Annotated in this window: 60 protein-coding genes and 1 pseudogene (1 of these 61 cut by a window edge); 34 read left to right on the forward strand and 27 right to left on the reverse strand. The window is 73.1% G+C overall.

Features of this window, described 5'->3' with window-relative positions:
* Positions 1–134 precede the first annotated feature (134 nt).
* Complete coding sequence (locus AB0A74_RS26570) at positions 135–719, reverse strand: TetR/AcrR family transcriptional regulator (protein WP_358253521.1); 585 nt, start codon at positions 717–719, stop codon at positions 135–137.
* A gap of 76 nt (positions 720–795) precedes the next feature.
* Between AB0A74_RS26570 and AB0A74_RS26575 the strand changes: the two genes are divergently transcribed.
* Positions 796–1944, forward strand: coding sequence for a YbfB/YjiJ family MFS transporter (locus AB0A74_RS26575; RefSeq protein WP_358253523.1), 1149 nt, complete (start codon positions 796–798; stop codon positions 1942–1944).
* Here the strand turns inward: AB0A74_RS26575 and AB0A74_RS26580 are convergent.
* Complete coding sequence (locus AB0A74_RS26580; RefSeq protein ID WP_358253525.1) at positions 1941–2798, reverse strand: SAM-dependent methyltransferase; 858 nt, start codon at positions 2796–2798, stop codon at positions 1941–1943. The two genes, AB0A74_RS26575 and AB0A74_RS26580, sit on opposite strands and share 4 nt — an antisense overlap.
* 60 nt (positions 2799–2858) lie before the next feature.
* Here AB0A74_RS26580 and AB0A74_RS26585 point away from each other — a divergent pair, with 60 nt between their 5' ends.
* Positions 2859–4559, forward strand: coding sequence for an alpha-glucosidase (locus AB0A74_RS26585; protein WP_358253527.1), 1701 nt, complete (start codon positions 2859–2861; stop codon positions 4557–4559).
* Between the two features lie 59 nt (positions 4560–4618).
* Here AB0A74_RS26585 and AB0A74_RS26590 read toward each other — a convergent pair whose 3' ends face one another.
* Together AB0A74_RS26590 and AB0A74_RS26595 are read right to left on the reverse strand one after the other, a co-directional pair.
* Positions 4619–4891 carry a GlsB/YeaQ/YmgE family stress response membrane protein gene (locus AB0A74_RS26590; protein WP_358253529.1) on the reverse strand — a complete coding sequence of 91 codons (273 nt, stop codon included), beginning with the start codon at positions 4889–4891 and terminating at the stop codon, positions 4619–4621.
* 58 nt (positions 4892–4949) lie between these two features.
* On the reverse strand, positions 4950–5882 hold the full coding sequence (locus tag AB0A74_RS26595) for a YihY/virulence factor BrkB family protein (RefSeq protein ID WP_358253531.1): 933 nt from the start codon (positions 5880–5882) through the stop codon (positions 4950–4952).
* Positions 5883–6019: 137 nt separating this feature from the next.
* Here AB0A74_RS26595 and AB0A74_RS26600 point away from each other — a divergent pair, with 137 nt between their 5' ends.
* The 4 genes from AB0A74_RS26600 (at position 6020) to AB0A74_RS26615 (ending at position 12680) form a co-directional block, all read left to right on the forward strand.
* Positions 6020–6688: a polysaccharide deacetylase family protein gene (locus tag AB0A74_RS26600; RefSeq protein WP_358253532.1), complete on the forward strand. Its 669-nt coding sequence runs from the start codon at positions 6020–6022 to the stop codon at positions 6686–6688.
* An 8-nt stretch (positions 6689–6696) separates the two neighbouring features.
* Entirely contained in the window at positions 6697–7926 is a 1230-nt protein-coding gene (locus AB0A74_RS26605) for an SGNH/GDSL hydrolase family protein (RefSeq protein WP_358253534.1), read from the forward strand.
* A 120-nt stretch (positions 7927–8046) separates the two neighbouring features.
* Positions 8047–8403, forward strand: coding sequence for an MmcQ/YjbR family DNA-binding protein (locus AB0A74_RS26610; protein ID WP_358253536.1), 357 nt, complete (start codon positions 8047–8049; stop codon positions 8401–8403).
* Between the two features lie 581 nt (positions 8404–8984).
* On the forward strand, positions 8985–12680 hold the full coding sequence (locus AB0A74_RS26615; protein ID WP_358253622.1) for an NPCBM/NEW2 domain-containing protein: 3696 nt from the start codon (positions 8985–8987) through the stop codon (positions 12678–12680).
* Between the two features lie 79 nt (positions 12681–12759).
* Here the strand turns inward: AB0A74_RS26615 and AB0A74_RS26620 are convergent, their stop codons facing one another.
* Positions 12760–13227, reverse strand: a complete 468-nt coding sequence (locus AB0A74_RS26620) for a PaaI family thioesterase (RefSeq protein ID WP_358253538.1) — start codon at positions 13225–13227, stop codon at positions 12760–12762.
* A 379-nt stretch (positions 13228–13606) separates the two neighbouring features.
* Between AB0A74_RS26620 and AB0A74_RS26625 the strand changes: the two genes are divergently transcribed.
* The 3 genes from AB0A74_RS26625 to AB0A74_RS26635 all read left to right on the forward strand — a co-directional run bounded on the left by AB0A74_RS26625 (position 13607) and on the right by AB0A74_RS26635 (position 16109).
* Entirely contained in the window at positions 13607–14341 is a 735-nt protein-coding gene (locus AB0A74_RS26625) for a DUF6292 family protein (protein WP_358253540.1), read from the forward strand.
* 39 nt (positions 14342–14380) lie between these two features.
* Complete coding sequence (locus tag AB0A74_RS26630; protein ID WP_358253542.1) at positions 14381–15304, forward strand: PfkB family carbohydrate kinase; 924 nt, start codon at positions 14381–14383, stop codon at positions 15302–15304.
* Between the two features lie 64 nt (positions 15305–15368).
* The gene (locus tag AB0A74_RS26635) at positions 15369–16109 is read left to right on the forward strand and encodes a 5'/3'-nucleotidase SurE (RefSeq protein ID WP_358253544.1); all 741 of its coding nucleotides are present in this window, start codon (positions 15369–15371) and stop codon (positions 16107–16109) included.
* A gap of 165 nt (positions 16110–16274) precedes the next feature.
* Here AB0A74_RS26635 and AB0A74_RS26640 read toward each other — a convergent pair whose 3' ends face one another.
* The gene (locus tag AB0A74_RS26640; protein ID WP_358253547.1) at positions 16275–16811 is read right to left on the reverse strand and encodes a hypothetical protein; all 537 of its coding nucleotides are present in this window, start codon (positions 16809–16811) and stop codon (positions 16275–16277) included.
* Between the two features lie 103 nt (positions 16812–16914).
* Here AB0A74_RS26640 and AB0A74_RS26645 point away from each other — a divergent pair, with 103 nt between their 5' ends.
* Positions 16915–17130, forward strand: coding sequence for a DUF6343 family protein (locus AB0A74_RS26645; protein ID WP_343931698.1), 216 nt, complete (start codon positions 16915–16917; stop codon positions 17128–17130).
* 17 nt (positions 17131–17147) lie between these two features.
* On the opposite strand, the gene AB0A74_RS26650 is transcribed toward AB0A74_RS26645, so the two are convergent.
* Entirely contained in the window at positions 17148–18077 is a 930-nt protein-coding gene (locus AB0A74_RS26650) for a M64 family metallopeptidase (protein ID WP_358253549.1), read from the reverse strand.
* A gap of 151 nt (positions 18078–18228) precedes the next feature.
* On the opposite strand from AB0A74_RS26650, the gene AB0A74_RS26655 reads away from it, so the two are divergent.
* The 6 genes and pseudogenes from AB0A74_RS26655 (at position 18229) to AB0A74_RS26680 (ending at position 24659) form a co-directional block, all read left to right on the forward strand.
* Positions 18229–19176 carry a LysR family transcriptional regulator gene (locus AB0A74_RS26655; protein WP_358253551.1) on the forward strand — a complete coding sequence of 316 codons (948 nt, stop codon included), beginning with the start codon at positions 18229–18231 and terminating at the stop codon, positions 19174–19176.
* Positions 19177–19400: 224 nt separating this feature from the next.
* A complete protein-coding gene (gene kdpF, locus AB0A74_RS26660; RefSeq protein WP_358253553.1) occupies positions 19401–19502 on the forward strand; it encodes a K(+)-transporting ATPase subunit F in 102 nt (33 codons plus the stop codon).
* The gene (gene kdpA, locus AB0A74_RS26665; RefSeq protein ID WP_358253555.1) at positions 19502–21124 is read left to right on the forward strand and encodes a potassium-transporting ATPase subunit KdpA; all 1623 of its coding nucleotides are present in this window, start codon (positions 19502–19504) and stop codon (positions 21122–21124) included. Before kdpF ends, kdpA begins: the two co-directional genes overlap by 1 nt.
* Complete coding sequence (kdpB, locus tag AB0A74_RS26670; RefSeq protein WP_358253557.1) at positions 21121–23127, forward strand: potassium-transporting ATPase subunit KdpB; 2007 nt, start codon at positions 21121–21123, stop codon at positions 23125–23127. The genes kdpA and kdpB overlap by 4 nt, the downstream gene beginning before the upstream one ends.
* Positions 23124–23666 carry a potassium-transporting ATPase subunit C gene (locus AB0A74_RS26675; RefSeq protein WP_358253559.1) on the forward strand — a complete coding sequence of 181 codons (543 nt, stop codon included), beginning with the start codon at positions 23124–23126 and terminating at the stop codon, positions 23664–23666. Before kdpB ends, AB0A74_RS26675 begins: the two co-directional genes overlap by 4 nt.
* Before the next feature lie 22 nt (positions 23667–23688).
* Positions 23689–24659: pseudogene (locus tag AB0A74_RS26680) on the forward strand (zinc-binding alcohol dehydrogenase family protein).
* A gap of 4 nt (positions 24660–24663) precedes the next feature.
* Here the strand turns inward: AB0A74_RS26680 and AB0A74_RS26685 are convergent.
* Entirely contained in the window at positions 24664–25008 is a 345-nt protein-coding gene (locus tag AB0A74_RS26685) for a helix-turn-helix domain-containing protein (protein WP_358253561.1), read from the reverse strand.
* 67 nt (positions 25009–25075) lie between these two features.
* Here AB0A74_RS26685 and AB0A74_RS26690 point away from each other — a divergent pair, with 67 nt between their 5' ends.
* Together AB0A74_RS26690 and AB0A74_RS26695 are read left to right on the forward strand one after the other, a co-directional pair.
* Positions 25076–25744: a DsbA family oxidoreductase gene (locus AB0A74_RS26690; RefSeq protein ID WP_358253563.1), complete on the forward strand. Its 669-nt coding sequence runs from the start codon at positions 25076–25078 to the stop codon at positions 25742–25744.
* 108 nt (positions 25745–25852) lie between these two features.
* Entirely contained in the window at positions 25853–26230 is a 378-nt protein-coding gene (locus AB0A74_RS26695) for a hypothetical protein (protein WP_358253565.1), read from the forward strand.
* A 39-nt stretch (positions 26231–26269) separates the two neighbouring features.
* Here AB0A74_RS26695 and AB0A74_RS26700 read toward each other — a convergent pair whose 3' ends face one another.
* On the reverse strand, positions 26270–28210 hold the full coding sequence (locus AB0A74_RS26700; RefSeq protein WP_358253567.1) for an erythromycin esterase family protein: 1941 nt from the start codon (positions 28208–28210) through the stop codon (positions 26270–26272).
* Positions 28211–28305: 95 nt separating this feature from the next.
* On the opposite strand from AB0A74_RS26700, the gene AB0A74_RS26705 reads away from it, so the two are divergent.
* From AB0A74_RS26705 to AB0A74_RS26715, 3 genes are read left to right on the forward strand one after another with little or no spacing between them, the layout of a single operon-like run.
* Positions 28306–28965 carry a dienelactone hydrolase family protein gene (locus AB0A74_RS26705; protein ID WP_358253568.1) on the forward strand — a complete coding sequence of 220 codons (660 nt, stop codon included), beginning with the start codon at positions 28306–28308 and terminating at the stop codon, positions 28963–28965.
* A gap of 42 nt (positions 28966–29007) precedes the next feature.
* Positions 29008–29388: a VOC family protein gene (locus tag AB0A74_RS26710; protein ID WP_358253569.1), complete on the forward strand. Its 381-nt coding sequence runs from the start codon at positions 29008–29010 to the stop codon at positions 29386–29388.
* 14 nt (positions 29389–29402) lie between these two features.
* The gene (locus AB0A74_RS26715) at positions 29403–29933 is read left to right on the forward strand and encodes a GNAT family N-acetyltransferase (protein ID WP_358253571.1); all 531 of its coding nucleotides are present in this window, start codon (positions 29403–29405) and stop codon (positions 29931–29933) included.
* On the opposite strand, the gene AB0A74_RS26720 is transcribed toward AB0A74_RS26715, so the two are convergent.
* From AB0A74_RS26720 to AB0A74_RS26740, 5 genes are all read right to left on the reverse strand, one after another.
* Complete coding sequence (locus AB0A74_RS26720; protein WP_358253573.1) at positions 29918–30532, reverse strand: DJ-1/PfpI family protein; 615 nt, start codon at positions 30530–30532, stop codon at positions 29918–29920. The genes AB0A74_RS26715 and AB0A74_RS26720 overlap by 16 nt on opposite strands.
* On the reverse strand, positions 30532–30975 hold the full coding sequence (locus AB0A74_RS26725) for a hypothetical protein (RefSeq protein WP_358253575.1): 444 nt from the start codon (positions 30973–30975) through the stop codon (positions 30532–30534). The genes AB0A74_RS26720 and AB0A74_RS26725 overlap by 1 nt, the downstream gene beginning before the upstream one ends.
* Before the next feature lie 64 nt (positions 30976–31039).
* Complete coding sequence (locus tag AB0A74_RS26730; RefSeq protein ID WP_358253576.1) at positions 31040–31474, reverse strand: MarR family winged helix-turn-helix transcriptional regulator; 435 nt, start codon at positions 31472–31474, stop codon at positions 31040–31042.
* Positions 31475–31603: 129 nt separating this feature from the next.
* Complete coding sequence (locus AB0A74_RS26735) at positions 31604–32059, reverse strand: (2Fe-2S)-binding protein (protein WP_343931716.1); 456 nt, start codon at positions 32057–32059, stop codon at positions 31604–31606.
* A 9-nt stretch (positions 32060–32068) separates the two neighbouring features.
* Complete coding sequence (locus tag AB0A74_RS26740) at positions 32069–34273, reverse strand: molybdopterin cofactor-binding domain-containing protein (RefSeq protein ID WP_358253578.1); 2205 nt, start codon at positions 34271–34273, stop codon at positions 32069–32071.
* A 567-nt stretch (positions 34274–34840) separates the two neighbouring features.
* Between AB0A74_RS26740 and AB0A74_RS26745 the strand changes: the two genes are divergently transcribed.
* The 5 genes from AB0A74_RS26745 (at position 34841) to AB0A74_RS26765 (ending at position 39475) form a co-directional block, all read left to right on the forward strand.
* Complete coding sequence (locus tag AB0A74_RS26745; RefSeq protein WP_358253580.1) at positions 34841–37039, forward strand: nitrate- and nitrite sensing domain-containing protein; 2199 nt, start codon at positions 34841–34843, stop codon at positions 37037–37039.
* A gap of 31 nt (positions 37040–37070) precedes the next feature.
* Positions 37071–37433 (forward strand): DUF742 domain-containing protein, encoded by a 363-nt coding sequence (locus AB0A74_RS26750; protein WP_358253582.1) that lies wholly within the window; start codon positions 37071–37073, stop codon positions 37431–37433.
* Positions 37434–37622: 189 nt separating this feature from the next.
* The gene (locus tag AB0A74_RS26755) at positions 37623–38102 is read left to right on the forward strand and encodes a superoxide dismutase family protein (protein WP_358253584.1); all 480 of its coding nucleotides are present in this window, start codon (positions 37623–37625) and stop codon (positions 38100–38102) included.
* Between the two features lie 192 nt (positions 38103–38294).
* Positions 38295–38624 carry a DUF3040 domain-containing protein gene (locus AB0A74_RS26760; RefSeq protein WP_358253586.1) on the forward strand — a complete coding sequence of 110 codons (330 nt, stop codon included), beginning with the start codon at positions 38295–38297 and terminating at the stop codon, positions 38622–38624.
* A 218-nt stretch (positions 38625–38842) separates the two neighbouring features.
* Complete coding sequence (locus AB0A74_RS26765; RefSeq protein ID WP_358253587.1) at positions 38843–39475, forward strand: hypothetical protein; 633 nt, start codon at positions 38843–38845, stop codon at positions 39473–39475.
* 14 nt (positions 39476–39489) lie between these two features.
* On the opposite strand, the gene AB0A74_RS26770 is transcribed toward AB0A74_RS26765, so the two are convergent.
* From AB0A74_RS26770 to AB0A74_RS26780, 3 genes are read right to left on the reverse strand one after another with little or no spacing between them, the layout of a single operon-like run.
* Positions 39490–40233: a glucose 1-dehydrogenase gene (locus AB0A74_RS26770; protein ID WP_358253589.1), complete on the reverse strand. Its 744-nt coding sequence runs from the start codon at positions 40231–40233 to the stop codon at positions 39490–39492.
* Between the two features lie 44 nt (positions 40234–40277).
* Positions 40278–41126 carry a helix-turn-helix transcriptional regulator gene (locus AB0A74_RS26775; protein ID WP_358253590.1) on the reverse strand — a complete coding sequence of 283 codons (849 nt, stop codon included), beginning with the start codon at positions 41124–41126 and terminating at the stop codon, positions 40278–40280.
* Between the two features lie 10 nt (positions 41127–41136).
* Complete coding sequence (locus tag AB0A74_RS26780) at positions 41137–41742, reverse strand: TetR/AcrR family transcriptional regulator (RefSeq protein WP_358253591.1); 606 nt, start codon at positions 41740–41742, stop codon at positions 41137–41139.
* Positions 41743–41806: 64 nt separating this feature from the next.
* On the opposite strand from AB0A74_RS26780, the gene AB0A74_RS26785 reads away from it, so the two are divergent.
* Positions 41807–42751, forward strand: a complete 945-nt coding sequence (locus AB0A74_RS26785; protein ID WP_358253593.1) for a beta-ketoacyl-ACP synthase III — start codon at positions 41807–41809, stop codon at positions 42749–42751.
* Between the two features lie 53 nt (positions 42752–42804).
* Positions 42805–43116 carry a hypothetical protein gene (locus tag AB0A74_RS26790; RefSeq protein WP_358253595.1) on the forward strand — a complete coding sequence of 104 codons (312 nt, stop codon included), beginning with the start codon at positions 42805–42807 and terminating at the stop codon, positions 43114–43116.
* Here the strand turns inward: AB0A74_RS26790 and AB0A74_RS26795 are convergent, their stop codons facing one another.
* Together AB0A74_RS26795 and AB0A74_RS26800 are read right to left on the reverse strand one after the other, a co-directional pair.
* Positions 43117–43710: a GNAT family N-acetyltransferase gene (locus AB0A74_RS26795; protein ID WP_358253597.1), complete on the reverse strand. Its 594-nt coding sequence runs from the start codon at positions 43708–43710 to the stop codon at positions 43117–43119.
* The gene (locus tag AB0A74_RS26800) at positions 43707–44243 is read right to left on the reverse strand and encodes a DUF664 domain-containing protein (RefSeq protein WP_358253598.1); all 537 of its coding nucleotides are present in this window, start codon (positions 44241–44243) and stop codon (positions 43707–43709) included. The genes AB0A74_RS26795 and AB0A74_RS26800 overlap by 4 nt, the downstream gene beginning before the upstream one ends.
* A gap of 53 nt (positions 44244–44296) precedes the next feature.
* Here AB0A74_RS26800 and AB0A74_RS26805 point away from each other — a divergent pair, with 53 nt between their 5' ends.
* Positions 44297–45313, forward strand: coding sequence for a WYL domain-containing protein (locus AB0A74_RS26805; RefSeq protein WP_358253599.1), 1017 nt, complete (start codon positions 44297–44299; stop codon positions 45311–45313).
* Here the strand turns inward: AB0A74_RS26805 and AB0A74_RS26810 are convergent.
* Positions 45310–45729: a nitroreductase family deazaflavin-dependent oxidoreductase gene (locus AB0A74_RS26810; protein WP_358253601.1), complete on the reverse strand. Its 420-nt coding sequence runs from the start codon at positions 45727–45729 to the stop codon at positions 45310–45312. The genes AB0A74_RS26805 and AB0A74_RS26810 overlap by 4 nt on opposite strands.
* Before the next feature lie 147 nt (positions 45730–45876).
* Positions 45877–46437 (reverse strand): TetR family transcriptional regulator, encoded by a 561-nt coding sequence (locus AB0A74_RS26815; RefSeq protein WP_358253603.1) that lies wholly within the window; start codon positions 46435–46437, stop codon positions 45877–45879.
* Positions 46438–46537: 100 nt separating this feature from the next.
* Here AB0A74_RS26815 and AB0A74_RS26820 point away from each other — a divergent pair, with 100 nt between their 5' ends.
* Together AB0A74_RS26820 and AB0A74_RS26825 are read left to right on the forward strand one after the other, a co-directional pair.
* Positions 46538–47941, forward strand: a complete 1404-nt coding sequence (locus AB0A74_RS26820) for an FAD-dependent monooxygenase (protein ID WP_358253605.1) — start codon at positions 46538–46540, stop codon at positions 47939–47941.
* A 53-nt stretch (positions 47942–47994) separates the two neighbouring features.
* Positions 47995–48183: a hypothetical protein gene (locus AB0A74_RS26825; RefSeq protein WP_343931735.1), complete on the forward strand. Its 189-nt coding sequence runs from the start codon at positions 47995–47997 to the stop codon at positions 48181–48183.
* Here the strand turns inward: AB0A74_RS26825 and AB0A74_RS26830 are convergent.
* Positions 48180–48389: a DUF2795 domain-containing protein gene (locus tag AB0A74_RS26830; protein ID WP_358253607.1), complete on the reverse strand. Its 210-nt coding sequence runs from the start codon at positions 48387–48389 to the stop codon at positions 48180–48182. The two genes, AB0A74_RS26825 and AB0A74_RS26830, sit on opposite strands and share 4 nt — an antisense overlap.
* A gap of 61 nt (positions 48390–48450) precedes the next feature.
* Between AB0A74_RS26830 and AB0A74_RS26835 the strand changes: the two genes are divergently transcribed.
* Positions 48451–48783: a hypothetical protein gene (locus tag AB0A74_RS26835; protein WP_358253609.1), complete on the forward strand. Its 333-nt coding sequence runs from the start codon at positions 48451–48453 to the stop codon at positions 48781–48783.
* Positions 48784–48798: 15 nt separating this feature from the next.
* Here the strand turns inward: AB0A74_RS26835 and AB0A74_RS26840 are convergent, their stop codons facing one another.
* Both AB0A74_RS26840 and AB0A74_RS26845 read right to left on the reverse strand, forming a co-directional pair.
* Positions 48799–49185 carry an STAS domain-containing protein gene (locus AB0A74_RS26840; protein ID WP_343931739.1) on the reverse strand — a complete coding sequence of 129 codons (387 nt, stop codon included), beginning with the start codon at positions 49183–49185 and terminating at the stop codon, positions 48799–48801.
* A gap of 136 nt (positions 49186–49321) precedes the next feature.
* Positions 49322–49732, reverse strand: a complete 411-nt coding sequence (locus tag AB0A74_RS26845; RefSeq protein WP_358253611.1) for a DUF6292 family protein — start codon at positions 49730–49732, stop codon at positions 49322–49324.
* A 165-nt stretch (positions 49733–49897) separates the two neighbouring features.
* Between AB0A74_RS26845 and AB0A74_RS26850 the strand changes: the two genes are divergently transcribed.
* Positions 49898–53401 (forward strand): CHAT domain-containing protein, encoded by a 3504-nt coding sequence (locus AB0A74_RS26850; RefSeq protein WP_358253613.1) that lies wholly within the window; start codon positions 49898–49900, stop codon positions 53399–53401.
* Between the two features lies 1 nt (position 53402).
* Here AB0A74_RS26850 and AB0A74_RS26855 read toward each other — a convergent pair whose 3' ends face one another.
* From AB0A74_RS26855 to AB0A74_RS26865, 3 genes are read right to left on the reverse strand one after another with little or no spacing between them, the layout of a single operon-like run.
* Positions 53403–54023 carry a hypothetical protein gene (locus AB0A74_RS26855; RefSeq protein ID WP_358253615.1) on the reverse strand — a complete coding sequence of 207 codons (621 nt, stop codon included), beginning with the start codon at positions 54021–54023 and terminating at the stop codon, positions 53403–53405.
* Positions 54024–54028: 5 nt separating this feature from the next.
* Positions 54029–54199, reverse strand: coding sequence for a hypothetical protein (locus AB0A74_RS26860; protein ID WP_358253616.1), 171 nt, complete (start codon positions 54197–54199; stop codon positions 54029–54031).
* 8 nt (positions 54200–54207) lie between these two features.
* Positions 54208–55092, reverse strand: coding sequence for a LysR family transcriptional regulator (locus tag AB0A74_RS26865; RefSeq protein WP_358253618.1), 885 nt, complete (start codon positions 55090–55092; stop codon positions 54208–54210).
* A gap of 111 nt (positions 55093–55203) precedes the next feature.
* Here AB0A74_RS26865 and AB0A74_RS26870 point away from each other — a divergent pair, with 111 nt between their 5' ends.
* Positions 55204–55402 carry the 5' end (the start) of an NAD(P)H-binding protein gene (locus AB0A74_RS26870; RefSeq protein ID WP_358253619.1) on the forward strand. Its footprint extends 674 nt past the window's final position, so the window shows 199 of its 873 coding nt (coding positions 1–199); it begins with the start codon at positions 55204–55206; its stop codon lies off the right edge, out of view.

A 55402-nucleotide genomic window follows, 5' to 3' on the forward strand; every position in this document is an offset into this window, starting at 1 on the left:
GCGGCTACTTCCTGGCCGGCGGCGGGCAGTGGCGGCTGATGCTCGCCATCCCCGGGGCGGCGGGCGGCCGGTGTGGCGGGCGGCCGGTGTGGCGCTGGCGGGTGTGGCGCCGGCGGGTGTTGAGCGTGCCGGGGTCAGGGGTGGGCGGTTGCGAGGAGGGCGAGGGCGGCGGTGCGGGCGTGGGTGCCCACCGCTTCCGGGCCGTGTTGGTCGGCGACGATGGTCGCGCCTTCCAGGAGCATGAGCAGTTGGCGGCCGACGGCGTCCGGGTCGGCGCACTCCGCCCGGCGCGCGATGTCGGTCAACAACGCCAAGTGCTTGTTCAGGTGTCGGGACGTGATGGCGCGCACGCGTGGCGCGTGGTGTTGGGCTGCCGCGTTCACCAGGGCGCACCCCCGGAACGTGGGCTCGGAGTACCAGGCCCGCAACGCGTCGAACACCGCGGCCAAGCGAGCGGCGGCGGAGTCCCCGGCGGCCTCCGCGGCGTCGGCCAACCAGCGGGTCACGCGCTCGCTGCGCAGCTCCAGCACGGCGTCCACCAGGTCGTCCTTGGTGCCGAAGTGCCGGTAGAGGGTCTCCTTGGACACCCCGATCAAACCGCACAACTCGGCCACCCCCACCCCGTCCAGACCGCGCTCGTAGAACACACGGGTGGCGGCGTCGAGGATCGCCGCACGGGTGCGGGCGGGATCGACGGTGGAGCCTTTCGCCACGGGCACGGACCAGATCGTACCGCTCGGTTCGATCCGCCTGTTAGCGTGATCGTACCGATCGGTTCGATCTGCTGGAGGTGGCATGGGCCGGGACGGAGCGGTGACAACTCGTTTCGCAGTGGCGGCAAGGCTGTCGTTGGGGACCGCTTCCGCGCTCGGCTTCGCGCGTTTCGCGTATGGGCTCGTGCTGCCGGGAATGCGTGATGATCTCGGCTGGACGCTCGCCGCAGCGGGCGCGATGAGCACCGCCAACGGGCTCGGCTACCTGGTCGGCGCACTCGCCGCCGCGCCACTGGTCCGCCGCCTCGGCACGACCGCCGCGTTCCGCTGGGGCATGGCGACCACCGCGCTCACCCTCGCGGGCATCGCCGTCAGCGCCGACTTCACCGTCCTGCTGGTGGTCCGGGCCGCGTCGGGGGTGTCCGGCGCGCTGGTGTTCGTGACCGGCGGGGTGATCGCGGCGCGGGCGAACGTGCTGACCGTGTACTTCGCGGGCGCGGGCCTCGGGATCGTGGTCAGCGGCGCGACGATCCCCGCGCTCGGCGACCACTGGCGCGTCGTCTGGCTCGGCATGGGGCTCGCCGCCGCGCTCGCGACCGCGATCTCCTGGACCGCCGCCCGCACCGAGGACGCGCCCGGCGACGCAGGGGGGAAGGCCGACCTCCGCGCGCTGGCGCCGGTCGCCGTGGCCTACGCGCTGTTCGCCGTCGGGTACATCACCTACATCACGTTCCTGTCCGCCTACCTCGCCGACCGCGGCACACCGGTCGTGGGCGTGGCGTTGACGTGGACCGTGCTCGGGCTGGCGGTGGTGTGCGCGCCGGTGCTGTGGGACCGGCCGTTGCGGACGTGGCCGGGTGGACGGGCGTTGGCGGCGGTCCTCGCGTTGCTGGGTGCGAGCGCGGCACTGGCGTTGACGGGCGCGGTGGTGCCCTCGGCGGTGTTGTACGGGTTGACGTTCATGTGCGTGCCGGCGGCGGTGACGGTGTTGATCAAGGCGCGCGCCGCCGACCCGACGGCGACGCTGGCCGCGTTCACGACGGTGTTCGCCGCCGGGCAGACGGTCGGGCCGTGGTTGGCCGGGCTGGTGGCGGACCGGACCTCCACCGACGCGACCCTGGTGTGGACGGCGGTGCTGTGCTGGGCGGGCGCGGCCGTGGCGCTGGCGGTGCGCCCGGAAAACCAGCGGGACCGGGAAACCGAGCTGCGGAGACGAGCGGCCGGTCGCTAGCGGACCCGGCCGACGCCCGCGTAGACGCCGCGCGCCGGGCCGTCCGGGTCGGTGACGCCGGGTTCCGGGCGCCACAGGTCGGCGTCCACCAGGCCCGGCTCGACCAGGTCCAGTCCGGCGAACAGCGGCGCGACCCGGTCCAACGGCCGGAAGAACATGGGGTTCGGGCTGTTCGCCATCGTCTCGGCCACCTGCGCCATGCTCTCGGCGTCGAAGTCGGCGGTCAGGTGCGAGATCGCCGCGAAGCTGCCCGCGGGCAGCGCCGACAGGTACCGCCCGACCAGCCCGGCCGGGTCCCGGTGGTCGGGCACGAAGTGGAACACGGCCACCAGCAGCAGCCCGACCGGCTCGTCGGTGGCCAGCAGCGCCCGCACGGCCGGGTCGGCCAGCACGGTGTCCGGGTCGGTCAGGTCCGCCTCGACCACGGCCGTCCGCTCGTCACCGTCGAGCAGCAGCCGGCTGTGCGCGACCGCCACCGACTCGAAGTCCACGTACACGACCCGGCTCTCGGGGTTGGCGTCGCGCGCGATCTCGTGCACGTTGCCGACCGTCGGGATGCCCGAGCCCAGGTCCAGGAACCGCGTGATCCCCTGCTCCGCCAGGTACCGCACGGCCCGCCGCAGGAACGCCCGGTTCGACCGGGCCACGCGGCGCGCGTTGGGCAGCACCTGCTCGATGCGCGCGGCGGCGGCGCGGTCGGCGGCGAAGTTGTGGCCGCCGCCGAGCAGGAAGTCGTAGACGCGCGCGGCCGACGGCCGGGTCGTGTCCGTCTCGTCGGGCACCCAGGTGGTCTGGTCGGGCAGCCAAGCGCTGGTGTCGGTCACGTCGTCCCCCGGCGAACTCGCGTCGATCACGGCGCGCCCACCCTAGCGGTCCGGCTGCGCGGCTCCGTGCCGGCGGCCATGCTGGGACGCGTGACCGTTGAGCAGACACCGCCGTGGTGGACCTCCGCCGTCGTCTACCAGATCTATCCGCGCAGCTTCGCCGACTCCGACGGTGACGGCATCGGCGACCTGAACGGCATCACCGCGAAGCTCGACCACCTGGCCCGCCTGGGCGTGGACGTGGTGTGGCTGTCGCCGGTGTACGCCTCGCCGCAGGCCGACAACGGCTACGACATCTCGGACTACCAGGACATCGACCCGGTGTTCGGCACGTTGGCCGACTTCGACCGCCTGCTGTCCGAGGTGCACGCCCGCGGCATGAAGCTGATCATGGACCTGGTGGTCAACCACACCTCCGACGAGCACCCGTGGTTCGTGGAGTCCCGGTCGTCCAGGGACAACCCGAAGCGCGACTGGTACTGGTGGCGACCGCCGCGGGAGGGGTTCGCGGCCGGTGAGCCGGGGGCGGAGCCGACCAACTGGGAGTCGTTCTTCTCCGGCCCGACCTGGACCCTGGACGAGCCGACCGGCGAGTACTACCTGCACCTGTTCGACCGCAAGCAACCGGACCTGAACTGGGAGAACCCGGAGGTCCGGCAGGCGGTCTACGCCATGATGCGGTGGTGGCTGGACCGCGGCGTGGACGGCTTCCGCATGGACGTCATCAACGTGATCTCCAAGGACCCGGACCTGCCCGACGGCGCGCTCACCGGCACCAGCGGCCTGGGCAACGGCTACCCGCACTACGGCACCCGGCCGCGCGTCCACGACTTCCTGCAGGAGATGCACCGCGAGGTCTTCGAGGGCCGCGACGGCGAGTACCTCACGGTGGGGGAGATGCCCGGCGTCACGTGGGAGCAGGCGCGGCTGTTCACCGACCCCGCGCGGCGCGAGGTGGACATGGTGTTCCAGTTCGAGCACGTGGCGCTGGACCACGGACCGGGCGGCAAGTTCGACCCGAAACCGCTGGACCTGCGCGACTTGAAGGCGTCCCTGGGCCGGTGGCAGACCGCGTTGCGCGACGTCGGCTGGAACTCGCTGTACTGGAACAACCACGACCAGGCCCGCGTGGTGTCCCGGTTCGGCGACGACGGCCGGTACTGGCGCGAGTCGGCGACCGCGCTGGCCACCGTGCTGCACCTGCACCGCGGCACGCCGTACGTGTACCAGGGCGAAGAACTCGGCATGACCAACGCGAGGTTCACCGGCCTGGAAGACCTGCGCGACGTCGAGTCGCTCAACCACTACCGGCACGCGGTCGCCGCGGGAATGCCGCCCGAGACCGTGCTCGACGGCATCCACCGCATGGGCCGCGACAACGCCCGCACCCCCGTCCAGTGGGACGCCTCACCGCAGGCGGGCTTCACCACCGGAACCCCGTGGATCGCGGTCAACCCCAACCACGCCTGGCTCAACGCGCAGGCCCAGTACGACGACCCGACCTCGGTGTTCCACCACTACCGCCGCCTGATCGAGTTGCGGCACACCATGCCGGTGGTGGCGCTGGGCGACTTCCACATGCTGCTCGCCGACCACCCGCACATCTACGCCTACCAACGGGAACTGGACGGCACCCGCCTGCTGGTGGTCGCGAACCTGTGCGGCGGCGAGCAGTCCGCCGAGCTGGACTGGCCGGACGCGGAGCCCGTGCTGTCCAACACCGGGGAACTCCGGCGCGAGAACGGGAAGATCACGCTGGGGCCGTGGGAGGCGCACGTCCTCGTCGGTTAGTCCACAAAGGACTGGGCCGCCCCGGAGCGTTCGGGGCGGCCCAGGCGACGCTACGCCGTTCAGCTCAAGCGTCGTCGTCCGTACATGCCGGCCGCCAGGCTGACGCCGACCGCCGCCAGCGCGACCTGGATGATGACCTCGATCCAGTCGATGCCGCGCGTGTCGCCGACGCCCAGGGCGTTGGCGATGAACGTGCCGATGAACGCGGCGACGACACCGACGAGGATGGTCAGCCAGATCGGGATGCTCTGCCGGCCCGGCAGCACCAGTCTGCCGAGCGCACCGATGATGAGGCCGACGACCAGCGCGCTGATGATCCCGGTCACCGTCATGGTCCGTCTCCTTCCCGAGCTTTCGTGTTGAGCCGCCTGTACCCCGGGGCGGCTCGAATCATGCGTCCATCGCCCGGGTGTCACGGGGCGGAGCCACCGGGTCACTCCCGTCGGACTGCCCGGCGTGCATCCGGCGGCCCCGCTCCAGCTCGGCGTCCAGCTCCGCGCCCAGCAGCAGGGCGAGGTTCGAGATCCACAGCCACACCAGGAAGATGATCACCCCGGCGAGCGAGCCGTAGGTCTTGTTGTAGGAGCCCGCGTTGGCCACGTACAGCGCGAACCCCGTCGAGGCCACCGCCCACGCGAGCACCGCGAGCATCCCGCCCGGCGTGATCCACAGCCACGACGGCTGCCGCACGTTCGGCGACGCCCAGAACAGCAACCCGATCGCCAGGCTGGCCAACAGGAACAGCACCGGCCACTTCGCGATGTCCCACACCGTCACGAACGTCGAGCCCAGGCCCAGCGCCTCGCCCAGCCACTCGGCGACCCCGCCGGTCAGCGTGACGCCCAGGCCGGTCAGCGCCAGCAGCACCACGACGCCGATGGTCAGCGCGAGGCGCAGCGGGATGACCTTCCAGAACGGCCGGCCCTCCTCGACGTCGTAGATCGAGTTCGCCGCGCGCATGAACGCGCCCACGTAGCCGGACGCCGACCACAGGGCGGTGACCAGGCCGACGATCGCGAGCGGTCCGGCGATCGCGCTGGACTTCTGGAGGTTGTCGATGGCGCCGATGATCAAGTCCTTGGCCTCGCCCGGTCCGAGCAGGTCGAGACTGTCCTTGATGGACTGCGTGGCGTCGGGTCCGAGGAGCCCCAGCAACGAGGTCAGCAACAGGATGCCGGGGAACAGCGACAGCACCGCGTAGTAGGTGAGCGCGGCGGCCCAGTCGGTGAGGTTGTCGTCGTTGAACTCCTTGACCGTCCGCTTGAGCACGGCCCACCAGGAGCGCTTGGGCAGGTCGGTCGGTGCGTCGGGTGCGTGCGCCATGCGAGACGGGTTACCCGGGCCGGCCGCGCGTACACGCCAGTCGAGACACGAAACATCCGCGAAACCCCTGGCTGGCGGTCGAATGGCGGACGGATAGTGGGCCGGCGTCCCGGCCGTCGAGGAGAAGAGGTGCACGGATGCGGTGGAGAACCGTTCTGCTGACCACGGGTTTGCTGCTGGGGCTCACGACCGGAACGGCGGGCGCCGAGGGCGCGGAGATCGTGGACTCGACCCGCCACGGCGGGCGCACGGTCGCGTTCACCTTCGACGACGGGCCGAACCCGGTCGACACGCCCCGGTTGCTGCGGGTGCTGCGCCAGCACCGCGTCAAGGCCACGTTCTGCCTGTGGGGTGAGCGGGTCGAGCAGCACCCGGAGGTGGTGCGGGCGATCGTCGCCGACGGGCACAAGCTGTGCAACCACAGCTGGTCCCACGACGACCTCGGGTCGGCGACGCCCGAGCAGGTCAGGGCCGACCTCGAACGCACGTCCGCCGCGATCAACCGCGTGGTGCCCGGGGTGCCGATCCGGTACTTCCGCGCTCCTTACGGCAGTTGGGGTGCGACGCCGGAGGTCGCCGCGTCGCTGGGCATGACGCCGTTGGGCTGGCGGCTGGCGATCGGCGACTGGGACCCGCCGCCCAGCACGGACGAGTTGGTGCGGCGGTTGCGCGACGGCATCACCGAGGGGGCCGTGGTCTTGATGCACGACGGTCCGGCCAACCGGGCGAACACCGTTGACGCCGTGGACCGGATCGTGCCGGAGCTGCGGCGCGCCGGGTACCGGTTCGACCGGCCCGCGCGGTGAGGTCGGTCGTGCGGCGGTGGGGTCTGTTGGCGGTCCTGCTGCTCCTGGTGCCGGTCCCGGTCGGGTCGGCGGTCGCGGGCGGGTCCTCGTGGGTCGGGGCGTGGGGGACGTCGCCCACCGGCGTGCCCGCGTCGGACACCACGACGTTCGAGGACCAGACGTTGCGGCAGGTCGTGCACCTGTCCACCGGTGGGCGGCAGGTGCGGGTGCGGCTGTCCAACGAGTTCGGCACGCAGCCGCTGGTGATCGGCGAGGCGCGGGTGGGTCGGGGCGCCGGCGGGTCCGCGGTCGTGCCCGGGACCGACCGGCGGCTGACGTTCGGCGGGCGCGGGTCGGTGACCGTGCCGGCGGGGGCGCCGGTGGTGAGCGACCCGGTGTCGTTGACCGTCGCCGCCGACTCGGACCTGGTGGTCAGCGTTTACCTGCCGGTGCGGGTCGCGGCGACGACCGTGCACGCTTTCCCTTACCAGGACGGGTACGTGGCGGCGGGGAACGTCGCTGCGCAGCCGGCCATCACGCCGACGGCGGTGCTGGGCAAGTGGCACTTCCTGACCGGGGTGAGCGTGTCCGGTGGCGGGTCGACGGTGGTGGCGTTCGGCGACTCCATCACCGACGGCGCGGAGACCACGCGCGGGGCGAACCGGCGGTGGCCGGACGTGCTGGCGCGGCGGTTGCACGGTCGGACGGGCGTGGTGAACGCGGGCATCAGCGGCAACCGCCTGCTGCACGACCCGAACCCGCCCGCCGGGCACCCGGCGGAGAACTACGCGGCGTACTTCGGCCAGTCGGCGCTGCGGCGGTTCGACCGGGACGTGCTGGCCCGACCCGGCGTCGGTCACGTGGTCGTCCTGCTGGGCGTGAACGACCTGGGTCACCCCGGCACCGTCGCGCCGCCGTCGGAAGCCGTGACCGCCGAGGACATCATCACCGCGCACCGGCTGTTGATCGCCCGCGCGCACGCCGCGGGCCTGCGGATCATCGGCGGCACGATCACGCCGTTCAAGGGTGACACGTTCGGCTTCTACAGCCCGGCGAACGAGGCGGCGCGGCAGGCGGTCAACCACTGGATCCGGACGTCCGGCGAGCACGACGGGGTGGTCGACTTCGACGCGGCCCTGCGCGCGCCCGCCGACCCGGAACGGTTGCGCGCGGAGTACGACAGCGGCGACCACCTGCACCCGAACGACGCCGGCATGGCCGCGATGGCCGCGGCCGTGCCACTGCACCTGCTGCGCTGAGCGCTTCGTCGCGGTGCGGTTGTTCCCCTCCGATCCGGCGTGGGGTCCTCAACGCGGAGGACCCCACGCCGCCTCCCCGTCCGGGTCCTATACTTCGCGGGACTTTTTCGGGGGATTGCGGTGGGTGTGCGAAGCGACGAGTTCTTCCGGGTCGTGAACGGGCTCGCGGAGGTCAAGCGCGGGGAGAGCGGGACGTACAGCTCGTTCAGCGTGCGGGGCAAGAAGTTCGGCTACTACTGGCCGCGCACGCAGACCGTGGGGCTGAAGCAGACCCTGTCGGAGCAACTGGCGCTGGTGGCCGAACGCCCGGACGTGTTCGAGGAGCAGTTCACGGCCGGCGGCTTCGGCTGGGTGGTCGTGTACCTGGAGAAGATCGACCTGCGAGAACTGACGGAACTCGTCTTCGAGGCCTGGCGCCTGACCGCGCCGGAAGACCTGGTAGCCGAAGCCGAAGACCCGGCCCACCTGACGAAGTGACTTTCGAGCCGGCGCAGACACCCGCCGGCCAGACGGGCGGCGCGGCGTGACGGGCGGCGCGGCGCGGCGTGACGGGCGGCGCGGACTGGCGGGGTCCCGGTCCGCGCGCGACTCGCGACTCCCGGCCCGAGTTCTCGCGGCTGCCCGACCCGTGACTGCCCGCCTCTCGGGCCCGGGAGCGCCACCCTCCGTCATCAGCCCGCCCGGCCTCGGCGGCTCGGGTGTCCGGTCCGTGGGTCCAGGGGGCCGTCGACCGCGCTCCTTGTTTACGGGACGCGTGAGTCGGCGTTTGGTCGCGGATCCTGTCATTCACACGATTGGGTGATGCCTGTTTCTGCTGGTCAGAGGCGGTTTCGGAGCCCAACGGCCAAGAGCTTGGCGCGGCACCCGCCCCTCCCCGAGGGGCGCTCGCCGGAAGAAATTTCCGGGCTTGTGGCTGGTGACTTTGGCGCGCTCATGCAGTAGACATGCCCCTGGTGCCCAAAGTTGCGCAGAAAGGGGTTGTAGTGAGCAACTCTGAGCGACAATCGCGCAGAAAGCTGCGGAAGGTCTGGAAGGTCGGGGTCGCTGCGGCCTTGGTGGTGTCGTTGTCACCCGCCCCACCGGCCGCCGCCGCGGGCGGGGAACTCGGGGCCGTCACCGGGTTCGTCGCCGACCAGGCCACCTACACGCTCGACGCCGGCGCGGCGAAGGTGCGCGTGTCCTTCCTGGCCGATGACGTCTTCCGGATCTGGCTCGCCCCCGACGGCACGTTCACCGACCCGGCGAACACCGCGCCCGAGGACCCGTCGCAACCCTCCTCGAACATCGTCGTCAAGAACGACTACCCCACCCCGACCACGCGCTGGTCCGACCGGGGCGACCACTACTCCCTGCGCACCGCCAAGGCCGAGGTCCGCGCGCGCAAGAACCCGCTCCGCTTCTCCCTCCACCGCCTCGACGGCTCGACGATCTGGTCCGAGGTCAAGCCCCTCACCTGGACCGACACCGCCACCACCCAGACGCTGGCGCGCCAAGCCACCGAGCAGTTCGTCGGCGGCGGCATGCAGAACGGTCGGTTCTCGCACCGCGGCCAGACCATCCGGATCTCGCGCGACTTCAACTGGACCGACGGCGGCAACCCCAACGCCTCGCCCTACTACATGAGCACCGCCGGCTACGGCGTCCTGCGCAACACGTTCGCCCCGGGCTCCTACGCGTTCACCGAACCGCTCGCCACCAGGCACGACGAGAAGCGGTTCGACGCGTACTACTTCGTCGGCGACATGAAGACCTCGCTCGACCGCTACACCGAACTCACCGGCCGCCCCTTCCTGCCCCCGCTCTACGGCATGGAGTACGGCGACTCCGACTGCTACAACCGCGGCCACTACCGCCCCGGCCTCGACCCCGACCCCGGCAACGACTGGAAGTACCACCCGGAGAAGGAAGTCACGCCGGACGCGGCGAAGATCGCCCAGAAGTTCGTCGACAACGACATGCCCCGCGGCTGGATGCTCGTCAACGACGACTACGGCTGCGGCTACAGCGACGATCGCGACGCCTACATCCCCAACCCCAACCAGGGCGGCGTGGAGAAGTACGTCGGCACCCGCGACGTCGAAGCCCTCAAGAGCACCGGTGACGCGTTGCGCGACAAGGGCATCGAGATGGGCCTGTGGACCGAAGCCGCGCTCGACCGGCAACCCGAGGAGGTCGGCCACGCGGGCGTGCGGGTGCGCAAGCTCGACGTCGCCTGGGTCGGCCCCGGCTACCGGCACGCGCTGTCGGCGTGCGACACCGCCCACCGCGGCATCGAGCAGCACAGCGACGCCCGCGGCTACAGTTGGATGGTCGAGGGCTGGGCGGGCGCGCAGCGGTGCGCCGTGCAGTGGACCGGCGACCACAGCGGCACGTTGGACAACATCAAGTGGCAGATCCCGGCGATCCACGGCTCCGGCAACTCCGGCATCGCCTACGCCGCCGGCGACATCGACGGCATCTTCGGCGGCAGCGCCACCAGCTACGTGCGCGACCTGCAGTGGAAGGCGTTCAACCCCGCCCTGATGACGATGAGCGGCTGGTCGACGCCGAAGTTCAAGCAGCCGTGGGCCTACGGCGAGCCGTACACCGCGATCAACCGGCAGTACCTCAAGCTGCGGGAACGGCTCCTGCCCTACTTCTACAGCTACGCGGCCGTTGCGCACCGCACCGGCGCGCCGATCAACCGGTCGCTGATCCTGGAGTACCCGAACGACCCCAAGACCTGGGACGACACCACCAAGTACCAGTTCCTGGCGGGCAAGGAGTTCCTGGTCGCGCCGGTGTTCACCGACAGCGAGGTCAAGAACGGCGTCTACCTGCCCGAGGGCACGTGGATCGACTACTGGTCCGGTCGCCTGCACAAGGGCCCGACCACGCTCAACGGCTACCACGCCCCGCTGGACCGGCTGCCGCTGTTCGTCAAGGCGGGCGCGGTGGTGCCGATGTGGCGGGACGGCATCAACGGCCACGCCGAGCAGCGGCCCGGCGACCGCGTGACCCTCGACGTCTACCCGAAGGGCCGGTCGTCCTTCGAGCTGTACGAGGACGACCGCGTCACCCGCGCCCACCGCGAAGGCGCGTCGGCCACGCAGAAGTTCGAGGTGATCGCGCCGACCACCGGCCGGGGTGACGTCGTCGTGCGCATCGGCCGCAGCGAAGGCGACTACGCGGGCAAGCCCGCCCAGCGCCCGTACGAGCTGACCGCGCACACCGGCACCAAGCCCGGAGCGGTCGTCGTGGACGGCAAGGCCCTGCGGCCACTGTCCAAAGCGGACTACGCGAGCGCCGAGACCGGTTGGTACTACGACGAGTCTGACCGTGGCGGTGTCGTGAACGTCAAGACCGCGGCCGTCTCGACGGACCGGCAGGCGACCGTCGTGCTGTCCGGCGCCAGCGCGGTGGGCGGACCGCACGCGTCCGACTCGTTCGGCGTCACCGAGCTGGCCGCGCCGGACCTGTGGAACGCGCCCGGCCAGGTCACCGAGGTGACCGCGAGCTTCCGCAACGACTCCACCGCGGTCATGCGGGACGTCACGCTCGGCTTGACCCTTCCGGAGGGTTGGACCGCGCGGGGTGGGGCGGAGTTCCGCTGGGTCGTGCCGGGGCAGACCGTGCAGCGCAAGATCGCCGTCACGCCGAGCGGCAAGGCGGGCCAGTTCACCATCGGTGTGAAGGCCGGCTACACCGCGCGAGGCGCGCAATACGAGAGCACGGCCGTGGCGAGCGCGTTGGTGCCGTTCGGGTCGGTGGGCGAGGCGGCGGACACCGTCGGCATCACCGACGCGAAGACCTTCGCCGCCGGGAAGTTCGACCCCGACGGCAACAGCTTCGCGGCCGAACTGCTCGCGGAGAAGGGGTACGCGCCCGGCGCGAAGGTCACCGCGAACGGCGCGGAGTTCACCCTCCCGGCCGGCGCGCCCGGCACGCCGAACATGGTGAAGGGCACCAACCTGCCGATCCTGGTGTCCGGCAAGGGCGGTCACCTCGCGTTCCTCGCGTCCGGGGCCAGCACCAACGCCACCGGGTCGGTCACCGTGCTCTACACCGACGGGACCGAGTCGCGGCACAGCCTCCAGGTGCCCAACTGGTCGTTCCAGGACGCGGGCACGGGCGGCGCGAAGCTCGCCGTGTCGGTGAAGGGCCGCAACACCCCGACCGGGCCGGCGAACACCGACGTGGACTACCGGCTGTTCTACAACACCGTCGAGCTGACGCCCGGCAAGACCGCGCGGGCCGTGAAGCTGCCCGTCGGCACGTCGATCGGCTTCTTCGCGGCCACCGTCCACGACCGGCCGCTGCCGCCCGCGCCGAAGGGCGAGGCGTGGGTCAGCGACCTGGAGTGGATCAACGCCACCAACGGCTGGGGTCCCGTGGAACGCGACCGCAGCAACAACGAGAGCGCCGGCGGTGACGGAAAGCCGTTGACGCTCAACGGCGTCGTCTACACCAAGGGCCTCGGCGCGCACGCCGTGTCGGACGTGAAGGTCAACCTCGGCGGCACGTGCTCGCGGTTCACCGCGAAGGTCGGCGTGGACGACGAGATGGCCGACCGTGGCTCGGTCGTGTTCAAGGTGGTCGTGGACGGGGTGGAGAAGTACGCCTCGCCCGTGCTGACCGGGAACTCGGCGACGGTGTCGGTGGACGTCGATGTCACCGGCGGCAAGGTGCTCGACCTCGTGCTGGGTGACGGCGGGAACGGGATCGGCAGCGACCACGGCGACTGGGCGGACGCGAAGCTGACCTGCGCGCCTTAGACATCGGGTATGAGATCCGGCAGGGGCCGCGCGGCTTGCGCGGCCCCTGCCGTTCGTCGCGTGCGGCGGGTGTGGCTGGTCAGGTGCGGGGGCGCCAGCGCTTCCAGACGGCGGTGGCTTCGGCGCGGGGCTTGCCGTCCCAGACCAGGGTCACGTCCACGGTGATCTGCGGTTCGGCCGCCTCCTTGACCACCGCGCGCAGCTCGACCGCGTCGTGCAGCGGCGACGGGCGCAGGTAGCGCACGTCCAGACCGGCCGTCACGTACGACAGCGCCGCGTCACCCAGGGGCGGCCAGCCCTGGCGTTCGGCCTCCAGCATCACCGCGGCGGCGCTGTGGCAGTCCAGGACGGTGCCGATGATGCCGCCGTTGAGGTAGCCCAGGCCGTTGTCGTGCTCGGGCCACGGCGTGAACGACGCGATGACCACGCCGTCCGGACCGGGGTAGCTGCGCAGCCGGAGCCCCTTGTCGTTGGCCTGCCCGCAGCCGAAGCACGGCAGCGTCGGGTAGAGGCGTTCCTGGATGCTGGTCAGAGCGGTGCTGGTCACGGCGTCCAATGTAGGCGGCCACCGCAGCGTCACCGGCCCGAGACGCCTGGTAGCGGGACCAGGAGGTCTTCCTCCGCGGTGAGCACCGGCGAACTCGGCTCTCGCGGCGGTGGCGGCGGCGCGGTCGTGGACGTCGAACACGGCGGTCGGGGGGTCTCGGGTTCGATCGCGGCCGTGTCCAACACGGCGGTCGGGGGGTCTCGGGTTCGATCGCGGCCGTCCGGGTGAGCACGCCCCCGAAGCCGTCCCGCCCGGCCCCTCATGTCCCCGACATGACCGGTCACTTGATCGGAACAGCCGCTTTCGGCCGATTCGCTGATCGTCGCGGCGGGGTACCCCTACCTGACGCGGTTGCTCCCGGGGCTGGGCGGTGGTTGCGGTGGAGGACGTGGACTTCGACGACACGACGGCCCGCGAACTGCGCCGTTACGTCGAGCGGATCGGCGACGCGCTGGACCTGTCCGGCGAGTGCTGGTGCTACGACGCCAGTCCGCCCGCCACCGCGTACCTGGCGCTGGAGGGGCGGCTGCCCTCCCACCCCGACCGCGACGTGGCCCTGGTGTGGGACGAGCGGCAGGGGTGGTCGGTGGCGGTGGAGACCGGCTGCGGCGAGGACCTGCTGGTCGTGGCGGACCTGCCGGGCGTGGTCCCGCGGGTGGAGGTGGTGGCCCGGTTCGCGACGCGCCTGCTGCACGGCGACCCGCCGCCCGACCCCGCTCCCGAGTGCGAGGGCCCGAGCCTGCTGGCGCGGCTGCGGGCGGCCAACCGGGCGGAGGTCCTCGCGCCGGTGTCCGTGCACAGCACGCGGCGGCGGGACGCGATCGTGACCATGGTGTCCGGGGAGATCGACGCGGCCACGGTGGACGTGGTGCGGGCGGAACTGGTGGCGCAGCTGGGCAACCGGCCGTCGTCGCTGGTGATCGACCTCGCCGACGTGGACTTCCTGGGCGCGCGGGGTATCGCGATGCTGATCGACGTGCACCGGCGGGCGCTGCGCGCGCACGTGCCGGTGACCGTCGTGGTCACGACCGCCCGCGTGCTCAAGCCGATCCGGGCGACCGACGCCGACCACGTCCTGAACATCTGCCCGCCGGCCCGCAGCGAAGGGGCGTGATCGCGCGTCGAGCCGCGCCCGACGGGGTAAACGACCGGCATGACGAGAGGTCGTGTCGCGGTGTTCGCACCGTCGCCGGAGTTGACCGTGACCGTGGAGCAGCTCGACGGGCAGCCCGACATCCACATCCACGCCGGCGGGCAGGGCGTGTGGGTGTCGCGCATGATCCGGTCCCTCGGGGTGGACGTGGTGGTGTGCGCGGCGCTGGGCGGGGAGACCGGGGAGGTGCTCGGTCACCTGATCGGGGTGGACCTGAAGGTGCGCGAGGTGGCCGCGCGCAACGGCGGCTACGTGCACGACCGGCGCGACGGCGCGCGGGACGAGGTGGTCCGGATGCCCGCCGACGCGCTGACCCGCCACGAGCTGGACGACCTGTACGAGATGACGCTGGTCGAGGCGTTGTCGGCGGGGGTCGCGGTGCTCAGCGGACCGGCCGAGGAGGACGCGCCCGTGCCCGACTCGGTGTACGAGCGGCTCGCGCGCGACCTCGGCGGCAACGGCTGCACCGTGGTGGTGGACCTGTCCGGTGACCGGCTCGCCGCGGCGCTGGCCGGTGGGCCGGCGGTGGTGAAGGTCAGCCACGAGGAGCTGGTGGCCGACGGGTTGGCCGCGTCCGACGAGCTGCGCGACCTGGCGAAGGCGTGCCGGGAGGTGGCGGCGACGGGGGCCGAGGCGGTGGTGGTGTCGCGGGCGTCGGACGACACGTTGGCGCTGGTCGAGGGCGAGTTCCTGCTGGTGTCGTCGCCGGAGCTGACCCCGGTGGACACCCGCGGCGGCGGGGACTCGATGACGGCCGGGTTGGCGGCCGGGCTCGCGCGGGGTGAGTCGCTGGTGGACGCCGTGCGGTTGGGCGCGGCGGCGGGCGCGGTGAACATCACCCGGCACGGGCTGGGGTCGGGCAGCGGCGACGTGGTGCGCGAGCTGGTCGGCCGGGTGCGGATCGAGCGGTGGGAGGACGGGTGAAAGGCGCACGGCGAGCGGTGGGAGGACGGGTGAAGGCGCACGGCGAGCGGTGGGAGGACGACGGGTGAAGGCGTTGATCACGAACGACGACGGGATCGACTCGCCGGGGCTCGCGGCCCTGGCGCGGGGCGCGGTGGCGCACGGCTGGCAGGTCGTGGTCGCCGCGCCGGCGCGGGAGTCCAGCGGCACGAGCGCGGGGCTGACCGCCGCCGAGGACGAGCGGCGGGTGGAGGTCGAGCGGCGGTCGTTGCCCGGGCTGGCCGGCGTGCCCGCCTACGCCGTGGCCGCGCACCCCGGGCTGATCGCGCTGGTCGCGTCGCAGGGCGCGTTCGGCGAGCCGCCGGACGTCGTGCTGTCCGGGGTGAACCGGGGCGCGAACGTCGGGCGGGCGGTGCTGCACTCGGGCACCGTCGGCGCGGCGCTCACGGCGGCCATCAACGGCGCGCGGGCGCTGGCGGTGTCGCTGGACGTGGGTCTGGAGCCGGGTGACCTCCTGCACTGGGACACGGCGGTGACCGTGGCCGCGGGACTGTTCGACCGGCTCGCGGAGCTGCCGCCGGGCGTGACGCTCAACCTGAACGTGCCCAACCGGCCGGAGTCCGGTCCGCCGCGCACGGCCGGGCTGGCGGAGTTCGGCATGGTGCGCAGCCGGGTCAAGGAGACCGACGACGGCTCGATCCGGCTGACCACCGTGGTGGTGGAGGGCGAGCTGACGCCGGGCAGCGACGCGGCCCTGCTCGCCGAGGGGCACGCGACGCTGACCGCGCTGCGCTCGGTGGCCGAGGACCCCGACGTCCGGCTCTAGCGAGCCCGGGTCGGTCGCGGACGCGTCGGGTCAGGGCCGGTGCCGCAGGCGCACGGACGTGATCGCGTGGGGCTCGACGCCGATGTCGGTCAGGTCGTGCACCGGGAACGTGCGGTCCACGACCGGTGTCGGCGGGTCGGGCGGGCCTCTCGTGTCGTGGCCGGGTCAGGTCGGCCAGTCGTGGGTCGCGTAGCGGGTGACCAGGGCCGCGTGGGACAGGGGTGTGGACACGTCGTCCACGTCCCCGTTGGTCGTGTAGTCGAGCAGGATCACCTTGCGGTCTGTGGACAGCGTGCGCAGCCGGTCCACCAGGTCGGGGACGCGGTGTTCAAGCACCCAGCGGTAGGTCGGCAGGTAGATCTCGCGCCGCGCGGCGCGGTAGTCCAGGAGGGTGGAGCCGTGCAGGCCCGCGCGGTGGCCCCGCACGGGCCCGTGTTTGCGGACCGTGCGTTTGAGGCCCTTCATGGTGGTCCTGGACAGCTTGCCCACGTCCACGTCCGCCCCCTCGAACACTTTCAGCGCTTGCCAGATCCCTTCCACCGACGCTCCCTCCGCGTCGGGCGTGAACGGCACCGGGATGCCGCCGTGCGGGTAGAACGGGCTCAGCCGCACCCACGGCTCGGGCCCACGGGACGTCACGTCCAGCACCACGGCGTCCTCCGAGGTCGGCCGCCGCCGCTTGTTCGCCACTTCGATCGTCATCACGCACCCCTTCCGGTCACGAACTCGGTCATGGGTGAGGATGCCGGCGGGGTACGACAATTCCCGGGCGGTTGCCGGGGAGGAACCGGGGAACCCGGTCGGTATGGACGAGTTGCCGCCCCCTGCCCCGCCCCGCAGCGCGTTGACGTTGCGGTTGTGGCTGGCGGGGTTCGGGGTGCTGCTCAACGCCGGGGTCGCCGTGCTGCTGTGGCGGGCGGACTACCGCGGGTTGGCGGTGTTCCTGGTCCTGATCGCCGTGGGGCTGGTGGTGGACTTCGCCTGGGTGGTGCACCGCAAGCGGCGCGGCGACCCCGGGTGACCGCCGCGGCGGTCGGGTCAGTGGGTGTGGGCGAGGATCGCCGCGCGCATGGTTTCCAGGCCGATGACGTTGAACGGCCTGCCCAAGCTGCGCATGAGCGAGTTCTCCGTGGGGCGGTAGACGCCTCGGCGGTGGTAGTAGGCCCCTTCGTACGTGCCGACCACGCCGCCGTCCGGTGAGGACTTGCCCAGGTGCGCGTACCACTTCACGCGGTACTGGGCCATCTGCGCGCTGGTGTGCTTGGAGACGTTGGGTTCGGTCGGCTCGTTGCCCGTGTAGAGGTCGTTCGGGTAGTCGTACTCGTCGGCCAGACCTCCCACCGAGTGGCCCAGTTCGTGCGCCACGATCCACGTCGCCTGCGCGTTGCCACCGGACGACGTCGCCACGCCACCGCCCGCGCCGCCGTACTTGGTGGTGTTGGCCAGGGCCAGGATCTGATCCGCCTCGGGCGCCGAAGCGGCGTACTGGCGGGCTTTCGTCTCGTTGACGCACAACAGGCGCTCGATGTTGCCGCACCAGAAGTACATGTCCAGGGCTGTGGCGCGCCGGACGCCCCGGGTCGGGTCGTTGTCCACACCGGACTGTTGCGAGATCACGTTGACCTGCCACACGTTGAACGACTGCTTGAGCGACTTGTAGGGCTCGATCGCGCTCAGCTCGGCCCAACGCGCGACAACGTGCTGGTGGAACGTGCCGATCTCGGCGGCGGTGTAGCCGTCGCCCACGAAGACCAGGTCGAAGCGGGACGACGACGGCCCGGTCTGCTGGATGGGCACGACCTCGGCGGCGGTGGCCACCAGGGCGGCATCGGTCGGGGGTTGCGCCACGCGCGCCCGGGTGATGGTGCCGTCGGGGGCGAAGACCTCCTTGACCACCGTGGGCGCGGCCGTTGCGGTGAGTGGTTGCGCCAGTAGGGCGGCTGCTACGAGGACGGGCAGAATGCGCATGGGAGCGCTCCATTCCGTGCAGGGAACCGTGAGGCCGGAACGTCGCTCACTATGGGGCCGCTGCTCCCGTCGGCGGAAATAGCGTTTCCGATCGACCCGGGTTATGCGCCGGCGATTGATGCGGTCCCCGCCGCCTGCCTACGCTCGACCGATGGAGCTGGAGCTGCGCCACCTGCGGACGGTGTGCGCGATCGCCGAGACCGGCAGCCTCACCAAAGCCGCCGCCGTGCTGCGCATGTCCCAGCCCGCCCTGTCCGCGCGCCTCAAGCGGCTGGAGGAGGAGATCGGCGCGCCGCTGTTCGCGCGGTTGCCGCAAGGCATGTCGCCGACGCTCGTGGGGGACTTCGTGCTGCTGCGGGCCCGCGCGATCCTGCACGGCGTGGCCGAGTTGCGGCGCGACGCCGCCCGGCTCACCCAACAGGCCACCACGGTGGTCGCGCTGGGCGGGGTCGTGGGGTCGGTGTCGATCGGGTTGGCCGAACGGCTGGGCGACCACCTGCCCGACCACGAGGTCCGGCTGACCATGGACTACTCGCCCGCCCTGCTGTGGGACCTGGTCGCGGCCGGCCGCCTGGACGTCGCCACGACCGTGGACTACCCCGGCTACGAGCTGCACTCGACGGCCGCGATGGCGTGCGAGCCGATCGCGCGGGAACCGGTGTTCGTCGCCGTCGCCGCCGGGGACCCGTTGGCGCGCCGCGACGAGGTGCCGTTGGGGGAGTTGGCCGAGCGGACGTGGGTGATGACGCCGTCGGACGGCGCGGGGTGGCCGGACTGCTTCCACGCGGTGTGCGAGCAGCACGGGTTCCGGCCCCGCGTCCGGTACTCGATCTCCAGCACCGACTCGATCCGGGCGCTGGTCGCGGCGGGGCGGGCGGTGGCGCCGTGCCAGCCGGTGTACCCGTCCGGCGCGGACGTCGTGGTGCGGCCCATCGCGGGCAGCCCGGTGTGGATGCGGCACGTCGTCGTGTGCCGGCGCGACGGGGTGCTGGCCGCCCGGCTGAGGGCGATCGCCGACCTGGCGCGGGAGGCGTACTGGGCGCACGTCCGCGACCGCACGGCCCACTTCGACCTGCTCCGGTCCGTCCAGACGGGGTGAGAGGCACGTCTCGCGGGCCGTCAACGACCCGTAAAGGACGCGGTCGGGGCCATCAAGGACCCGTCAGACCACGCTGATCCCGATCAACTCGGACGGACGCTCTCGGCGTGAACGGCTCGTACGGTTCGTCGAGGGGTGAAGGGCATGGCCGACCTGGCCTGCGCGTTGCTGCTGATCGGGGTTTTCGCGCTGCTCGCGCTGGGCGTGCGCGGTCTGGAGAAGTTGTGAGCGGCACGGGGGTGGTGGCCAACACCGTGGGCGGCGTCCTGGCGTTGCTGCTGATCGGTTACCTGGTCGTGGCGCTGGTCCGGCCGGAGAGGTTCTGATGTCGCCGACCACCGCCGGCCTGCTCCAGGTCGGCTCGCTGGTCCTCGCCCTGGCCGCGGTGTACCGGCCGTTCGGCGACCACCTGGCCCGCGTGTACTCCTCGCGGCGCCACCTCCGGGTGGAACGGGTGATCTACCGGGTGGTCCGCGTGGACCCGGACTCCGAGCAACGGTGGACCACTTACGCCTACGGGGTGCTCGGGTTCTCGTTCGTGGGAATCGTGCTGCTCTACGTGCTCCAGCGGGTCCAGTCGGCGTTGCCGTTCGACTTCGGCCGCGGTGACGTCGAGCCCGGGATGGCGTTCAACACGGCGGTCAGCTTCGTGACGAACACGAACTGGCAGTCCTACGTGCCGGAGACCGTCCTGGGCCACACCGTGCAGGTCGTCGGGCTCACGGTGCAGAACTTCGTGTCCGCCGCCGTCGGGATGGCCGTCGCCGTGGCCCTGGTCCGCGGTTTCGTGCGGCACCGGACCGACCGGCTGGGCAACTTCTGGGTGGACCTGGTGCGCGGCACGGTCCGCGTCCTGCTGCCGGTCGCGTTCGTGTTCGCGGTCGTGCTGGTGGCGTTGGGCGTGGTGATGAGCTTCGGGTCCGGCGTCGAGGTGGACGGGCAGACCGTCGCCACCGCCCCGGTCGCGAGCCAGGAGGCCATCAAGGAACTGGGCACCAACGGCGGCGGCGTGCTCAACGCCAACTCCGCGCACCCGTTCGAGAACCCGAACGGGTGGACCAACCTGGTGGAGGTCTTCCTGATCCTGCTCATCCCGGTGTCGCTGACCCGCGCGTTCGGCACGCTGGTCGGCGACCGGCGGCAGGGGCACGTGCTGCTCGGCGTCATGGGCGCGCTGTGGGGCGCGATGCTGGCGGTGATCTGGGTGGCCGAGGCGCACGGGCTGCGGCCGTTGGAGGGCAAGGAGGTCCGGTTCGGCGTGCCGTCCTCGGCGTTGTTCGCCAACGCCACCACCGGCACGTCCACCGGCGCGGTCAACTCGCTGCACGACAGCTACACCGGCCTGGGCGGCGGCGCGACGCTGCTGAACATGCTGTTCGGCGAGGTGACGCCGGGCGGGGTCGGCACGGGCCTCTACGGCATCCTGGTGATGGCCGTGATCGCCATGTTCCTGGCGGGCCTGATGGTCGGCCGCACGCCGGAGTACCTGGGCAAGAAGCTCGGCCGGCGCGAGGTGACGGCCGCCGCCGTGTCGATCCTGGCCATGCCGACGGTCCTGTTGATCGGCGCGGGCATCACGGCGATCCTCCCGAGCACACCGGGCGCGTTGGGCAACGAAGGCGCGCACGGGTTGTCGGAGATCCTTTACGCCTACGCGTCGGCATCAAACAACAACGGCAGCGCGTTCGGCGGCATCACGGTCACCAGCGACTGGTTCCAGGCGTCGTTGGGCGTGTGCATGGCGCTGGGTCGGTTCGTGCCCATCGTGGCCGTGTTGTGCCTCGCCGGATCGCTTGCCGCGCAACCGAAGGTGCCGGTGACGGCGGGCACGCTGCCCACCACCGGGCCGCTGTTCGCCGGTCTGCTCGCCGGGGCGGTCGTCCTCGTGGCGGCGCTGACCTTCGTCCCCGCTCTCGCTCTCGGTCCCATCGCGGAGGCTTTGCTGTGACCACGACGGAAGTGCGTGCGCCGGAAGTCGCCGGCAGCGCGTTCCACCCCCGCCGGCTCGCCGGCTCGCTGCCCGAGGCGCTGCGCAAGCTGCACCCGCGCCACCAGGTGCGCAACCCGGTGATGTTCGTCGTCTGGGTCGGGTCGGTGCTGGTCACGGTGTTCGCGGTCGGGCGGCCGAGCGTGTTCACCGTCGCGGTGGCGGTGTGGCTGTGGGCCACCGTGCTGTTCGCGAACCTGGCCGAGGCGGTCGCCGAGGGGCGTGGCCGGGCGCAGGCGGAGTCGTTGCGGCGCACCAAGACCGAGACCGTCGCGCGGCTCACCGACGGCCGGACCGTGCCCGGCGCGCACCTGAAGGTCGGCGACCTCGTGGTGGTCGAGGCCGGTGAGGTGATCCCGGGTGACGGGGACGTGGTCGAGGGCATCGCGACCGTGGACGAGTCGGCGATCACGGGGGAGTCCGCGCCGGTGGTCCGCGAGTCCGGCGGCGACCGGTCCGCGGTGACCGGCGGCACCACCGTGCTGTCGGACCGGATCGTCGTGCGCATCACGACCAGGCCCGGCGAGTCCTTCGTGGACCGCATGATCGCGCTGGTGGAGGGCGCGCAGCGGCAGAAGACGCCCAACGAGATCGCGTTGACGATCCTGCTCTCCACCTTGACGGTCATCTTCCTGCTCGCCGTGGTGGCGTTGCAGCCGTTCGCGGTCTACTCCGGCGGCGAGCAGTCGGTGCTCGTGCTGACCGCGCTGCTGGTGTGCCTGATCCCCACCACGATCGGCGCGCTGCTCAGCGCCATCGGCATCGCCGGCATGGACCGGCTGGTGCGGCGCAACGTCCTGGCCACGTCCGGCAAGGCGGTCGAGGCGGCCGGGGACGTCGACACCCTGCTGCTGGACAAGACCGGCACCATCACCTGGGGCAACCGACGCGCCACCGAGTTCATCCCGGTGGACGGCGCGGACCTGGACCGGCTGGTCGACGCGGTGCGGCTGGCCAGCCTCGCCGACGGGACCCCCGAGGGCCGCAGCATCGTGGAGCTGTGCGTGACCGAGCACGGCCGCGCCGCCGAGGCGTCCGAGCACGAGAAGACCGGCGAGGTCGTGCCGTTCACCGCGCAGACCCGGGTGAGCGGCATCGACCTGGACGGGCGGCGGCTGCGCAAGGGCGCGGCGAGCGGGTTCACGCTGTCCGACGAGGCGCGGCGGGTCGTGGACGGGATCGGCGCGGCCGGCGGGACCCCGCTGGTCGTGGCGGACAACGACGTGGTGCTGGGCGTGATCCGGCTGTCGGACGTGGTCAAGCCCGGCATGAAGGAGCGCTTCGCCGAACTGCGCGCGATGGGCATCCGCACGGTCATGGTCACCGGCGACAACCCGTTGACCGCCGCGGCGATCGCGGCCGAGGCGGGCGTGGACGAGTACCTGGCCGAGGCCAAGCCCGAGGACAAGCTGGCGCTGATCCGGCGCGAGCAGGAGGGCGGCAAGCTGGTCGCGATGACCGGCGACGGCACCAACGACGCGCCCGCGCTGGCCCAGTCCGACGTCGGCGTGGCCATGAACACCGGCACCTCCGCCGCCAAGGAGGCCGGGAACATGGTGGACCTGGACTCCGACCCGACCAAGCTGATCGAGATCGTGGCGATCGGCAAGCAGCTGCTGATCACGCGCGGGGCGCTGACCACGTTCAGCGTGGCCAACGACCTGGCGAAGTACTTCGCGATCCTGCCGGCCATGTTCGCGGCCATCCACCCGCAGCTGGACCGGCTCAACGTGATGCGGCTGGCCTCGCCGCAGTCGGCGATCCTGTCCGCGGTGGTGTTCAACGCCGTGATCATCGTGGCGCTGATCCCGCTGGCCCTGCGGGGCGTGCGGTACCGGCCGGCCGGGGCGGCGGCCCTGTTGCGGCGCAACCTGTTGGTCTACGGCCTGGGCGGGGTGGTCACGCCGTTCGTCGGCATCTGGCTGATCGACCTGCTCGTCCGGCACATTCCCGGAATCGGGTGAGTTCCTTGCTCAAGCAGACGTTGGCCGGGCTTCGGGTCCTGGTCGTGCTGACCGTGCTGACCGGTGTGCTGTACCCGTTGGCGGTGTGGGGCGTGTCCCGGCTGCCGGGCCTGCGCGCGAACGCCGAGGCCGTGGACACGACCCTGGTGGCCGTGGACCGGGAGGGGGACCGGTGGTTCCACACCCGGCCGTCGATGGCGGCGCTGCCCGCGTCCGGCGGGTCGAACAAGGGGGAGCGTGCCGCGGATTACGACGCGGTGGTGGCGCAACGCCGTGCCCTTGTGGCGCAACGGGAGGGCGTGACCCCGGACGCGGTGCCGCAGGACGCGGTGACGGCGTCGGCGTCCGGCCTGGACCCGCACATCAGCCCGGCTTACGCCGAGTTGCAGGTGCCGCGGGTGGCTCGGGTGACCGGGTTGCGCGAGGACGTGGTGCGGCGGCTGGTCGAGGCCCACACCGACGGGCGGGGGCTGGGTTTCGTGGGTGAGCCGGGGGTGAACGTGACGGCGTTGAACCGCGCGCTGGAGGCGGCGCGCTGACGGGTGCGGCACAGTGGCGGTCATGCGTGCGTGGAGAGTGCTGCGCCCGGGACCGCCACTGACGCCGTCCGAGGAGCCGGTGCCCGAGCCGGGGCCGGGGGAGGTGCTGGTCCGGGTGCGGGCGTGCGGGGTGTGCCGGACGGACCTGCACGTGGCCGAGGGTGACCTGCCGGTGCACCGGCCCGGGGTGGTGCCGGGGCACGAGGTGGTGGGCGAGGTCGTCGCCGGGCCGTTGCCGGTGGGGACGCTGGTGGGCGTGGCGTGGCTGCGCGGGACCTGCGGGACCTGCCGCTACTGCTTGCGTGGGGCGGAGAACCTGTGTCCCGCTTCCGTCTACACGGGGTGGGACGCGGACGGCGGGTACGCGGAGTACGCGACCGTGCCGGCGGCGTTCGCCCACGTGCTGCCGGACGGGTACCGGGACGTCGAGCTGGCGCCTCTGTTGTGCGCCGGGATCATCGGCTACCGGGCGTTGCGACGGGCCGCGGTGCCGCCTTGTGGCCGGTTGGGGATCTACGGGTTCGGGGCGAGCGCCACCTGGCCGCGCAGGTGGCGCTGGCGGAGGGCGCGGTGGTGCACGTGCTGACCCGGAGCGCGGCGGCCCGGGAGTTGGCGCTGTCGTTGGGGGCGGCGTCGGCGGGCGGCGCGTTCGACCGGCCGCCCGAGCCGTTGGACGCGGCCGTGCTGTTCGCGCCGGTGGGGGAGTTGGTGCTGCCCGCGCTGGAGGCGTTGGACCGGGGCGGGACGTTGGCGATCGCGGGCATCCACCTCAGCGACGTGCCCGTGTTGGACTACCAGCGGCACCTGTTCTACGAGAAGCAGGTGCGCAGTGTCACGGCGAACACCCGTGCGGACGCTCGCGAGTTCCTCGCCTTCGCGGGCGCGCACCGGCTGTCGGTGACCACGACGGAGTACCCGCTGGACCGGGCCGACGTGGCGTTGGCGGACCTGGCGGCCGACCGGGTCAACGGCGCGGCCGTGCTGGTGCCGTGACGGGTCAGCGCCCGGCGCGGGCGGCCAGGACCTCGGGCATGGCGGCTTCGAGGTGGTCGATCAGGGCCAGCAGGTGGTCGGCGGTGGACTCGCCGAGCGGGGTCAGCGAGTAGTTCACGCTGGGCGGCATGGCGGCGAGGACCTCCCGGTGCACGAACCCGTCGCGTTCGAGCGCCTGGAGGGTCTGGGCGAGCATCTTCTCGCTCACCCCGTCGACCCGGCGGCGCAGCGCGTTGAACCGGGCGGGTCCCTTGCGCAGGCCGGCCAGGACCAGGACGCCCCAACGGCCGGTGAGGTGGTCGAGGACCTCGCGGGAGGGGCAGTCCTTGGCGAAGACGTCGAAGTTCACGCCGGCTCCCCGTGTACTGTGGAATGGTTAGTGCTTTCCGTCGGTTAGTGTACTCGTGAGGAACCCCGTGCGCGTCGAGATCTGGAGCGACCTGGTCTGCCCGTGGTGCTACATCGGCACCGCCCGGTTCGAGCGGGCCCTGGCGGGCTTCGCGCACCGGGACGACGTCGAGGTGGTCCACCGTTCGTTCGAGCTGGACCCGGGCCGTGCGCACACCGAACCCGTGCCCGCGATGCTGACCGCGAAGTACGGGCCGCGGGCGGCGGGGATGGACGACCAGGTCGCCGAGCTGGCGCGCGGCGAGGGCCTGGCGTACCGGACGGACCGCGAGGTCGGGGGCACGCTGGACGCCCACCGGTTGCTGCACCTGGCGCGGGAGCGCGGTGTGCAGCACGAGGTGCTGCGGCGGATGTTCGAGGCGCACTTCGGGGAGGCGCGGTCGTTGTTCACTCCCGAGGCGCTGGTCGAGGTCGCGGTCGAGGCCGGGTTGGCCGCGGACGAGGTGAAGCGCGTCTTGGCCGACTCCGGGGCCTACCTGGACGCGGTGCGCGCCGATCAGCGCGAGGCGTCGCGGTTGGGGGCGAACGGGGTGCCGTTCTTCGTGCTGGACGGGCGTTACGGCGTGTCCGGGGCGCAGCCGGAGGAGTTGTTCGCGAAGGCCCTGACGACCGCTTGGGCGGACCGGCCGGTCACCGTGGCGGACGACGTGGACGCGTGCCGCGTGGACGGGTGCTAGCCGACCGACCACGCCGGGTGGGCTGGTCGGGGATCCGGTACCCCACGGCCGGGCGTACGTGGCGGTCTTGATCGGGTTGAGGTGCGTGCGGGCGGGTACACGCACTGCATGAGCACTGACAGGGGCGACGAACTGGCGTCGTACGCGGCGCCGCAGGACACCGGGGCGCCGGACTCGGTCGAGACCGACCCGGCGGCTCTGAACAGCGCCGAGGACCTGGACGAGGACCGCCTCCGCGCCGACCCGCTGGAAGCCGCCATGGACCCGCCGGAGCGGTGGTCCGGGGTGGACAAGTACGGGATGACGCCTTACGAGCAGGCCCACCCCCGGCCGTTGGAGGACCGGCTGGCGGAGGAGGAGCCGGACGACGCGCAGGACCCCGTGGTGGCCGAGGAAGCGGCCGAGGCGGTGGGGCGTGGGCAGTCGGCGGACGAGGCGGGCGGTTCGGTGGGCAGCGTCGCGCGGGAGCCCGACCCGGCGGACTGACCCGGCGGACCGACCCGGCCGCGGGGGGCCGGTGCCGGGTCAGACGGCGTGCGGGTAGCTGTCCGGGAGGTCGCCGCCGCGGTTCCAGCGGGGTGTGCGTTCCAGCGGCTCCAGGGCCGTGGTCCGGTCCACGTGGACCAGTGCGTCGAACTGGTCGGCCGGGCGGGCGCGGAAGTAGTGGCTGTGGCGTTCCGTCCGCGGGCGGTAGATGACGCCTATCGCTCGTTCCAGGCGGGACGTCCGCAGGACCCGTGCGGCGCGTGGGGCGTTCGGGAACACCAGGGCGAAGTCGCCGCCCACCTCGTGCAGCTGCTCCTCCACGCTCCCCGCCAAGGCCGGGCGGACGTGTTTGCGGTCCGCCGGGCCGCCCCAGTCGTCCGCCGCCGTCACCGTGCCGGTGTACGTGGTGAAGCCGATCAGGCGGCAGTCGTCGGGGAAGCGCTCGCGCACCAACTGGCCCACGTTCAGCTCGCCGCGCGCCGCGAACTCCGTCGCCCTGGCGTCACCCAGGTGCGAATTGTGCGCCCATACCACGATCTTGGCCCCCAAGTGGTCGCGCAGCGCCTCCAGGGTCTCCGCCATGTGCCGGTCGCGCAGGTTCCACGACGACACCCGCCCGCCGAACATGGTCCGGTAGTACTCCTCGGCCGACCGCACCAGCTGGGCGTTGCGCTCCGCGTGGAAGCGCTCGTCGTCCGGCAGCGCCGCCCGCGCCGAGCACAGCTCGACCAGCTGCTCCACCACCCGCCGCTCGCAGTCGTCACCCGCGCCGAACGCGGCGGCCCGCGCGTACGCCCGGCCGTCCTCGCCGTGCTCCAGGCACGAGTACCGCTCCCGCGCCCGCGCGGCGGCCTGCGGGTCCACGCCCTCCAGGTACGCCACGACCTCCGCCGCCGACCGGTGCAGGCTGTAGAGGTCCAGACCGTAGAACCCGACCTGCTCGGCCGAGCCGGCGTTGTGGGCGCGCAGCCACGTCACGAAGTCCACCACGTCGGTGTTGCGCCACATCCACGCCGGGAACCGCTGGAACCCCCGCAACGCCTCCTCGGCGTCCCGATCCCCACCGAGCCCCCGGACGTAGCGGTTCACGCGGTGGGCGTCGGGCCAGTCCGCCTCCACGGCCACCGCCCGGAACCCCTTCTCCTCGACCAACCGCCGCGTCATGGCGGCCCGCGCCGCGTAGAACTCGTGCGTCCCGTGCGACGCCTCCCCGAACAGCACCAGCCCCGCGTCCCCGACCAGGTCGAACAGCACCTCGTCGGACAGCACCCCGCCCGGCGCGGGCACGGCGTCGCCACGCAGGACGGCGGCGGAGGTGTCGGCCACCGGCGTCCCCTCGGCCCCGCGCAGCAGGGATCGCACCTCGTCGTCGGTGGTCTGGCCGAAGTCCACGTACGACCCGCCGACGGCGGCGAAGTCGCGCGGCGTCGTCGCGCACACCACCTCGTCCACCTCGCCCGCCACCTCGCGGCACGTCGAGGCGGGCGCGGTCGGCACCGCCACCACCAGTCGCGCGGGCCGCAACCGCCGCAGCGCCCGGACGGCGGCGCGCGTGCTGGCCCCCGTGGCCAGACCGTCGTCCACCAGCAGCACGGTCTTGTCCGCCACGTCGATCATGTGCGCGGCACCCCGGTACGCCCGCTCACGCCGCAGCAGTTCCTTCTGCTCCTGCTCGGTCACCCGCCGCACGGTGTCCTCGTCCACCCGCGCCCGCCGGACCACGTCGTCGTTGAGCACGACCACGCCCCCGGACGCCAGCGCGCCCATCGCCAGTTCCGGACGGCGCGGCAGCCCCAGCTTGCGCACCACGAACACGTCCAGCGGCGCGCGCAGCGCCCGCGCCACCTCGTAGGCCACCGGCACCCCGCCGCGCGGCAACGCCAGCACGACCACGTCGTCCCGGTCCCGGTAGTGGGCGAGCAGACCGGCCAGCACGCGTCCCGCGTCGCGGCGGTCCCGGAAGAGCCGTTCGTTCCGCACGGCACTCACTCCCCGACTCGGCGGAACCGGTGGGTTACCCCGGTGTCCGGGCGGCTACACGTTTCGCCCGCCGCGCCCGCGTGAACCCCTCCGGGATGGACCCGGTCGCGGTGCGCATCGGCGACGGTCCGGCGGGCGACCTGGGGGTGCCGCCGAGGCCCGTTGGCGTCGTCGTCTTCGCGCACGGCTCGGGCAGCTCCCGGCACAGCGGGCGCAACCGGGCGGTGGCCGCTTTCCTGCGCGAGCACGGCCTGGTCACGCTCCTGGTGGACCTGCTCACCCCCGAAGAGGAGCGGACCGACCTGCGCACCGGCCGGCTGCGCTTCGACATCGCGCTGCTCGCCGGGCGCGCGGCCGACGCGGTGCGCTGGTGCGCGGCCGACGACCGGACCGCCGGGCTGCCGGTGGGGCTGTTCGGCGCGAGCACCGGGGCCGCCGCCGCGCTGGTCGCCGCCGCGGACGTGCCGGTCGGGGCGGTGGTGTCGCGGGGCGGGCGGCCCGACCTCGCGCACGGCGCGCTGAGCCGGGTCCAGGCGCCCACGCTGCTCGTCGTCGGGGGAGAGGACCACCAGGTGCTCGACCTCAACCGGGCGGCGGCGGGGCAGCTGACCTGCCAGTGGACGCTGGAGGTCGTGCCCGGCGCGACGCACCTGTTCGAGGAACCCGGCGCGCTCGACCGGGTGGCCCGGCTCGCGGCCGAGTGGTTCCGCCGGCACCTCGGGTCTTACGGAACGCGAACACGCATTGCCGAGTAACCCGTTCGGGCGGACTATTGCTCCGTCTGGAGGAGGTGCTCAATGCTCACCGATACGAGAACCACGACCGTCCTGCCCGTCTCCGACATGGACCGGGCGAGCCACTTCTACGCCGACCGGCTCGGCCTCAGGCAGTCCGGGACCGGCCCCGACGGCAGCCGCACGTTCGACCTCGGCCACGGCAACGCCCTGAGCCTGCTGCCCGCCGAGGAGGGCTCGCAGACCAAGCACACCGTGCTCAGCTTCGAGGTCTCCGACATCGCCGGGGAGATCAGGGAGCTGGAGTCGCGCGGCGTGCGGTTCGAGGACTACGACATGCCCGACCTCAAGACCGTGGACCACATCGCGGACATGGGCGGTGAGAAGGCGGCCTGGTTCTGCGACTCCGAGGGCAACTACCTGTGCCTGCACGAAGTCCCGTGACATGATCCACGGCCGTGGCACTGCGTGAGGCGACCAGGGCGGACGTGCCGGCGATCGGCGCGCTGATGCGGCGGTCCGTGCTGGAGGTGTTCCCGCTGTTCCACGACGAGCGCGCCACCGCGTCCGCCGCGCGCCACCTGACCGTTCCCGACACGGTGCTGATCGACGACGGCACGTACTACGTGCACGAGGTCGACGGCGAGGTGGTGGCGTGCGGCGGCTGGAGCCGGCGCGACAAGCTCTACACCGGGTCGGGCCCCGGCGCGTCCGACGACCGCCCGCTGGACCCCGCCACCGAGCCCGCGCGGGTGCGCGCGATGTTCGTGCGCGGCGACTGGACCCGGCGCGGGCTGGGGCGGGCGATCCTGTCCCGGTGCGTGGTGGCGGCGCGGGACGCCGGGTTCCGGTCGCTGGTGCTGATGGCGACCCTGCCGGGCGAGCCGCTGTACCGGTCGTTCGGGTTCCGCGAGGTGCGGCGGACGCTCGTGCCGCTGCCCGACGGCGTGGTGCTGGAGGGCGTGGAGATGAGCTACCCGTTGACCTGATCCGGCAGCGGCTCGTCGGCGGTGTAGGGCGGGGCGGGGTCGTACTGGATCGAGCGGCGGACCTCGCGCGCGTGGTCGCGGCCGTGCAGCCGGCCCACCAGCCACAGCGCGCTGTCGATGCCCGCGGACACGCCTTGGCTGGTCACGAGGTCGCCGTCGACCACGTACCGGGCGTCGCGCACGACCGTGACCCCGCCCAGGTCCTCCAGCTCCCGCTCGTGCTGCCAGTGGGTGGCGACCCGCCGGCCGCGCAGCACGCCCGCCGCGTGCAGCAGGAACGCGCCCGTGCACACCCCGACCACCCAGGTCGCCCGGGTGCGGGCGATCCAGTCGGTCACCACGGGGTTGCGCGACTGCGCCAGCCGCGCTCCGCGCCCGCCCGGGACCAGCAGCACGTCCAGCGGCGGGTGGTCGTCCAGGGTCCGGTCGGGCAGGACGCGCAGGCCCTTGGCGCAGCGCACCGGGTCGAGGCGTTCCGAGATGAGCACGGCCGTGTCGCCGCCGCCGCGGACCAGCCCCGAGGCCGTGAAGACCTCCCACGGGCCGACGAGGTCCAGCTCCTCGGCCTCGTCGAAGACCAGCAGTCCGTAGGTGGTCATCACGCCCCCGATCCGGGTCGGACGATCATCAGCACGACGACGACCGTCCAGAGGACGTTGTAGACGCCGACGAGCCCCGACAACGCCTTGAGCTCGCTCGCGTCGCCGGGGGTCTTCAGCGCGGCCCGCTGGCGCGGGTGGATCCGCAGGGCCAGCAGGAAGCCGGCCGCGGCGGTGAGGGCCATCGCGAGGACCACCCAGATCTCGCCCATCCGGCCCTGCACGGACGCCAGGACGATGCCAACCACGGGCACGACGACACCCGCGACCGCGTAACCGCCGGTCACCCGGTGCAGCAGGGCGGCGACGGCGGGGTCGCGCTCGCTGTTCTCCGGCGCGGGCGAGACCGGCACGTACCTCGGGAACAGGCTCGCGGCGACCGCCGAGCCGCCGACGAGGACGATGCCGGCGACCACGTGGATCGACAGCAGGACGTGGTGCACTGCGACCTCCCACCTTCAAGTTGCCTGAAGCCTAGCGCATGCTTCAGGTGACTTGAAGGTGGCGTCAGGGCGAGAAGGTCGCCCGCACCACCTCGCCGACCCTGCGCTGGGCCGGGTCGGCGTCCGGGCCGAAGAGCCGTTCATCCACTTCGGACACCTTCGCGCGGGCGGACGCGAGCAGCCGGGTGCCCTCGGGCGTGAGTTCGATGGTGGAGGCGGAGCCGGCGCGGGCGGTGCGGTCCTGCACGAGACCGGCGGCGACCAGCGCCTTCACCGCGCCGTGCACGGACTGCACGGAGATGCCCGACATCCGGGCCAGGTCGCTGAAGGACGCGCCCGGCACGCCCGAGATGTGCCCGAGGAGCCCGAGCCTGCTCACGGTCAGCTCCAGCGGGGCCAGCGCGGCGTTCAACTCGGCCTCGACCCGGCGGGCCAGCGTCAGGACGACGATGGACGTGCTGGTCACGGGCGGCTGCGGCGGGTCGTTCGGGGAGGTCACGGCGGTATTTTCGCGCACCCGCGCGAGCCGGTGGGGGAGGTTCGGCGCGGGTGGGCGGGGGACGGGGCGTGGCGCGGGTGGGAGGGGGGGGGGGGCGGGGGGGTGCCGCCGCCCCACGCCCCCGAACCCTCACATCGCGGCGGCGGCCCGCTTGATCGCGTCGCGGATGCGGCAGTAGGTGCCGCAGCGGCAGACGTTCTCGATGGCGTCGATGTCCGCGTCCGTCGGCGTCTTGGTCTTCTTCAGCAGCGCGGCGGCGGCCATGATCTGGCCCGGCTGGCAGAAGCCGCACTGCGCGACGTCCTCGGTGATCCACGCCTCCTGCACCGGGTGCAGGTCGTCGCCGTCGGCCAGGCCCTCGATCGTGGTGACCTTGCGGCCCTGGCACTGCGACACCGGCACGGTGCACGGCGTCACCGCCGCACCGTCGAGGTGGCTGGTGCACGCCTTGCACACGCCGACGCCGCAGCCGTACTTCGGGCCGGTGATGCCCAGGTGGTCGCGCAACACCCACAGCAGCGGGGTGTCGGCCGGCACGTCGACCGCGACCTGGTCGCCGTTGACGGAGAACCGGTAGGTGGGCACGGGAACTCCTCAGAAGTTGATCGGGAAGCTGCGGGGACGGGTGCGGGTCGCGCGGGCGTAGGCGTTGGCCACGGCCGCCGCCGCGGCGGGCACGGCCAGCTCGCCCGCGCCGCCGGGTCGGCCGTTGGCCGGCATGACGAACACGTCGAGCTCGATCGGCGCGTGCTTCTGCCGCGCGTAGTGGAAGTCGCCGAAGCTGCCCTCCCGCACGCGCCCGTTGTCGATGTGCGCGCCGGCCTGCAACACCGTCGAGATGGCGTCCATCAGGCCACCCATCATCTGCGCCTTGAGCCCGGTCGGGTTGACCGGCAGGCCGACGTCCACGGCGATGGTCGCCCGGGTGACGCGCGGCGCCTTGGGGTCGCGCGCGTCGATCTCGACCAGGCACGCCGTGGCCGACCGGTACTCCTCGTGCACGCCGACGCCCTGCGCGTGCCCGGCGGGCATCGCCCTGCCCCACTGCCCTTCCGCGGCGACCTTGGCCAGCACCGCCTTGACCCGCGCGGACTTCAGCACCTGCGTGCGGAACTTCACCGGGTCCCGGCCCAGCTTCGCGGCCAGCTCGTCGACCACGATCTCCTCGGCGGTGCGCAGGTTCGCCGAGTACACCGACCGCCAGCTCCCGGTCGGCACCGGCATCGGCACCTCGCTGAGCACCTGCGTCACCACGCCGAAGTGGTACGGGCAGGTCGCCGAGAGCTGGAAGAACAGCAACCCGTCGGCGGGGCCGGACACCGCCGCGCCGCTGGCCGAGATGATCTCGCCGAACCCGTGCTTGAGGTCGGTCTCCACCGCGGCCATGCGGTGCTCGAACGCCTGCACGTCGCCGAGCAGGTGGGTGGCGCGGATCTTGTGGTGCGAGGCGGGGCGCAGCCGGCCGTGCTTGGTGTCGTCCGCCCGGGTCCACATGAGACGGACGGGCTTGCCGATCTTCTTGGACACCACGGCCGCTTCCAGCGCCGGGTCCCAGAACAGCCGCCGGCCGAACGACCCGCCGGCCCGCGACACGTGCACGGTCACCTTGTCCACCGGCAGCCCGACCGCCCGCGCGATCTCGTTCTGCGCCACGATCGGCGACTGGCACGGGAACCACACCTCGGCCCGGTCGGGCCGCACGTCGGCGACCGCGCCGAGCACCTCCATCGGCGCGTGCGGCACGAACGCGAAGTCGAACTCGGCGTCCAGCGAGCTGGACAGCAGCCCCGGCACCACCAGCGGCGCCACGGCCTGCCGCAGCTTGGACCGGATGGTGGTGTCGGACAACCCGACCGCCGGGCCGTCCTTCCAGGTGATCTTCAGGGCGTCGCGCGCCTTCAACGCGATGTCGAACGACGTGGCGCTCACCGCGACGCCGGTGTCGATGCGGGTCACCGCGACCACGCCGCGGATCGCCCGCGCGGCGGTGTCGTCCACCGACACCACGGTGCCGCGGATCGTCGGGGGCCGGGCGACGACCGTGGCCAGCGCGCCCTCCACCTCGACGTCGAGGGTGTACTTGGCCTTGCCGGTGACGATGTCGCGCGCGTCCACCCGGCCGGTCGGCTGCCCGACCAGCTTGTAGCCCTTGGCGTCCTTGGGCAGCGCGGCCACCGGCGCGGAGGTCGTGGTGGCGGCCTCGACGGCCAGCTCGGCGAAGGTCAGCGTGCGGCCGTCGGCGGCCACCACCGCGGAGTCGCGGGTGCTCAGCGCGGACACCTCGACGCCCCACCGCTTGGCGGCGGCGGTGACCAGCCGGCCGCGCGCGGCGGCGGCGATCTGGCGGACCGGCTCCCACAGCGTGCGCATGCTCGTGGAGCCGCCGGTGAACTGGTTCCACAGCAGGGTCGGCGTGGCGTCGGCCAGCTCGACCCGCACGTCGGCGAGCTTCGCGTCCAGCTCCTCGGCGATCAGCATGGCCACGGCCGTGGTGATGCCCTGCCCGGACTCGGCGCGCGGCAGCTCGAAGACGACCGTGCCGTCCTCCTCGACGCGCAGCGCCATCGTCCACGCGGTGGGCCGGCTCGCCAGGGTGATCACGTCGCCCAGGTCGAGCAGGTCGGCGGGCTGCGGGAGGCTGGGCAGCGCCTGCGCGTCGGTGGCGTCGTAGCCGACGTAACCGCCCACGGCCAGCGTCGGGGCGGCGATGGCGAAGGTCAGGAATCTGCGCCGCCCGATCCCCGGCTTGCGGTCGGTCGGGGGATCCGCCCGGTTGATCTGCTCGCCGGCGCCGGCCATCCGAACTCCTTGTCAGACTTATTGCAGGGTGTTTGCAGGGGGTGTCGCCAATAAACCGTCGACATTCGCACGCCGAGCACCGGAGTTTTGTGCGGATCCGCCAGGTCAGCGGGCTGCGAGAGTCGAAAGAGAAACCCTCTCACGTTTCGCCGGGACTACACGGACAGGTGCGATCGACGGCCCGGGACAGGGGTCAGCGTCCCTTTGGCCGTGGTTCCGCGACACTCTAGGTAACCCCAAACGGGTAGATCCATCCGCCGTTCGGAGTAACTGGGGGTATACGGGTAGTCAACCACGTGTACTACCTACCCTGGGGTAGCTACCCCTTGCGAGATCTGCTATAAAAACCCCCGCACACCAGTCCAGCGCATCACCACAAATGAGCCGCAGGTGACTTCGGGGCACCTGCGGATGCCTTGTCGGCTGTTGTCGGGGTTATTTCCGCTCGTGGCGGCGTGTCCAGCCCGCGCGTCCGCCAGTTCGTTGTCGTCCGATTCCGCGATCCGGTGATGGCGAGTCGCCCCGCTGCGTGCCGACGATCCGGGGAAGGTTGAAGAGACGACGTCCATGCGCACACCGAAGCGGCTGCGGGGATCGGGCACGATCCAGTCCCGCGTCCTGGCCATCGCCCTCATCCCCTCGATCGCGATCATGGTCGTGGGTGTCGTCCTGTCCGGTTACCTGGCCTACCAGGGGATCAGCACGCGCAACTTCGCCGACAACGTCCGCAGCTCGCTGGGACCCAGCTCGCGGGTCATCCAGGCGGTCCAGGAGGAGCGCCGGCTGACCACGATCCAGCTCAACGACCCCGGCGCCGACCGCAAGCGCCTGGCCGAGCAGCGCGGGGCCGTCGACACCGCGCTGGTGGAGCTGTCGGCCACCGTCGAGCGGCTGGCCGAGGACGCGCCCGACGAGCTGCGCAAGCCGCTGCAGCTGCTCGGCGACGCCTCCCGCGACCTGCCCCAGATGCGCCAGCGCGCCGACTTCGGCGCGGTGACCCCCGGCCAGGTCTACGACTTCTACGGCGACCTGATCGACTTCGTCGGCCTCGGCGTGCAGGGCATCGCCCGCTCGGCCACCGACGGCGAGGTCGCCTTCGAGCAGACGATCAGCTCCGAGCTGCTGCGCTCGGTCGAGGCCCAGGCCCGCTCGCACGTCCTGGTCGAACGCGCGATGACCCGCGGCCTGGACGAGAAGGAGTACCACGAGCTGGCCCACCAGATGGGCACCTACCACGAGCTCATCGAGACCATCGTGCCCCGGCTGACCGACCAGGAGCGCACCGACTACACCAACCTCAAGGGCACCGACGCCTGGAAGACCCTGGTCGCGGGCGACGACAAGATCATGGCCAAGGGGCCGGGCAAGCACGCCCCGGACTTCGATGTCGAGGCGTGGGAGAACGCCAACAAGACGGTGTCGGAGAACCTGCTCAAGCTCTACGCCGCCCACTCCACCTACGCCGCCGACCTGGGCACCAGCCGCGGCGGCGCGGTGCTGACCGCGTCGCTGACCGCGGGCGGGGTCATCCTGCTGCTGGCACTGGCCGCGATGCTGATCGCCCTGCGCCAGTCCCGCTCGCTGATCCGCAGGCTCACCACGCTGCGCAAGGACACCCTGGAGGTGGCCGAGCACAAGCTGCCCGACGTGGTCGCGCGCATCGGGCGCGGCGAGCGCGTCGACGTGGAGTCCGAGCTGCCCCACTTCGACCACGGCGACGACGAGATCGGCGAGGTCGCGCGGGCGTTCGAGAAGGCGCAGCGGTTCGCGGTGTCCGCCGCCGCCGAGGAGGCCGAGACCCGCCAGGGCGTGCGGTCGGTGTTCCTCAACATGGCCCACCGCAACCAGGTCATGGTGCACAAGCAGTTGCAGGTGCTGGACAAGGCCGAGCGGTCCGAGGAGGACCCCGACCAGCTCGCGCTGCTGTTCCAGCTCGACCACCTGGCCACCCGCAGCCGCCGCAACGCCGAGAGCCTGATCATCCTGGGCGGCAAGCGGCCCGGCCGGCAGTGGCGCAACCCCGTGCCGCTGCTGGACGTCGTGCGCGGCGCGGTGTCGGAGACCGAGCACTACAGCCGGGTGGACACCGGCGCGCTGCCGGAGGTGAAGCTGGCCGGCGCGGTCGTCGCCGACGTCATCCACCTGCTGGCCGAGCTGGTCGACAACGCCACCGCGTTCTCCCCGCCCGAGACCCACGTGGACATCGTCGCCACCCGGGTCGGGCGCGGCGTGGTCATCGAGATCGAGGACCAGGGCCAGGGCATCCAGGAGGAGCGGCTGGCCGAGCTGAACCGCCGGTTGCAGAGCCCGCCGGACTTCGGCGTGATGGCCCTGACCGGCGAGACCCGCATCGGCCTGTTCGTGGTGGGCCAGCTGGCCAACCGCAACGGCATCAAGGTCGCGCTGCGCGAGTCGATCTACGGCGGCGTGCAGGCGGTCGTGCTCCTGCCCAACGACCTCATCGCCGAGGAGACCCCGGTGACGCCGGCGGAGGAGACCGCGACGCTGGCCCCGGTGTCCGCCGCGCCGCTGCCGCGCCGGGCCCCGCTGGACCGCCGCACGCCCGGCGAGTCGCTGGCCACCCGCACGCCCGGCGAGTCGTTGGGCAGCGTGTCCGGGTCGTTGGGCAGTGTGTCCGGGTCGCTGCCGTTGTTCGAGCCCGCCGCCGAGCCCGTGGCCTTCGCCGAGCCCGAGCCGGAGCGGTCGCGGGCCGGGTTCGCCGCGTTCCAGCAGGGCGTGCAGCAGGCGCGGGGTGAGCAATCGTGACGGTCGCCGCCGGGGGAGGGGTGCCCGCGTCGTGACCGACGACGAGCACGCGTGGTACGACCAGGACGCCGGCCCGCTGGTGCGCCCGTACCAGGTCACCCGCGGGCGGACCAAGCCGGTCGGTCCGCAGCTGGACCTGATCACGCTCGTCGTCGCGACGGGCTTGCAGCCGCACGGGCTGAACCCGGAGTACGCGCGCGTGCTGGAGGTGTGCGCCGTGCCCCAGTCGGTCGCGGAGATCTCCGCCAAGGTCGGGCTCGCGCTGGGCGTGGCCCGGGTGGTGATCAGCGACCTGCTCGAACGGGACTTCCTGATGTTCCGCTCGCGGACGATCTCCGCGATGCCGGACCTGGAGATGCTCCAGCGGGTGCTGGAGGGGATTCGCAGGCTCTAGAAGCCCTCGTCCGAGGGTTGAGCACAGTTGGGAACGCGGGGCCCGCCAGCCCCGCGCACGGCGTAGGAGGCCGCGATCCGCACACGCACGGTTGCCGTTCTGACCCTGGCCGCCGCCCTCACGGGCTGCGGGCAGGGTGGCGCGCAAAGCACCACCACCTCGACCACCCCGTCCACGCCGTCGTCCTCGGTGGCGTTGCGCGGCGGTGGCCAGTTCGCCGCGTTCACGCCGGAGGGCACGGCGATCACGTACCACCCGGAGCTGGTCCCGGCGGGCTCGTCCGCCGAGGTCGTCGTGACGACGTCCGCCGCGGGCGTGGTCACGGAGCTGAAGGTCACCGGCCTGCAGCCCGGCCGGGCCTACGGCGCGCACGCGCACGTCAAGGCGTGCGGGGAGAAGGGGGAGGCGGCCGGTCCGCACTTCCAGGACAAGGCGGACCCGGTGACCCCTTCGGTCGATCCCGCGTACGCCAACCCGCGCAACGAGATCTGGCTGGACTTCACCACCGACGACAAGGGCGCCGGCACCGCGAAGTCCACTGTGGACTGGCAGTTCGCCGACCGGAGGCCCGCCTCGGTCGTCATCCACGAGAAGACGACGGCCACCCACGCCCAGCACGCCGGCACCGCCGGCGCCCGCCTCGGCTGCGTGTCGCTCAAGCAGCCCTGACCCGGGCGGTCGTGACGCGACCCCCGCGAGGTCGAACCGGCCTCGCGGGGGTTCGACCAGGGTCGGCGGGGTTCGACCGGGGTAGGCGCGGGGTACTCGACGCTCCAACAGAGCAATCTCGTGCTGGCGCACGGGGTGGTTCTTCGGGTGATACTGGACGGGTCGGGACCCCGCGCGCGGAGGTGGCTGGTCATGGGCTTGAGGGACCGTGAGAAACGCGCGCTCGACGAGATCGAGCGCAACCTCGCCGCCGAGGACCCGCGCCTGGCCACCAGGTTGGCCCGGATGCGACCCGGGCGTCGGCTCACCGGCCGCCTGGCGGTCGGGGTGGCGTTGACGGTCGTGTACCTGCTCGGGTTGACCGTGGTCGTGTTCGGCGTGACCACGCAGTCCGTCGCGCTGGTGGCGTTGGGCGCGGTCGTGGCCGCGGTGTTCCCGGTGCTGCTGGTGGTCGACGCGGTGCGCGCCGGGCGGCAGCCGGACCCGTACACGGTCGCCGACCGGACGCCGTCGATCGGCTAGCGCTCGTCGTCGGGCCGCGCTCGTCGGTTGGCCGGCGTGGGCCACGCAGGGTGACACCCGAAAGAGTGGCCTGCTCTGGCATTCGGGGGCGAAGAGGGGCAGAGTTTTCCGGTACCCCATCACCCTCCACGCGCGCGAGGCGAGCCATGTCGAGAGTCGTCGCAGAATCCGTCGAGGCCCTTCCCCGTTCCGGCGGCCGTCGGACGATCGCGGTGGGCGTGGACGGTTCCGAGGCGGCGGCCCGTGCGCTGGACTGGGCGGTCGAGCACGCCGCCGGCCGGGCGGAACTGGTCGTGGTGGGCCGGGCGCGGTCGGTGGACCGGACGCGCGTGGTGGGCCGGTTCGTGCCCGGGGGGCCGGACGAGTTGCGCACGCTGGAGTGCGACACCCTGGTCGTGGGGTCGCGCGGCGAGCCGTTCCACGGCCTCGCGGCGGCGGCCGAGAACCCGGACCGGCAGCTCGTCGTGGTGCGCGGCCTGCCCCGCCTGGCGACCGGCGTGGTGACGGCGGCGGTGGGCGGCGTCTCGGACCGAGCGGTCCTGCGCGCGGCGGCCCGGATCTGCCGCGCCCGCGCCGCCCGGCTGCGCCTGTTGCACCTGCACCTGCACTTCGGCGGCGTGGCCGAGGTCGGCGAACCGGACGACACCCCGTTGCGTCACGCAACCAAGTACCTGCGGGCGATCGCGCCGGACCTGGAGCCGACCACCCTGCTGGACCGCCGTGCGCCCCATGAGGCGTTCGGCGCGCCCTCGACCGACCTGTTGATCATCGGACGTGGTTACGGCGGCACGGTCGGCCGAGTGGCGAAGACCGCCTTCTACCACTCGGCCTGCCCGGTCCTCCTGGCCTGACCCCCGCTGTCGGGTTACGTCATCGGTCCGGCGATGGTGGCCACCACGCCGCCGTCGACGACGAGGTCCTGGCCGGTGATGTAGGCGCTCTCGTCCGAGGCCAGGAACGCCACCGCGGCGGCCACCTCCTCCGACGTGCCCAGGCGGCCCGCCGCCACCCCGTCCACGACCGCGTCGTGGGCGTCCGCCGGCACGTTCTCGTGGTACATCCGGGTCTCGATGTAGCCCGGGCTCACCGAGTTCACCCGGATCCGCCTCGGCGCCAGCTCGGCCGACAGCGTCCGCGACAGGTTGTGCACCGCCGCCTTGGTGGCCGCGTAGAGCGACGCCCCCGGCATGCCCCGGTGCAGGGTCCACGACGCGTTGATCACGACCGAAGCGCCGTCCGCCAGCAGGGGCAGCGCCTTGGTGATCGTGAAGTAGACGCCCTTGAAGTTGATGTCCACCACGCGGTCGAACTCGTCCTCCGTGACCTCCGGTGCGAGCTGGAAGGACGCGACTCCCGCGTTGGCGAACACCACGTCCAGCCGGCCGAAGCGGGCGTCGATGTCGGTCATCAGGGTGTCCAGGTCGGCCAGGTCGGCGACGTCGCCCGCCACGCCGTGCATGCCCGGCTCCAGCGCGGCGTCGAGCCTGGTCTTGTCCCGGCCGGTGACGACCACCTGCGCGCCCTCCGCCACCAGGCGGCGCGCGACCGCCAGGCCCATGCCGCTCGTGCCGCCGGTGACCAGGGCGGTTCTGCCCTCGAATCGGTTCATGGTCACCAGCTTGTGCGCCGCCGAACGGGCTGGGCAGTGCGTGTCTAACCCGGGTGTGCCACCACCACCCTGAGCCGGGACAGCCGCTCCACCAGCTCGGCGGTCCCCGTCCCGGGGCGCGGGTTGTAGAGCTCCAGGTACCAGTCCGGGTGGTCGGTGACGGTGAGCGTGGTGGTGTCGAACAGCAGCCGTCCCACTTCCGGGTGGTGCACCGCCTTCACCGCCTGCGCGGGCACGCCCACGTCGTGGCGCGCCCACAGCTGCGCGAACTCGGGGCTCACCGCGGTCAGCTCCGCCACCAGGCGGTGGAACTCCGGGTCGTCCGGGGTGCGTGCCGCCTCCGCGCGGAAGGACGCGACGACCGCCGGCGCGACCGACGCCCAGTGCTCGTAGGGCTCCCGGTACCGGGTGTTGGTGAAGAACGAGATCATGCAGTTGTGGTCGGTGTCGTCGTACCCGAGCACGGCCCGCGTGCCGTCGTTGATGGCCAGCAGGTTCCGGTAGCGGTCGCGCAGCAGGGCCGGGCGCGGTGACCACGCGTCCACCAGTTGCCGCAGTTCGGGCGTGACCTCGCGGTCCCGGCGCACGGTCCGGGGCGGGTTCAGGCCGGCCAGGACGTACAGGTGCTCGCGCTCCGGCTCGTCCAACCGCAGCGCGCGGCCGACGGCGTCGAGGACCTCGCCGGACACGCGGATGTCCCGGCCCTGCTCCAGCCACGTGTACCAGGACACGCCGACCCCGGCGAGCACGGCGACCTCCTCGCGCCGCAACCCGGGCGTGCGCCGCCGACCCGCCGACGGCATGCCGACGTCCTCGGGGGTGATCCGCGCCCGCCGGGCGCGCAGGAACTCGCTGAGCTGGTGCCGCCGTGCCGTCGTAGATCCCTTGGCCACGGATCCAACGTTAACCCGCGAGGATCCGGTCCAGCGCCCGGCGGGTGCGCGCGTGGGCGTCGGGGGAGCCGAACAGCTGGATCTCCTGGTTCAGCGCCAGGAACACGCCGAACACCTCGAACGCGACCTGGTCCGGGTCGGTGCCGGCGGGCAGGTCGCCGTGCGCCACGGCGGTGGTCACCTCGCTCGCCAGCCGGCGCCGCCACGCGGTGAACAGGCGGGCGACGGCGTCGCGGACCGGACCGCCGCGCGCGTCGAACTCGATCGCGGCCGTGGTGAACAGGCACCCGCCCGGAAAGGTCGCCCGCTCGGTCTCCAGGTAGTCCGCCCACGTCCCGCACAGCGCGCGCAGCCGGGGCAGGCCCGGCTCGACGTGCTCGACCGGCCGCCACACGGTCCGCGTGAACACCTCCGACGCCCCCCGCAGCGCCGCGAGCTGCAACGCCTGCTTGGTGCCGAAGTGCCCGAGCACCCCGGCCTTGCTCATGCCGAGGTCGGCGGCCAGCCGGCCGATGGTCAGGCCCTCCAGGCCGTCCACGGACGCGATCGCCATGCCGCGCGCCACGATGCGCTCGCGGGTGTGCCGGGCTTCGACTGCGGACTTGCGCGGACTCATGCCGACCATCTTAGCTACCGACCGATCGGTTGCTATTGTCGGGTTCGACCTTGAGGAGACCACCATGTCGGGAAGCCGCATCGCCGCCCTGGGCCACCACCAGCCCTCGGGCGTCCTGACCAACGACGACCTGGCGACGATGGTCGAGACCAGCGACGAGTGGATCCGCCGCCGCACCGGCATCGCCACCCGCCGCATCGCCGCGCCCGACGAGTCCGTGACCGACCTCGCCGCCGCCGCGGCGGCCAAGGCGCTGGCCGCCGCGGGCCTCGCGCCCGCCGACATCGGCCTGGTCACCGTGGCGACCTGCTCCGCGATCGACCGGTGCCCGTCGATCGCCGCCCAGGTCGCCGCCCGCCTGGGCATCCCGTCGGCGGTCGCGTTCGACCTGAACAACGGCTGTGCCGGCTTCTGCACGGCACTGGCCGTCGCCGACCACTCGGTGCGCGCCGGCGCGGCCCGGCACGCGCTGGTCGTCGGGGCCGAGAAGATGTCCGACGTCACCGACTGGACCGACCGCGGCACGTGCGTCCTGCTCGGCGACGGCGCGGGCGCGGCGGTGCTCAGCGCGTCCGACGACGCCGGGATCGGGCCGGTGGCCTGGGGGTCGGACCCCACGCGGGGCGACGCCGTCCGCCTGGTCGACGAGTGGCGGCCGAGGTTCGCGCAGGAGGGGCAGGCGGTGTTCCGGTGGGCCACCGGCGAACTGCCCGCCGTCGCGCGGCGGGCGTGCGAGCTGGCCGGGCTGGCCCCGGCGGACCTGGCCGGGATCGTGACGCACCAGGCGAACCTGCGGATCATCGAGGCCCTGGCGCGTCAGCTCGACCTGCCGGAGGGCGCGGTCGTCGCGCAGGACGTCGTGGAGTCGGGCAACACCTCCGCCGCGTCGGTGCCGTTGGCGCTGTCCAAGCTGGTGGACCGGGGCGACCTGCCGTCGGGCGCGCCGGTGCTGCTGTTCGCGTTCGGCGGCGGACTGTCGTGGGCCGGGCAGGTCGTCACGGTTCCGTAAGCGCGTAGAACTGCTCATGCGCCGGACCCCGGCGCATGAGCAGACTCGGCGGCATGACCGAGATCGACCGGCGTCGGACGCTGGGGCTTGCCGGGTTCCTGCTGCCGTGCGCGTTGCTGGTGGCGCTGTACCTCGCGTACTCGTCCGACACCTTCGCCTCCTGGGGCTGGCTGGGCGGCGAGTACGCGTACGCGTTCATCGGCGTGGCCGTCGGCGCGATCCTGCTCGGGTGCGTGGTCAAGCTGGTCGGACCGGACAAGCCCGGCGGCGCGTTCGGCACCGGGCTGGTCCTCGGCGGCACCCTGGGCGTGCTGGTGGTGGTGGCGTTCATCGTGGTGTTCCTCGTGGCCTGGTCCCGGATGTGATCAGGCGAAATCGACCCGCATCACCACCCGGCGCGGCGTCGGGTGGGCGACCTGGGTGAACCCGGCCTCCTCGAAGACCTGCCGGACGCCCACGTGCGTCTCGCCCCACGTGATGTGCTTGCCCGGCGGGACGACCATCGGGTACGCCTCGACCGCCCGGGCGCCGCTGTCGCGCGCGTGGTCGAGGGCCGCGCGGGCCAGCGGGTAGGTCAGGCCGCGACCCCGGAAACCCCTGCGCACGACGAAACACGTCACGACCCACACGTCGGCGTCGTCCTTGTCCTCGTCCCGACCCGCCCACGGCACGCGCAGGCCGCGCAGCTTCGGGTACGCGGTGCGCGGCTCGACCGCCACCCACCCCGCCGGCTCACCGTCCACGTAGGCCACCAGGCCGCTGGTCGCCGGCGCGTCCGGCTCCCCGCACGCGGTCTGCTCGTAGAGCCGGTCGACGCGTTCGTCCAGCGTGGAGTCCCGCCAGATCCACCCGACCACCTTGAACCGCTGGCACCGGCACCGCCCGGCGTCGGCGGTGCCGAAGATCGCGTCGATGTCCTCCGGCGAGGCCGCGTTGGCCGGGACGACCTCCGTGCTCACCGCGGCGGGTCCTCGCCGACCAGGCCGTCCACCGCTTCCCGCATGAGGTCCGCGTGACCGGTGTGCCGGGCGTACTCGTCGTGCAGGTCGCACAGGACGCGCCGCAGGTTCGGCCGGGCGCCGTCGCCGTAGACGTGCGCGGACAACCGGTCCAACCCGCCCTCGGCCAACGCCGCCGCCCACGCGGCCCGCGACCGCTCCACCGCCGCCCGCCACCGCGCGTACAGCCCGCGGGCGTCGTCCTCGGCGGCGGAGGTCCACTCCCACTCCTCGTCCGGCGCGGTGTCCCACGGCGGCGAGATCGGCCGGCCGAGCAGGTCGAGGTCCGTGCGCTGGTCCTCCACCCGGGTCAGGTGCTTGAGCAGACCGCCCAGCGTCATGGCCGACGGCGGGTGGGGCCTGCGCAGCGCTTCGGCGTCCAGCCCGCCGACCTTCCAGGCGATCTGGGCGCGGGAGCGTTCCAGCGCGAAGAGCATCATCTCCACCTCGCCCGCCGTGAGCGACGGTTCGTGGATCGCGGTGTCGCCGTTCATGACCCGCACGTTAAGCTGGATTCCGGACGTTCTGCTTCCGGAACAGGCCAACCATGTCCCCCACCGCTCGCGCCCTGCTGGCGCTGGAACTCCTCCAAGCCACCCCGGGCATCACCGCGGACCGCCTGGCCGAGAGGCTCGGCGTGTCCGAGCGCGCCGCCCGGCGTTACGTGGGCATCCTGCGCGAGGCCGGCGTCCCCGTGGAGTCCGAACGCGGCCCGTACGGCGGCTACCGGGTGGGCCGAGGCCTGCGCCCGCCACCGTTGATGTTCACCGCGACCGAGGCGTTGGCCCTGGTCATGGCGGTCCTGGACGGCCACCACGACGCCGGCGACCCCGAGGACCCGGCCGGCAGCGCCCTGGGCAAACTGATCCGCGCCCTACCCGCTTCAGTGGCGGCCCAGGCCCAGGAGGTCCGCCGCACCACGGCCCCGGCCCCGGACCGCGCCGCCGCCCGCCCGGCCCCGGACACCACGGCGACCCTGGTCCGAGCCTGCGCGACCCACCACGCCGTCCGCCTGGACTACCGCTCCGAGTCGGGCAGGGAATGGACCACGGAGGTGGACCCGTGGTCGGTGGTGGTCCGCCACGGCCGCTGGTACCTCCTGTGCCGCCCACACCACTCGGACACCCGCCGCGCCTACCGCATGGACCGGGTCCGGAAGGTCACCACCCTGGACGCGACCTTCACGCCACCCGCCGACCTGGACCCGGTGGCGGAGCTGGAGGACCACCTGGCCAGCGGCTGGGAGTACCAGGTGGAGGTGCACATCAACGCGCCGCTGAGCAGAGTCGCCGCTTGCATCCCCCGCGTCTTGGGCCGCCTGATCGAACAGGACGACGGGACCACTCACCTGATCGGCAGCACCAGCAACCCGACCTGGTACGCGGAACAACTGGCGACCATCCCGGCCCCGTTCAAGGCGGTGCACTGCCCAGAACTGCGCACCGCCCTGACCACCCTCGCCCAACGCCTGGAGGCAAGCGCCGACCAGCCCGCCAACGGGCAGTCCGCTGGGAAGGACACCGCGCCCGGCACTCCCGAACTCAGCCCGGGCGAGCCCGGCTAGGCCCGCTCCAGCACCACGATCGGGATCACGCGCTCGGTCTTCTTCTGGTACTCCGCGAACACCGGCGAGTAGGCGACCATCCCCGCGTACAGCCGATCCCGCTCCGCCCGGTCCTCGACCACCGTCGCCACGGCCTCGAACTTCTCCTCGCCCACCTCGACCGTCACCTTCGGCGTGGCGACGATGTTGTGGTACCAGGCCGGGTGCTTCGGCGCGCCCGCGTACGACGCCGCGACCACGTACCGTTCGCCGTCGCGCGTGTAGGCCAGCGGGGAGACGCGCTCCTCGCCCGTGCGCGCCCCGACGGTGGTCAGCAGCAGGAGGTTGCCGCCCTCGAACCGGCCGCCGACCTTGCCCCCGTTGGCCCGGAACTCGGCGACCAGCCGCTGGTTGAACTCGCCCACGCCCTCGGCCATGCGGTCACGTTCCTCTCTAAGTTCGGTGTCTCCCGAACAATCATAGGCGACGTGGATCACAGGGTCCGCCGCGTGGGACGCGGTCCGGGACTCCAGGCCACCGCGACCGGTCGCGAACGGCCGCGGTCGGTCGCGACCGGCCGCGGGTCAGTCCGGCGTGCCGGTGAGGTAGCGCTGGAGCGTCGGGCCGATCCACGCCACCAACTCGTCCCGGCTCATCGCCACCACCGGCGGCAGCCGCAGCACGTACCTGGTCAGGGCGATCCCCAGCACCTGCGTGGCGATCAACCCGGCCCGCGTGCCCACCTCATCCGGCGCGACCTTCGCCACCACCGGCCCCAACTGGGTCGCGAAGATCTCCCGCATCCGCTCCACCGCGGTCGCGTTGGTCACCGCCGCCCGCAGCAACGCCATCAACGTCTCGTCGCCGTCCCACCGGTCCACCACGTGCCCGGCCAGCCGCCGACCGACCTCCCCGACGGGCAGGTCCGTCACGTCCGGCAGCCGCAGGTCGAACTCCGCCGCCGCCGCGAAGAGCTTCTCCTTGTTGCCGAAGTACCGCATGACCATCGACGGGTCGATGCCCGCGTCCGCCGCGATCGCCCTGATGGTGGCGCGCTCGTAGCCGTCTTCGGCGAACCGCTCGCGGGCCGCGGCGAGGATCGACTCCTTGGTCGCGGCCGAGCTTCGGGGCTTGTCGGAGGCCATGCCAACGATTGTAGGCCAACAAGTGTTGACATCGCCACCGCGCACCCGCCAGACTCATGCCAACACACGTTGGCAAACAAGCGTTGGCAAAGGGGGAGTCATGAGCGGAACGACCGAGGTGCTCGTGGTCGGGGCCGGGCCGACCGGGCTGCTGCTCGCCGGGGACCTCGCGGAGGCGGGCGTCCGGGTGGTCGTGCTGGAGCGCCGCGACGGGCGGGTGTCGAACCTGTCCCGCGCGTTCGGCGTCCACGCCCGCACGCTGGAGCAGCTCGACGCGCGCGGCTTGGCCGACCGGCTGGTGCCCACGGGCGCGGCGCTGGACCGGGTCCGCCTGTTCGGCGGGGTGGAGGTGGACCTGGGCGCCCTGCCCAGCCGGTTCCCCTACCTGCTGATCACGCCGCAGTACAACGTCGAGAACCTGCTCCGCGAACGGGCGCTGCGGGCCGGCGTCGAGATCGTGCACAACGCCGAGGTCAAGGGCATCGCGCAGGATGCCGACGGCGTCACCGTCACCACCGCCGACCAGACCTACCGCGCCGCCTACGCGGTCGGCGCGGACGGGTTCCACAGCGCGGTCCGGGCGGCGCTCGGGCAGCCGTTCCCCGGCCGCTCGGTGCTCAAGTCGATCATGCTGGCGGACGTGCAGGTGGCCGAGGCGCCCGCCGACCTGCTGGCCGTCAACGGCGTGGGCGACGCGTTCGCGTTCATCGCGCCCTTCGGCGACGGCTACTACCGCGTCTTCGCCTGGGACCGCCGCCGCGCCGTCGCCGACGACGCGCCGCTCACCCTGGACGAGGTCCGCGACGTCACCCGGCGCGCCCTGGGCACCGACTTCGGCATGCACGACGCCCGCTGGCTGTCGCGGTTCCACAGCGACGAGCGGCAGGTGCCGGACTACCGCGTGGGCCGGGTGTTCCTGGCCGGCGACGCCGCGCACGTCCACTCGCCGGCCGGCGGCCAGGGCATGAACACCGGCCTGCAGGACGCGGCCAACCTGAGCTGGAAGCTCGCCGCCGTGCTGCGCGGCGCGCCCGACCGCCTCCTCGACACCTACCAGGCCGAACGCCACCCCGTCGGGCGCGCGGTGCTGCGCAGCAGCGGCGGCATCATCCGGGCCGCCATGATCAAGTCGTGGCTCGGGCGGGCGGTCCGGGGAGTCGTCGGCCGGGTGGCGCTGTCGGTGCCCGCCATCGCCCGCAAGGCCACCGGGCAGCTCAGCGGCGTCGGCTACACCTACCCGCGGCCCGCCGGCGCGCACGAGTTGGTCGGCACGCGCGCCGCGGACGTCGCGGTGGGCGGTCGCCGCCTGTACGAGGTGCTGCGCGGGCAGAAGTTCGTGGTGCTGGGCGACGCCGACGTCACCGGGTGGGAGGACCGCGTCGAGGTCGTCCCGGGCGCCGGCGGCCCGCTCGTGCTGGTCCGCCCGGACGGGTACGTCGGCTGGGCGGGCGCCGACCCGGCCGCGCTGCGCCGGGCCCTGGCCGAACTGGTGGGAACCCGCTGAACCGGGGTACCCGGGGTGTCCGGAGTGGATGGACCCGACGAGGAGGGCGTGTCGTGGAACGGGAGAGCACCCAGCACGGTCCCGCGGTGGACGACGAGCTGAAGCACGAGGTGGAGGACTCGCTGCGGGCGGGCGGCCCGACGCACGCGGAGGAGTTCCGCGATCCGGAGATGCCCGACGCGGAGGAGTCCGGCGACCTCGGCCTGGACCCCGGCCGCCGGGCCGACCCGCCGACCGCCTAGCGGTCCCGGCTCTGGTCGATCGCGACCGAGTCGAGGACCTCGTCGAACGAGCCGTAGACGCCGTCGGGGACCGAGCGCAGCGCGTGCACCGTGTCCTCGTCGGCGTTGTTGCGGGATGCGTGGTCGGCCAGTTGCGCCTTGTCCGCCGGGTACGCGACGTCGCGCAGGGCGGTGCGCAACCGGTCGACGGTGGTCGTGTCGGTCATGCCGCCCGACTACCCGGGAGGGGTCGGGGTAAACGCCCGCGGCAGCGGGCACCCCGGTGGCATGGACGTCGACGTGAGGGAAGACCTGCGGCGGTTCGTGCTCGACCGGCTGGCCGAGGACGAGCGGCGGCTGGCCGAGGACGGGACGACCGCGCTGGACGACGCCGAGGGCCGGGGCCGGCTGCGGATCGTGCGCGCCGACGACGGCGAGGGCCTGCTGCTGCTCCCGGGCACCAGTGACGAGGACCGCGTGCCCGTTCCGTTCGCGGAGAAGGCGGCGCTGCTGCGCGACGAGCTGGAAGCCGGCGCGGACGACGACACCCTGCGCCTGCTCGCCACCGCCTACGACACCCACCACGCGTGGCAGGAGGAGTGGCGCCCGCAGCTGGGCTAGCCGGGCGGCCGGGGGTCAGGAGGCTTCCGGGCGGGTGTCGCCCAGGACGGCAGCGGCGGCCATCGCCGGGTCCGGCCGGACCGTGACCAGCGTGTCCACCTCGGTCGCGGCCAGGGGGCGCAGCACCGTGGGCTGCGTGGCGGCGATGCCCAGCGGCACGCCCAGCCGGCGCGCGTGGTGTTCGGCCTCCACCAGCATGGAGATGCCGGTCGAACCGAAGAACACCACCTGGCGCAGGTCGATCACGAGCACGGTGGGGCGGGTGTCGAGCAACCGGGACACCTCGGCGCGCAGCCGCGGTGACGTGGCCATGTCCACCTCGCCGACCACTTCGAGCACGACGACGCCGTCGGATTCGGCGGTCGTCACCCGCAGCGCCCGGTCGAGTTCAGGTCCCGTCATCCCCGTCGCTCCCCGCCGTGAAGCCGCGAGGGCCCGTCCCGGACTGGCCGCTCAACCGGGATCGTCCTCACGGTGACGCCTTCGTGTCCGCTTCGAACGTACGACCGCCGCGGCGATCCGACAAGCGGACCCGCTGTCACGCGGTGCGTGACAACTCCGCCGTGTCGTAGGTGCGCAGCCGCACCGAGAGGTCCCCGACCCGGCGCGGCGCGGGCAGCGACACCGCGGCGCCGTGCTGAACCTGGTCCAGCCAGGCGGCGACCACGTCGGGCGGCGGCAGGACGTCCCCGCCCAGGCGCGCCCGCACGACCAGGTCCTCCCCGCCGTGCGTCTCGACGGCCGCGGCCCACCCGTCCCGCTCGTCCCACACCAGCGCCAGGTCGTCGTCCGGGAAGCCGGGCAGGTGGCCGTCCACCGCGACGTAGGCCGACGCCGGCCGCTCGGCCTGCACCAGCGAGCACTCGCCGCTCAACCCCAACGCCTCCGTGACGCGCCGGACGTACTCCCGCAACGCCCGCGTCGCCGCTTCCTCGAAGTCCCAGCTCATCGCCAACCGCCCTCGTTCAACCGGACCGGGCGCCGACTGTTTGACGCACCGCCCAGATACCCCAACCGGGTGACCGTCCAAACACACGACCCGGCGAACCGATCACCGACAGCCGAAAAGCGCAGGTCAGCCCGCTCCCTCGGCGGGCGGGCCAGAATGGGGTCCGTGGCGGACTTGCGGCTGGTGGCCCGGGACGTGACCGGGCCCACCCGGTGGCGGTGGGAGCTGGTGCGCGCGGGGGAGGACCGGCCGCTGGCGGAGCACCGCGTCGAGCTGGACCCGCGGGCCTGGCAGTTCCAGGCGTTCACCGACCTGCACCGGTACGTGGGCTGGAACGCCGCCCCGGACCGCCTGCTCGCGAGCACGGCCGAGCTGCTGGCGGAGGTCGGTCGGTGGGCCGGCGCGGAGGTGCTGGGCGACCGGGTCGCGGCCCGGATCGCCGAGGCCGCCGGCACCGTGCGGGTCGAGGTGCCGCCGCACGCGGAGACCCTGCTCCACCAGCCGCTGGACCTGGCGCACTGCGCCGGGCGCGCGCTGGCCGACACGCCGGGCGTCGGGTTCACCTTCGCCGTGCCCGGCTCGCCCGCGCCGAAGGAGCCGGTGGGCGCGGCGCTGCGGGTGCTGGCCGTGTTCAGCCTGCCGCACCGCACGACCGCGCTGGGCCAGCACCGGGAGCGGCACCGGTTGACGCGGCTGGTGCGGGAGGTCGTCGAGCGGGGGCGGGCGGTCGAGCTGACCGTGGTGCAGTACGGCGCGACGCGGCGGCGGTTGGCGGCGGTCGCCGGCGCCCGCGGCTGGGACGTGGTGCACCTGTCCGGTCACGGCGGCGTCGGCCTGTTCGCGCTGGAGGCCCCGGACGGCACCCGGGACGTGGTCGACTCACGCACCCTCGCCCACCTGCTCGGCCCCACCCGCCACCGCCTGAAGCTGGTGGTCGCCTCCGCCTGCGAGTCGGCCGCCGCCACCACCGCCCACACCGCCCACCTGCTGGACCTGGCCGCCGACCCGGTCCCCGCACCGCCCGACGCGCCGGAAACCGGGGTGGCGGTGGCGTTGGCACGGGCGTTGGGGTGCTCCGTGGTGGCCATGCGGTACCCCGTCGACGACGCGTTCGCCACCGAGTTCGCCGAGCACTTCTACCGGCGGCTGTTGACCGGGAGCCCGGTGGACGCCGCCACGCGCGGGGCCACCGCCGAGGCCGCCGCGGTGGTGCCCGGGGTGCCGCTCTCGGTCGTCGCGCCGGCGGTGTTCGAGGTCGCCCCCGGGTTGACCGTGGCCGCACCGGTCGGGCGCGCGCCACGGCCCGGACCCGATCGGATGGCGCACTTCCCGGCCGAGCCCGAGCGGTTCGTCGGGCGGGGCGCGGTGATGGCCCGGGCGGCCGCCGTGCTGGCGGCCGGCAGCGGACGGCCAGGGGTGCTGCTGCACGGGATGGCCGGGGCCGGGAAGACCGCCTGCGCCGTCGAACTGGCCTACCGGCACCAGGAGGACTTCGACGCGGTCGTGTTCTGGCGCGCCCGCCCGGACCCGGTGGACCTCGCCGTCCAGTTGGAGGCCCAACTGGGCCTGCCGGTGGTGGACAAGGCCGACGCGCTGGGGGAGTGGCTGACCGCGTTCCTCGAACACCGGCGGGTGCTGCTGGTGCTGGACAACCTCGAAACGCTGGAAGGGTCCGACGAGCGGTGGGCGTCGGTGTGGCGGGCGCTGACCACGCACCGGGGCGCGTCCCGGGTGATCGGCACCAGCCGGGTGCCGCTGCCGGGGGTGGACGGGTTGTCGGTGTCCGCGCTGACCCGCGACGAGGCGCTGCTGCTCACGCGGGAACTGCCCAACCTGGGCCGGATGCTGCACCCGGACGCGGTCGCACCGACCGGGGCGGTGGCCGCCGACCGGTACCTGGTCCGGCGCGTCCTCGCGCTGGTCCAGGGGCATCCCAAGCTGCTGGAACTGGCCGACGCGGCGGCGGCGGACCGGCGCGCCCTGGTGACCCGGCTCAACCAGGCCGAAGCGCACGCCGCCGACCACGGGATCGCGCTGTCCGGGTTCTTCGCCGGGGACGGGGGCCGCACCGAGGCCGACTTCGTGGCGGCGCTCGCGCACTGGACGCTGGCCTCGCTGGCCGCGCTGCCCGAACCGGCGCGGCTGCTCGCCCGACTCCTTTCGCGCATGGAGGAGGGCGACCGGATCGCCCCCGTCGTCGCGCGGACGTGGGAAGGGCTGTGGCACCGGCTGGACCGGCCGGACCCGGTGCCCGCGCCACCGCTGGACGCCCTGCACGACGCCGCCCTGGCGCGGGTCGAGGACGGCGCGGTCGACCTGCACCCCGGCGTGGCCGAGGCGATCCGCCACGACACCGACCCGGGCACCGGCAAGACCCTCGACGTCATGCTCGTCTCGTGGTGGGACCACGTGTTCCGCGAGGGCGCGCGCCGGCCCGGCGCCGAGAACTCCGCCCTGGTGCTGCGGGCGGCGTTGGCCGCCACGCCCTACCTGGTCCGGCTCGGCGAGTACGCGCTCGCGGCGGAGATGCTGCTGCACGCCGTCATCCGCGACACCTCGCCGACGACCGTCCACACCGCGCTCTCCGCGCTGCGGCGCATGGCGGGCCTCACCGACGACGACGCCGTCCACGGCGTGCTCGCGGAAGTCCTGCGGCACGTCGATCCCGCCCAGGCGGAAACCCTGTTGCGGCAACGGCTCCGGTCAACCGACCACGCCGCCGCCGCACGCGCCGCGGGCGGGCTGTTCAACGTGCTGCGCGACGCCGGCCGGCTGCCCGAAGCGCTCGCCGTGGCCGAGCAGGTCCGGGAACTCAGCCGGAAAGCCGGCCACGGGCCGTGGGCGCAGGCGCAGGGCCGCGTCGCGCGCCTCCAGGTGCTCGGCCTGATGGGCCGCCACCACGACGTGCTGGCCGAGACGGAGGTCCTCCACGCGGAACTGGCCCGGTTGCCCGACGTGCCCGCGGTCGGCGACCCGGTCGAGCCGTGGTCGGTGCGGGAGATGGTGCTCGACACCGCGTGCGAGTCGGCGTTGGCGCTGCGCGAGTGGGAGGCGGCGCTGGCGTTCAACGAACAGGCGGTGGCGAGCAAGCGGCGGCGCGGCGCGGCGAGCCGGGAGTTCGCGCGGACCTGGTTCAAGTCGTTCGGGCCGCTCGTCCAGCTCGACCGGATCGACGAGGCCGACCGCCTGCTGCGCACCTGCCAGCGGGTGTTCGAGGAGCTCGGTGACGTCTCCATGCTCATCCCGGTGTTCGGCGCGCGGGCCGTGGTCGAGTACGCGCGGGGACGCCTGGACGTCGGGCTCGACCTGCAACGGACCGCCCTGCGGCTGGGCTACGCCCGGGGCGACCTCGGCAACACCGCCACCGCGCACCACAACCTGGCGAGCTTCCTGTCCCCGACCGGCGACCGGGCCGAACGGTCCGCGCACCGGCTCGCGTCCGCGCTGCTGCGCTTCGTCATGGGCATGGGGCACGACGTGGGCGGCTCCCTCGCGGCGCTGGCCGACGAGTACCGCGTCGGCGACGAGCCCGCGACCTTCGCCGAGCTGGTCCGCCTGGTCGAGCGCACGCCCGGGGTGCGCTTCGCGGAGGTCGTGGGGAGGTTCGGCGACGGCGAGCAGGCGTTCGCCGCCTTGCTGGAGCTGGCCGAACGGCTGCGCCGCGGGTGACTCAGGGCTTCGCGGCGCCGCCCGTCGCCACCAGGAACGCGACCACCCCGGCCACCAGGAGCACCCCGCCGAACACCGTCCACCGCCGCGCCCGCCGCAACGCGAACCGCACCTGTTCGGCGTGCGCCAAGGCCAGCAACCACTTCACGTACGGGTCGGTCCGCTCCACGTTGGTCCGCGCGCGGGACAGGTTGTGCGCCAACGCCCGTTTGCGCCGGACGTCCTCCTCCGCCTCATGCGCCCGGTGCAGCCGGGCCGCGACACCGCGGTGCGCCAGCAAGTTCGCCACGCTGGTCGCGGCCGTCCCGAAGTACTCCTCGGGCGCGGCGTCGATCCGCGCGACCAGCTTGCGCAACCGCTTCCCCGACAGGTCCGCCACCGTCACGACGGTCGGTTCGAGCACCCGGCTGGTCTGCCAGATCGCGGTCCCCACGCCCACCAGCACGGCCAGCAGGCCACCGCCGGCCAGCAGCGCGTCGGCGATCCCGTGCACCCGGCCGATGCCCACCAGCGGACTGCCGCCCACCAGCGCCGCGCCGACCGCGCCCAGCGCGCCCAGCAGCCACTTGGCCGTGGCGCGCATGTCGGCGATCGCGTCCAGCGGGGAGGGCGGGTCGGCCACCGGGGTCACCGCCCCGCCGTCGGGTCGTCGCCCTTCACGACCACGTTCGGGTTCACCGGGTCGGCCGGCACGTCCGCGTAGGTCACCCACTCGCGCCCGTCGAAGACCCGCAACTCGCCGTCGTCGTCCAGCCAGATGTCGTTGGGCCGCGGGTTCTGCGGGGGACCGGCGCTCACCCACCGGATTATGCACCCCGGGCCTGCGCGCCCACCGGCGATCCGGCGACCCCGGTGGCCGCGCGCACGAACGCCGCGACCGCCCGTGACCGCGAGTTCCGCGGCCACGCCACGGACAGCGTGAACGGCGGCAGGTCGGTGACGGGCCGGTACGCCACGCCGGGGCGCGGGTGGCGGCGGGCCAGGGAGCCGGGCAGGAACCACACCATGCGGCCCAGTTCGACCATGTTGAAGATCTCGGCCACGTCCCGGGGCCGAAACCCGGTGGTGGTCGCCGTGCCCGTGCCGTCCTCCTCGGCGGGGGAGCCGTCGGGCAGGACGCGCCCGGCGAAGTCGGCCAGCCGCAACTCCGCGCGGGCCGCCAGCTCGTCGCCGACCGTCAACGCGACCACGCGGGTCTCGGTGACCAGCGGTTCGGAGTCCAGGTCGGCCGCTTCGGCCGGGCCGGGCAGCAGGGCCACGTCGGCGCGGCCGTCGCGCAGCGCCACGGCCTGGTCGCCGCGCCCGCCCAGCACCAGTTCGACCGGCGGGAGTCCTTGCGTGCGTTGGTACTCCGCGAGCATCGCCGGCAGCAACCCCGCGTCGAAGTCGGCCTTGAGCGCGAGCCGCAGCGCCGGCGTGGGACGGCCCGCGTGCCGGGTGCGGCGGGCGGCGGCGCTCACGGCGTCCAGCGCGGTTCGGCCCTCGCGCAGCAGGACCTCGCCGGCGGGGGTGAGCGCCACGTGCCGGGTGGTGCGGTCGAGCAGCCGAACGCCCAGGCCGCGCTCCAGCTCCCGGATCGCCCGGGACAGCGGCGGCTGCGCCATCCCCAGCCGCCGCGCCGCCCGCCCGAAGTGCAGCTCCTCGGCGACGGCCACGAAGTAGCGCAGCTGCCGGACCTCCAGGTCGTCCATACCCGCACGGTATCAACGCGGACCGGATCGGTCCTTCAGTCGCGCGGGTCCCGCCGGTTGACTCGACGCCGTTGTGCCCCAACCAGATCCGAGGAGAACAGCGTGATCGTCGTGACCACACCGACGGGCAACACCGGCCGCAGGGTCGTCCGCGGCCTGCTCGACCGGGGCGCACCCGTCCGCGTGATCGCCCGCGACCCGTCCCGCCTGCCCGACGACGTCCGGGACCGCGTGGAGGTCGTCCAGGGCTCGCACGCCGACGCCGACGTCGTCGCCAAGGCGTTCGCCGGGGCGGAGGCCGTGTACTGGG

The sequence above is a fragment of the Saccharothrix sp. NPDC042600 genome (assembly GCF_040647305.1).
Classification (GTDB): domain Bacteria; phylum Actinomycetota; class Actinomycetes; order Mycobacteriales; family Pseudonocardiaceae; genus Actinosynnema; species Actinosynnema mutabilis.

Coding starts and splice junctions, on each gene's coding strand:
- AB0A74_RS26575 (WP_358253523.1), top strand. CDS start 796: ATGGGCCGGGACGGAGCGGTGACAACTCGTTTCGCAGTGGCGGCAAGG.
- AB0A74_RS26590 (WP_358253529.1), bottom strand. CDS start 4,891: ATGACGGTGACCGGGATCATCAGCGCGCTGGTCGTCGGCCTCATCATC.
- AB0A74_RS26595 (WP_358253531.1), bottom strand. CDS start 5,882: ATGGCGCACGCACCCGACGCACCGACCGACCTGCCCAAGCGCTCCTGG.
- AB0A74_RS26600 (WP_358253532.1), top strand. CDS start 6,020: ATGCGGTGGAGAACCGTTCTGCTGACCACGGGTTTGCTGCTGGGGCTC.
- AB0A74_RS26630 (WP_358253542.1), top strand. CDS start 14,381: ATGACGAGAGGTCGTGTCGCGGTGTTCGCACCGTCGCCGGAGTTGACC.
- AB0A74_RS26640 (WP_358253547.1), bottom strand. CDS start 16,811: ATGACGATCGAAGTGGCGAACAAGCGGCGGCGGCCGACCTCGGAGGAC.
- AB0A74_RS26645 (WP_343931698.1), top strand. CDS start 16,915: ATGGACGAGTTGCCGCCCCCTGCCCCGCCCCGCAGCGCGTTGACGTTG.
- AB0A74_RS26650 (WP_358253549.1), bottom strand. CDS start 18,077: ATGCGCATTCTGCCCGTCCTCGTAGCAGCCGCCCTACTGGCGCAACCA.
- AB0A74_RS26655 (WP_358253551.1), top strand. CDS start 18,229: ATGGAGCTGGAGCTGCGCCACCTGCGGACGGTGTGCGCGATCGCCGAG.
- kdpA (WP_358253555.1), top strand. CDS start 19,502: ATGTCGCCGACCACCGCCGGCCTGCTCCAGGTCGGCTCGCTGGTCCTC.
- AB0A74_RS26695 (WP_358253565.1), top strand. CDS start 25,853: ATGAGCACTGACAGGGGCGACGAACTGGCGTCGTACGCGGCGCCGCAG.
- AB0A74_RS26705 (WP_358253568.1), top strand. CDS start 28,306: ATGGACCCGGTCGCGGTGCGCATCGGCGACGGTCCGGCGGGCGACCTG.
- AB0A74_RS26710 (WP_358253569.1), top strand. CDS start 29,008: ATGCTCACCGATACGAGAACCACGACCGTCCTGCCCGTCTCCGACATG.
- AB0A74_RS26720 (WP_358253573.1), bottom strand. CDS start 30,532: ATGACCACCTACGGACTGCTGGTCTTCGACGAGGCCGAGGAGCTGGAC.
- AB0A74_RS26740 (WP_358253578.1), bottom strand. CDS start 34,273: ATGGCCGGCGCCGGCGAGCAGATCAACCGGGCGGATCCCCCGACCGAC.
- AB0A74_RS26745 (WP_358253580.1), top strand. CDS start 34,841: ATGCGCACACCGAAGCGGCTGCGGGGATCGGGCACGATCCAGTCCCGC.
- AB0A74_RS26760 (WP_358253586.1), top strand. CDS start 38,295: ATGGGCTTGAGGGACCGTGAGAAACGCGCGCTCGACGAGATCGAGCGC.
- AB0A74_RS26770 (WP_358253589.1), bottom strand. CDS start 40,233: ATGAACCGATTCGAGGGCAGAACCGCCCTGGTCACCGGCGGCACGAGC.
- AB0A74_RS26780 (WP_358253591.1), bottom strand. CDS start 41,742: ATGAGTCCGCGCAAGTCCGCAGTCGAAGCCCGGCACACCCGCGAGCGC.
- AB0A74_RS26785 (WP_358253593.1), top strand. CDS start 41,807: ATGTCGGGAAGCCGCATCGCCGCCCTGGGCCACCACCAGCCCTCGGGC.
- AB0A74_RS26790 (WP_358253595.1), top strand. CDS start 42,805: ATGACCGAGATCGACCGGCGTCGGACGCTGGGGCTTGCCGGGTTCCTG.
- AB0A74_RS26800 (WP_358253598.1), bottom strand. CDS start 44,243: ATGAACGGCGACACCGCGATCCACGAACCGTCGCTCACGGCGGGCGAG.
- AB0A74_RS26805 (WP_358253599.1), top strand. CDS start 44,297: ATGTCCCCCACCGCTCGCGCCCTGCTGGCGCTGGAACTCCTCCAAGCC.
- AB0A74_RS26810 (WP_358253601.1), bottom strand. CDS start 45,729: ATGGCCGAGGGCGTGGGCGAGTTCAACCAGCGGCTGGTCGCCGAGTTC.
- AB0A74_RS26815 (WP_358253603.1), bottom strand. CDS start 46,437: ATGGCCTCCGACAAGCCCCGAAGCTCGGCCGCGACCAAGGAGTCGATC.
- AB0A74_RS26820 (WP_358253605.1), top strand. CDS start 46,538: ATGAGCGGAACGACCGAGGTGCTCGTGGTCGGGGCCGGGCCGACCGGG.
- AB0A74_RS26830 (WP_358253607.1), bottom strand. CDS start 48,389: ATGACCGACACGACCACCGTCGACCGGTTGCGCACCGCCCTGCGCGAC.
- AB0A74_RS26835 (WP_358253609.1), top strand. CDS start 48,451: ATGGACGTCGACGTGAGGGAAGACCTGCGGCGGTTCGTGCTCGACCGG.
- AB0A74_RS26840 (WP_343931739.1), bottom strand. CDS start 49,185: ATGACGGGACCTGAACTCGACCGGGCGCTGCGGGTGACGACCGCCGAA.
- AB0A74_RS26845 (WP_358253611.1), bottom strand. CDS start 49,732: ATGAGCTGGGACTTCGAGGAAGCGGCGACGCGGGCGTTGCGGGAGTAC.
- AB0A74_RS26865 (WP_358253618.1), bottom strand. CDS start 55,092: ATGGACGACCTGGAGGTCCGGCAGCTGCGCTACTTCGTGGCCGTCGCC.